The following is a 57,671-nucleotide window of genomic DNA, read 5'->3' as shown; positions in this document are numbered from 1 at the left end:
TTACTCGGACGGTGAGATTGACTATTCAGTTCTAAATTTGGGCGATGGTAATAATACGATTAATTCAACTGATGATTTTGATTTTGTTGATGTTACAACAGGTAATGGTGATGATTACTTATCTATAATTCATCCAACTGACTATCCTGGTACTGACATATCTGCAGTACACATTAATTTAGGCAATGGTAATAATACGATTTATATTCAGAGCGGTGGCATAAATACTTACGGTCAAACTGGTAATGAATATACTGAAGTTATCATGGGCAGTGGTAATGATACTGTTTTTATGTCAGAAGATTTTGACGATAATGGTGGTACTAACCTTATTAACCGTATGGAAACTGGTGCTGGTGAAGATAACGTACATGTTGGTGGATTCATTGGTGGTAAAAACACCATTATGGACTTAGGAGCTGATAATGACATTCTTTTTGTTGGAACTGATATTAAAACTGGAGCCAAAGTTTACATGGGCGAAGGTGTTGGCGAAGCTACCATTGGCGGTAATATAGAGGGCAATAATACTACCATAAGTTTTGGCGCTTCTAATGATACGTTGGACGTTACCGGCAATGTTTCAGGCGGTGCCAAAGTTGACATGGGTGATGGCGTTGGCGAAGCTACCATTGGCGGGAATATTCAAGACACCAATACAAGTATAAACTTTGGCGCTTCTGATGATACGTTAAGTGTTACTGGTAATGTATCAGGCGGTGCCAAAGTTAACATGGGTGATGGTGTTGGCGAAGCTACCATTGGCGGGAATATTCAAGACACCAATACAAGTATAAACTTTGGCGCTTCTGATGATACGTTAAGTGTTACTGGTAATGTGTCAGGCGGTGCCAAAGTCATCATGGGCGAAGGTGTTGGCGAAGCTACCATTGGCGGTAGTATAGAGGGCAATAATACTGCCATAAGTTTCGGCGCTTCTTATGATACGTTGGACGTTGCCGGTGATGTTTCAGGCGGTGCCAAAGTTAAAATGGGAGACGGGGACGATAAAGTTATTATTGAAGTAGATATTAATGGTAGTACTACAAACGTAAATTTAGAAGCTGGCAATGATAGCTTAACAGTTAGAAATGTCGAGGGTGGCGCAACTGTAACCACTGGTGAAGGAAACGATATAGTAACGGTATCAGGATTTATAGCTGAAGACTCTACTATTAATCTAGGTAGTGGTGACGATATCATCTATCTTGATCACTTCAATGATGGTGCTGGATCTCTTATTAATGGTGGAGAAGGCATAGATATACTTAATCTGACTGGTAGTGATACAGGGGGCGCTAATGATATCGCTATTAACAAAATAGAGATTGTTGATCTTCTTGGTGATGGAGCCAGTTATGATTTGGATGATGCAGATATTACAAATAGTGATAATACACCATCAACAATCTATATAAACCAAACTGGTATGGGCAATGAGATTGATTTAGATACTAATAAATTAGTTAAAGTTGAGTCCGAGTCTGGACAAACCTATTCAGATCCATTGAATACTGCTCACGTGTATGATGTGTATTCAAATGGTGTTGAAACACTTTATATCGAACAAGGTATCACAGTCATCTAATAAATAATCCTATACTCTAACGAAAAAAACGTCCTCTCGAGGGCGTTTTTTTATGTCCTGTAATTTCAACTATCTAACGCTTTAACATCGATCCATAAACTTTAAAACCGTCAAATCATTCAAAATACTTGATAACTCAAATAAATTTTTATACCCTTATGACTCTTTTAACCAAACATTTGTCCATTAATAAAACCGCTAGATGCATACTCTATTAGAGATAAGGAGTTGATTTATAGGTACTAATAGTTGCTAAACGTTCAATCATAAGTTGCTATTGTATTTAATAGACTATGGATCCGGCTAAACCTTTTGAGTGTTCAACAAAGCCTAAGGAGAACCTATCGATGATGAAACCAAAAAAGCCGTATGATCCTGAGGTAAAAGGCTATAGAGCTTCATCAAGTTTTATATTAGATATTGCCCCCCTAGTACTCACCGCCATGATATTGATGGTGCAGTTCTTTATCTTCAAAGACTTCACCCCTCACATTCCGTTAGCCTGTGGTATTTTGATTACTGCTATTTTTATGGCGGCACGTGGTCGTAGCTGGGAGGGTATGGAGTCTCGATTTTTAAGAGTGATTAAGGTTGGCCTGCCCGCTATTATTATCTTGATGGGCGTCGGTATGTTAGTCGGCTCGTGGATTATAGCGGGTACCGTGCCGACAATTTTGTATTACGGATTTGATATATTTAGTCCTTCATCCTTTTTGGTGTCGGTTTGTATTATTTGTGCCGTTATTTCCATAGCGACAGGCTCTTCATGGGGTACGGTCGGTACAGTCGGTCTGGCAATGATGGGTATCGGAGTAGGGCTGGGTTTACCGCCTGAGTTAACGGGTGGCGCGATTGTATCAGGAGCTTTTTTTGGTGATAAGATGTCGCCACTTTCAGACACCACCAATTTAACGCCAGCGGCAGCAGGAATAGATATCTGGGAGCATATCAAGGGATTATTACCGACTACCTTGCCAGCGCTGGTGATTGCACTGGGTTTATATGCTTGGATAGGTAGTGGCTATAGCTCTGACTCAGTAGATATGTCATCAGTGAGGCAGATGCAGGCCACGCTTTCGGCCAACTACAATATTAGTGTCATAACGCTCTTGCCAGCACTGGTGGTGATTGGCGCCGCAGTCATGAAATTTCCAGCCATTCCCACTGTATTGATAGGGGTGTTTGTGTCGTCACTCATCGCTTTCTTTTTACAAGGGGTCGGTGTACATGACATCTTTACAGTATTGCAAGATGGTTATGTTAGTAAAACGGGCATAGAGACCGTTGATCAATTACTGACCAAAGGCGGCGTCATGTCGATGACGTGGGTGGTGACGTTGACTATTTTTGCACTCGCCTTTGTCGGTTCTCTTGAGCACTATGGCACTCTAAAAGCCATCATGGCAAAGCTCAACAAAATAGTGAAGACCAGATTTGGTTTGGTAGGGTCCACCTATGCCATCGTATTAGGCGTGGGCACTATCATTGGCGATGTGTATACGACGCTTGTGTTACCGGGGCGTTTAATGAAAGACAAATACAAGCAAATGGGTTTTAATCGAACCACTTTGACCCGTACAATCGAGGACGCAGGTACTTTATTATCGCCCCTCATTCCTTGGAATATGGGAGGTAGTTATGTTGCGGCAACGTTGGGCGCAGCCACGCTTACATATGCGCCGTATGCCTTTGTGTGTTGGATTTCACCGCTGATTGGTTTGCTATGGCTAGTTCTTAATAAGTTCATTCCACGTGAAGAGCCGCAACGCGTCGAGGCGATGGAGAACTTAGTGCATCCAGATGCCCGTTAATACGCTTTAAAAAACAAAGCAAAAACTAAAGCAAAAAAACAGGGGGATGAGACGCATAACGAGTCATACATCCTGCTAAACTTAATGGCACAGTATGATTTTGTAGATCACAAGCCAGTTAAAAGACGTATTTTAACTGGCTTCATTTATAGCGAATAGTTTTAAGATTTACCCCAGAGTAAGATTATCGGTAAAATTAAAATGACTTAAATAAAACAACTTAAAGTAAGATAACTTAAATAAGATAACTTAAATAAGATAACTTAAATAAGATAACATTTGAAAATAGTACTATTAAGCGATCTATCTATTATTCATCATTGAGCCGTGGGTTTCGCTTCGCTACACCACACGCTACACCTCATATCACAAGTTACACCTAACTCATTATGGGTTAGTCCTAACTTTTTTAACTATCAAAACTATAAAACCCAGTTGGCTTATAAAGCTGCAACTGGGTTTTTATTTCAAGGGTTCGGTTTAATTTAGGCTCAACCGAGGCTCAATTGAATTAATAGAACCAATAACCGAACCCGCTAAACCAAACTAAGCAGATAAGGACTCACGACCATGCGGGGTCATAAAGTCTATCTCTGGTCCACGCGGCACAATTAACGTTGGATTGATAGTATCGTGACTGCCATAGTAGTGGGTTTTGATATGATACATATCTACTGTTTCCGCAACGCCGGGTACTTGATATAAGTCACGCAAATAGCCCCATAGGTTAGGGTAGTCTACGATGCGTCTAATATTACATTTAAAGTGACCGACATAGACAGGGTCAAAGCGTACAAGCGTAGTGAATAAGCGCCAATCTGCTTCCGTTATAGTATCCCCTGTTAAGTAGCGTTTACTGGCTAACGTTTCCTCTAGTTTATCCAACGCCTTAAATAAGCTGACCACTGCTTCATCATAAGCTTCTTGAGTGGTGGCAAAGCCTGACTTATAGACCCCGTTATTGATGTTTGGATAGATAAAGTCATTAAAGTCGTCAATTTCAGCACGGAGATCATGAGGTAAGAAGTTAACGTCTTCATTAGCACCCACTTCATCAAACGCTGAGTTAAACATACGGATAATTTCAGAAGACTCATTGCTAACGATAGTGTTCTGCTTTTTATCCCATAACACAGGTACTGTCACACGACCAGAATAGTCTGATTTGGCTGCGGTGTAGATTTCATGCATGTAGTTGGCATTGTGAATAGGATCAGGAATAACGCCTTTGTCCTCTTTAAACGTCCAGCCATGTTCGTGCATATAAGGATTGACCACCGAAATGGGTATTAAATCCTCTAGTCCTTTAAGCTTACGATAGATCAGCGTACGGTGTGCCCAAGGGCAGGCTAGAGACACGTATAAATGGTAGCGATCCGCTTCTGCTTTAAAGCCTTCACTACCTGTCGGGCCCGCACTGCCATCTGCGGTTACCCAGTTTCTAAATCTAGCGATATCTCGCTGAAAGCGGCCGCCGGTTGCTTCTGTGTCGTACCACTGATCATGCCATTTACCGTCGATTAATAAGCCCATAAATTACTCCGTTTAATACAGTTGCTTTAAGTGAATATTTTGATCGCTGAGTGATCTCTAAAATGATCTCTAAATCTGTTTAGACTCAATGGTAACGATTGACTGTGTAACAATAAACAGAAGTTATGGCAATTAATTGTTCTAGTTATAAGAACATTTGTCACTATTATTTAGGTGCCGATGAAATAGGAAGTTTTTACAGATTTCATCTGTCACCAATAGGCCTTGAGTTGAATTTAACTTTACAACAACTGAGGATAATTTATTTGACTGTCTATTTGAACGGCCTCAAAGGAGGGGTTAAGCGATTAATAAATAATACCCAATTGCCTTTAAAAGCCTAATACAATTATTTTCATCAGTCCTAAGCAATTAATTACAGGGTTAACTATTGGATTTTTAAAATAGGTCATGTACGATAGCGCTTTACGTCATCCTTTCCATGATACGAGACTGACCCTATGACGCTTCCTGAATCCTCCTCAATGTCTCCCGCTTCATCTGTCGCAACGAAACCTGTTGCTAATGATGAAAAGAAATCTTTGCTACGCATTCGCGGTATTAACAAAACGTATGACAGTACTCAAATCTTAAAGAGTATTGATCTTGATATTTATGATGGTGAGTTTCTAACCTTGTTGGGTCCATCTGGCTGTGGTAAAACCACCTTATTGCGTTTAATTGGCGGTTTTGAGATGCCAGATAGCGGCACGATGGCGTTAGATGGTGTCGATATCACTAGATTACCTGCTGAAAAACGCCCTATAAATACTGTATTCCAGCAGTATGCGTTGTTCCCGCATATGAATGTATTTGACAACATTGCCTATGGTTTAAAGTTAAAAAAAGTACCAAAAGCTGAGATTAAAACTCGAGTACAAGAAGCGTTGGCAATGGTGCAACTTGAGCATACTATCAATCGACGGGCGCAAGACTTATCAGGGGGGCAGCAGCAGCGTATCGCTATTGCCCGTGCTGTGGTAAATCGTCCTAAAATGTTATTACTCGATGAGCCACTATCAGCGCTAGATGCTAAGATGAGGGTACAAATGCAGTCTGAGTTAAAAAGAATGCAACGAGAGCTTGGTATTACCTTTGTGTTTGTGACCCATGATCAAGAAGAAGCGCTTTCTATGTCAGATAGGATTGCGGTTATGAAGGCTGGCGAATTTCAACAAATTGATAGCCCGATACGCATTTATGAAACACCCGCTAACTTATTTACGGCAAGCTTCATTGGTGAGACCAACCTCTTTACCGCGCGGGTGCTGGAGATTAACGATCAGCGTATTAAGGTGGAGGTGACGGAGCAAAAAGAGGGCTACCATCCAATACGTGATCTGCCACGTCCCAAGTTTGAGGTACAAGTAGGACAGAGTATTAACCTATTATTGCGTCCTGAAGATATACGGGTCTATTACTTAAACGAAGGATATGACGGCTTGGTAGGGCACGTGGTAGACAGTGCTTATAAAGGCAGTACGCTAGATTCGGTAATCAAACTTCAAAACGGAAAATTGATCAAAGCGTCAGAATACTTTAATGAGGACGATCCCAATTTTAATTATAAATTAGGTCAAGAGGTTCGTGTCGATTGGGTCGATGGATGGGAATGGATATTACCAAATGAATAAATCAACCGCTTCTGCAACGCCTTCAGCTAGCCCTTCAGTAGGTCCTTCAGTATCAGGTCATCAAAGTGGGCGACTGTTCCAAAGAGTCACCTTGCTGGTGATATGGGGCTGGTTAATTGTCTTTGCATTATTACCCAATATCTTAGTGGTATTGGCAAGCTTTTTGACCCGTGACGAAGGTAGCTTTTTAGCGTTACCTTTGACGTTGGATAACTATTTACGCTTTGTCGATCCGTTGTACGTCAAAGTATTTTTTCATTCACTAAGCATGGCCTCTATTACTACCATTATTTGTTTGGTACTTGGTTATCCTTTTGCATGGCTTATTAGCCGCACATCAAAACGATGGCAATCCTTCTTAATGCTGTTATTGATTATCCCATTTTGGACCAATTCTTTGGTGCGTCTGTATGCGGTGAAGCTGATAGTGGCAGCTAATGGCTTATTGAGCACGGCTTTAATCGGTATGGGATTCATAGATGAGCCGTTACAAATTCTGTATACCCAAAAGGCGGTAATCGGCGGGCTAGTATATTTATTATTTCCCTTTATGGTATTGCCCTTATATGCGGTGTTTACAGACTTACGGGACGACATTGTATTAGCATCAAAGGACTTAGGCGCCAACAAATTTCAGACCTTTTGGCATATTATCTTACCGTTAACCACTCCGGGTATCATCTCTGGTGTATTATTAGTGCTATTACCCGCTATGGGCATGTTCTATGTGGCCGATATTTTAGGAGGGTCACGAAACTTGCTAGTGGGTAACATCATTAAGTCGCAATTCTTAGATGCACGCGACTGGCCATTTGGGGCAGCGGCAAGTGTGTTATTGACAGTGACCATGGCTATATTGATAGCCGCCTATTATGCCAGCAGTAAGCGTATTGGCAAAACTGACTATCATGAAGTGGCATAAGGGGGACGGTTATGGCCAATACATCAACGACCAAGACGACACGAAACAGTAACACATTAAGCAATACCTTGAAGTGGCTAGCCCGCCTTTATTTGACCCTTATGTATCTCATCATGTTTGCACCAATAGTGGTGATGGTAGTGTTTTCATTTAATGCCTCTAAGGTTGGCTATCACTGGGGCGGATTTAGTCTTAATTGGTATCACGAGTTATTTAACAATGAAGCAATGATACAATCGGCCATCAACTCAGTATTGCTAGCGGTAGTTGCCGCGACAGTGACCACAGTGATAGGAGGTCTGACCGCCTTATCTTTTCAGCGTTATGACTTCAAAGGCAAAGGCGTTCTTAAAAGTTTGCTATTTGTATTAATGATGTCCCCTGAGATTGTGTTAGCGATTTCACTGCTTGCGTTATTCCTAATCATAGGCATCGAGCTTGGCTTTGTAACCTTGTTATTGGCACACATTACCTTTTGTCTGCCCTTTGTGGTGATTACCGTTTCTGCTAGATTAAGCAGCTTAGATAATAGTGTGCTTGAAGCCGCCCGTGATCTTGGAGCCAGTGAATTTACTATGATCCGTACTGTACTGGTACCGATTATCCTGCCTGCAGTGATGGCGGGCTGGGTATTGGCGTTTACCTTATCGCTAGATGATGTGGTGGTATCTACCTTTAATACAGGGGCAAGCTTCGAGATTTTGCCATTACAGATATACTCTATGGTTCGGGTAGGGGTCAAGCCTGAAGTCAATGCGGTGGGCACTATCTTATTGGCAGTCTCGTTAATAGGTCTCGTTATTTCACAATTATTGTTACTCAAAAAACGTTAAGGAGCGAATATGTCATCAAATAATGGGTATTCACGCAGACGTTTTTTGGGCATGTCAGGGGCAGGACTTTTAGCCTTATCCGGTCTGAGTTTGACGGCTTGCCAACCTTCTAACACAGGTTCAAATGGTAATGAATCAGATTCTGACCCATCAAATGCTAATCAGTCCTCAACAAATAACGCATCGGGTAACAATGTGGTCAACGTCTATAACTGGACTGAGTACATCTCTGACAGTGTACTTAAAGCGTTTACGGCTGAGACCGGTATTGATGTCATTTATAGTACCTTTGACTCGAATGAGGCCATGTATGCCAAGCTTAAACTGACTAATGGAAGTGGCAATTATGATGTTATTTTCCCTGGTACTGACTTTGTTGATAAAATGCGAAAAGAGAATTTACTAGAGACGATTGATCATAGTAAATTATCAAATTTTAAGCATTTAAACCCAACTTTTTTAGATGCAGAGTTTGATCCAAGTAATAAATTTAGTGTTCCTTATTTATGGGGATCATCAGGTATTGCGGTCAATACACAGCGTATTGATAAATCCGCTATAACCTCATGGGATGATCTATGGCGACCTGAATATGAAGGCCGCGTCATGCTTATGAATGACTTACGTGATGTCTTTACCATGGGGCTATTAACCTTAGGATTCCCACCTAGCACCCGAGACCCAAATCATATTAAAGCGGCTTATGAGAAGCTTTCAAAATTGATGCCGAATGTTCGTACCTTTAATTCTGATGCACCACGTATGCCGTTTATGGAAGGGGAGACTTATTTGGGGCTGGCGTGGAATGGAGAGGTCATCATGGCTCAAGATCAGGGAATGCCTGAGCTGGATTTTGTCTATCCAAAAGAAGGGGCTATTATGTGGATGGATAATATGGCCATTCCAAAAAATGCCAAGAACCTTGAAAATGCATATGCCTTTATCGATTTTATATTGCGTCCAGAAAATGCTGCAGTTATTAGTGAAGAGATTGGCTACGGTACACCCAATAAGTCTGCTATAGCACTCATGCCCGAGGAGACTGCAAACAATCCCATTATTTATCCCCCAGAAGAGCAACTCGGTCATGCTTTATTTCGTCAAGATGTTGGTGACGCTACGATGGCATTGTATCAAACGTATTGGGACAAACTTAAAGTGGATATGTAATTAAGGTTACTCAATAAGCCAACCTTTTATTTGGTTTGATCTTAATATTTTTAAATAGTTTTAATAACAAAAGATAGTATTAGTATCTGCTAATACTATCTTTTTTTATTAAATTCTTATCCAGTAACCATCAAATAGGGAAGATAGTCATATGCCAAACTTTAATATTGGTTATTTAAGTAAATTTAATTAAAATATTTTGTAAATTAATCAAAAACTTAAACATTATTAATTTGTTTTATTTATAATATTCGGAATAGTTAAATAAATTAATGACTAAATTAAATAATTTATTTAAGTGAAGGATCTAAATGAGATTCTTTTTAAACTAAATATAGTCGGCATACTTATAAAGAGTCACGGTGTTAACCTCGTTAAGCCGACTACAGTAGTACTTGCACTCGGTTGCCTTGTGACTACTTTAAAGTTCTTTGACTATAATATTAATAATGGATTAATCACTTTGAAAACAACTCTTCGCACACTTGATACCGGTACTATATTAAATAAAAACTATAAAATCTTAAAAACACTAGGTTCGGATAGTTATAGTATTTCATATTTAGCTGAAAATATTAAGTTTAATAGCCAGTGTACCATTAAAGAGTTTTTTCCCACCTCTACCTTGAGAGATGATCAAAACCGAGTGATTAATAAACCTGATTCTTCAGATATTAACTTTGATAAAGGTTTAAATACTTTTTACGAAGAAGGTTTGCTATTAGCAGACATTAGTCATCCCAACATTGTTAAAGTTGAAGCTACTTTTAAAGATAATGGCACTGCATATGTCGTTATGCCCTATGTAAGTAATTATACCTTAAAGGACTGGATGCAAGACAACCCATATCCTAGCGCTCAGAAGATTGAAGATGTCTTTTACCCAATTTTGGAGGGGTTAAACGGTGTTCATCAAAAGGGTCTATTGCATACTGATATCCAACCAGAGAACATTGTATTTTCTGAAGATGACACTCCGATTCTGACAAACTTTGCCAATGCTAGGTTCGGTTTTACAACCAAAACCAAATCTTTAGACACGGCTTTAACTGCGCCTTATGCGCCTATCGAGCTATACACCAATACTACCAACCTTAGTGCTAGCACTGATCTATACAGTATTGCTGCTTGTATGTATCAAGCCATCACTGGTCAAAAGATACCAGAAGCTATTGATAGATCTAAAGGTTTGCCCTTGCTACCTTTAACGGATATTGAGGCCATTAAATCTAAATATCCTAAAAACCTACTTACCACGATAGATAGAAATTTAGCTTTTAAATCCAGTGATAGAAATCAATCCGTTGAAGAGTTTCAACATGGATTGTTAGGAGTTAACCCTTCTCGATCAGCTCCCTCTAAAGTAGTCAACAGCAGCAATCAATCGCCACTTCTCAAAAAAAGTCTGATCGGTATTTTGGCTCTGATTGGTATCGCGGGTTTAATTTACGCTGGCATGTCTATGTTTAACAGCAATAGTTCGAGTGGCGGCTTAAGTAGCCAGTCGTCAAGTTCAGATAGTATCTCCACACCTAAGTTGGACCCAAATGACTATCGTAATATCAAGGCGGTAATGAATATTCAAGGATCGAATACTATTGGGTCTGTATTGATGCCTAAGTTATTAGAGACTTATTATCAAAACAATAATTCATCACCTCTTGGCTTTGCCTCGATTGGCTTAGAGGATAAAAAGTTCATCTATATTGGTGAAGATGGCGATAAACATGCCATTGACTTAGGAAGTCATGGCTCAAGTACAGGTATTACTGCATTACTCAATCAGCAGGCTCAACTCGCAATGAGTTCTAGACAAATTAAGGCAGAAGAAGTTAAGCAGCTAGCTGATGCTGGGCTCGGTAACATGACCAGTGATGCTCAAGAGATTGTCATTGGACTTGATGGTATTGCCGTTATTGTCAGTCAGTCTAACCCAATACAATCCCTTACCATTGGTCAACTAACGGATATTTTCACCGGTAGAATAACGAATTGGTCACAAGTCGGTGGTGATGACCAGCCAATAAACCTTTACATTCGTGATGAGAAATCAGGTACGCGTGATACCTTTGATAGTCTTGTTATGAAAACTGAAAAAGGCGCTAAGGCCACCGCCTTTGAAGATAGTGCGAAGCTGTCGGATACTGTCAGCAATGACGCAGGCGCGATTGGTTACATAGGTCTGCCTTATATTAATAGCGCAAAAGCATTAGCCATAGCAGCCAGCGCAGACTCTATAGCACTGTTGCCAACTTCATTCACCATTTCAACGGAAGACTATCCTCTATCAAGACGCTTGTATCTATACCTCCCCAAAAAGGCTGATTCAGCAGCACGCCATTTGGCGAATTTCACCTTATCCAAAGAGGGGCAAACAATAGTTCGTAACGTTGGATTTATTGATGTTATGCCTGACTTGGTTAAAGTGAGCCAAGAACGATGTGACGACAGTAATAACGCGGGTTATAAAATACTGTGTCAGTCAGGCAAACGCATGGACACCAATTTTAGATTCTCTTCTGGCAGCAGTGAGCTTGATAGCAAGGCAAAACAGTCATTAAGAAGGGTTGTTGAGCGTTTAAATCAAACGAGGGTGGAAGGTACTAATGTGAAATTTGCATTGGTCGGGTTTACTGATAATAAAGGTAGAGAGTGTATTAATAATCAAATTGCAGTGGATCGTGCCGCTATAGTAGCAAGAGAACTCGAAAAATACGGTGTTAAAGCAGAAATTGTACAGGGTATGGGAGCACAAGCACCAGTCGGTGATAACTCTACCGACTTAGGACGCGATAAAAACCGCCGTGTAGAATTATGGACGCTACCTTCCAATCAAACGCTTAAATTTCCTGATATGCCTAAGTGTTGATACTTTCATAATTGGATAAAATGTTGTTTGTACCCCATTCTCAACTCTTAAGGTAGGTTGTGGCTTTAGCCCAGCATTTATCATTAAAGAATTTATTCGCTGGTCTAAAAGCACCAGCCAACAATAGAGTAATAATTAGTTTAACCAGAAATATTTCACATGTGTGACAATTTTCACTATAATAGGGTAGAAAATTTTTTAATACTTAATTTAATTTATTTAAATAGTTTGCTTCAAGTATTATAAAATTTAAATCAATTTAGCCTACATATGTCAAGCCTATATTCATTAAGGGGTCTTGTCTTCAGCAAGTGGAAAAAATAAATGTCGATAGAAAATATACAAGGGTTGCCAACAGGCTATTTAATTCAAGATAAATACAAAATACTTGATAAGTTAGGTAATGATTCAATAAGTATTACTTATCTCGTAAGCTATAATGGTTCGAATAAACTTCATACTATTAGAGAATATTACCCTAAGACTGCTTTAAGAGACACTGATTCAATAGCTGTCATCGGAGATGGCTCTGACATTGAGTCATTCGGATGGGGCTTGAAAAGATTCAAGGAAGAGGCACAATTATTAAATGAGATTGACCATCCAAATATTATAAAGGTGACAGAGCTTATTGAGGCAAATGGTACCCTTTATTATGTGATGCCGTATCTTGGGAGTAAAACGTTAAAAGACTGGATGGAGAGTCATCACTATCCAAGTTCTCAAGCGGTGGAAAATATCTTTTATCCACTATTAAAAGCGTTAAAGTATAGCCATAGTAAAGGACTTCTACATCTAAATATAACCCCTTCAAATATTATAATCACTGAAGATAATGCCCCCGTTCTGATTAATTTTGGGGCTGCGAAGCAACTCATAGGTTTAAAATATAAATATTTAGAGGAGGTATCAACCGAGCCTTATGCCCCTATAGAGACTTGCCAAGGCTTACCTCAGTATAATGAAAGCTCTGATCTCTATAGCTTATCTGCCTGTATGTACCAAGCTATCACAGGTAAAACAATTGCAGATGCTATAGAAAGATCCAATGGTATGCCAATACTGCCTCTATCAGATATTAAAGCAATCAAAGAAACATACCCTGATAATCTATTGGACGTTATCGATAAAAATTTAGCGTTTAAAGCGTCTGAGAGGTATCAATCTGTTGAAGAAACTCAACATGCTTTATTTGGCGTCAATATATCGTCACCTGCTTCGCCAGATCCTACTCCACAAATAAATGAGCAATCTTCCAATAATAAGGTGTGGTTAGGGGGAATAGGTTTAGTTTTAATTGGAGGCTTAATTTTATCAACTGTCGCTTATTTTAACCAATCTCCCTCTAAGGACTCTTTAAGTTCAGGGCAATCTTCAGAGACTTCAAATAATTCGAAAACCATCGATAAGGGTACACGAATTGAATCTGATCAATCCGCTTTATCAGATTCAAAGTTAACGACTGACAATGATATTAATATGAGTCAGGAAGACGTCTTGCCAGAGGCTGCTATAGTTGATCAAGAAGAATCCCAGAGCAAGGAATCGGACAGCGCTGAAGATAATGAAGCACTTGACTCAGAAAATGAAACCAAACCTGAAGGTGATACCATTGCTGATAAGAGAAAGTTAGCTGAAGCCAAAAAGTTAGCGGACGAAAAAAAACGGGCTGAAATAGAGAAAGCGAAGGCTCAAGCTAAAGAAGCTGAAGCGAAAGCTGTTGCGAGAATGGAAACCCAAAACAATAGAGTGTCTAAAAAAGATAATAACAATACAGAATCAAATAAAACTGCAGCAAATGAAGGGGTGGCGAAAAAGACAAATGTTCCTAATAATAAAAGCAGTAATGTTTCTTCATCTACTCGCCAGAATAATGCGTCAAATGTTAAGCAGTCTACTAACGTTTCAAGCAATAAAGGTCCTTGGGTACCAGAACTGAGAGAAGGTAAATGGGGCTTTGTTAATCTAGACGGAGAACCTTTGACGCCGTTCATGTTCAATCAGGTCATGGCATTTTCTGAAGGGATGGCAGGAGTTCGCCAAGGCAACAGTTGGGGATTTGTTAATACTACAGGTAAGATTGCTATTCCGCTTAAATTTAGCGAGTCATCAGTAGATCGAACAAGTCGTGGCAGTTATCGCGGGGTTCAACCTTTTGTTTTCAAGCGGGGTAAGGCGTGGGTCAGTAATACATCCACCGGGACGCCAATCTGTATTAATAAGTCAGGCTCCTTTACATCTTGCGAAGATTGATAACCAGTAAATGAAAGACACTGCCTTTGAATAATACTGATTGGTAACACTATTACCAGTGAAAACGTAGTTTTATAGAAAAGTATATTAATTTGTGAACAAAGCGTATGTAGGGGTAGGCGGATAGTATCCTTTATGAAGATGTCATTCTCCCATATGCTTTTATAAATTATGTTTGCTGAGCAATAATTTATACATCTCATCAAGCTTACTAACGTAGTACTACCATTGGATTGCCTAGACGCTCTATGAGTTAGCTAGAATCCTAAAAAGAGAACAACCTAAATAAAAAAAAGGCTTACCGAATATAACGGTAAGCCTTTAATGTCTAGCAGTGTCTATCAATATTACAAATATGGTGGGCCCAGTAGGACTTGAACCTACGACCAAAGGATTATGAGTCCTCTGCTCTAACCAACTGAGCTATGGGCCCTAATAATAAGCGATCAAAGTGCTTAATTAGACGCATTATAATACCTGAATTTTTTAAATTTGCAAGCATAAGGTGCTAAAAAATCTTGAATAAATTACATGATTTTCTCAATAGAGCGGATTCTTTCTACAGCCAAAGCATCCCCAATTGCTTTTCCCGTTAATTCACTATTAATGTCATTGATAGTAACACTGTTATAAGCTTGAATATATCGTTCAAATTGAAGTTGCTGGCAAGCCAGTTCAATAACCTTGTGAACTTGCATTAATTCTAAGAGATCATTAGATGCTTTATCCGCTTTCGTATGTGCGATTAAGGTAGCGATTGACTCAGCTGAACTATGAGGGTAAAGATACAAAGAGGGATAACTCTCCGCATAGGCATTGGCAAATTGAGTCATTTTCTTAGGTACTTTTAAACTTATACCCAGTTGCCTTAAGTCTTTAGACCAAGTTTCATCTACCTTTAAGATGTCAGAAGATACTGCCTTATTATCAAAGTCATTAAATAGATAACTTGCAAAACTAACCATCAAAATAGCCCAACGCTGATGCAAGGCTAAGCTCATCTGTCCTGATAGTTGTAATGCTTTAAACACACCCTGTTTTACCGGCGCTTCAGTTAAAGCAGAAGCCAGGTTTGGCATGATATAGGGTAGGGAGCCTATCTGTATTAAACAGTCAAGGAAGGCTTGAGGCGAGGGTTGCATTAATGCTCGACTTGTCTCTTGCCATACTCGCTCTGCCGTTAAATGCTGAAGCTCGTCGTTTTTATTAATGGTTTGAATGAGCTTTAAGGTATCAGGTGCAATACTAAAGTTATGATTAGATGAGGGTTCATAAAATCGCCCATAAAATCGAGCAATACGTAGTACTCTTAAAGGATCTTCGCTAAAGGCTTCTGAAACGTGGCGAAGCATCTTATCTTTGATGTCTCGTTGTCCGCCATAAGGATCTATGACTTCTCCAGTAAAGGGGGTGTCATCCTCCAGTCCTTTAACTTCAATCGCCATGGCATTAATGGTTAAGTCACGTCGTAATAAATCCTGTTCTAAAGTTACTTCAGGTGATGCATATACTTCAAAGCCTTTATAACCTTTGCCAGACTTACGTTCAGTTCGAGCTAAGGCATACTCTGCTTTGGTTTTTGGATGTAAAAAGACAGGAAAATCACTTCCAACCTGAAGAAAGCCAGCGGCTATCATATCTTCTGGAGTAGCTCCTACGACTACAAAGTCTTTGTCCGTAATAGGTCGTTGCAAAAGCTTGTCACGAACAGCGCCACCTACTATATAAACGTGCATTATGCTCCTTAAAATATAGATGTCTAATCGACAGATGATCACGGTATAAAATATATCATTAATTATTATTAAATATTTGAATCATTACAGTTTTCATTAGTAAAATTCAACGTGTACTAAATTTATTTAATGTATTGCTGATGATGATATTTGTTATAATACATTACTAAAGGTCATTATTTTTTAAATAAAGATGACTTTGAATAATTAATAAGCGATTTATTAGACTCATAATCGTTATGACTTAAATTCCTACTTACCACCCTATAAACTACTCGATAAACTACCCTATTAACCATCCTATTAACTACCCTGATTATAAATTAGCAGCAAGGAGTTAATACTTGTGATCATTTCAGATTTTAAAGACTTAGAAAGCTCCGTAGCTAATCTTAAAGATAACGATTTAATTAGACTGGTGTATTCAAGTAAAATTAGCAAAAAAGGCAGATCAGATCCAAATTTATTTCAACAAATACAAAAAAGTGCGGAAGATTATAATAAAAGAAATAATATTAAAGGGTTGTTATGCAATGACCATAACTATTTTTTTCAGTGTCTAGAAGGTGAAAAAAAAGTCGTACTAATTTTAATGTCCAAAATCTTTAAAGATAAACGTCATAAACAGCTTAAAGTTATCTTACTGCAAGCTATTGATAACTATCAATTTAGTAGTTGGTGTATGCGCTGTTTGAATCTTGATCATCCAAGCTTTCAGCATTCCCCTCAGCATTCTCATTGTAATGAAATACAGCAATTTTTACCACTTAAACCGCTCAGTTGGTCAGACTGGTATATTGAATACTTTATAGACTCTATGCAAAGGTTCGAAGAGTCAAATAAATATGATGACTCTGAGGAAGATCTTTACAATGTAATAAGAGATCCTCAGCCCGCAATCACTTCTCTTTTTGACTCTATGATATTACATGGTTTTATGCTGGTAATAGTACTCGTATTAATAATAATAGGTTTAAGGCACTCCTTTAGCGACGTCGGTGTTTTGAGTCTGCCAGGATTGACAAAATAATACCTTATACATAAAACAACCTATCTAAATCAGTTTTACAGATTCTAATGGTTACCCTGTTCTCAACTTATTTAAACTCATTGTAGGCTGGTGCTTTTAGCCCATCAAATCAACACCTTTAATCAAAAATGCTGGGCTAAAGCCACAGCCTACGTTAAAAGTTAAGAATGGAGTAATGGTTGCTTTTTATGAATTACGCTCGGACTTATCGACCTAATTTGGTTTAGAGCTAGCGTTGGTCTAAGATCTTAATTTTATGACGTAGTTATGCAGTAATTAGTTATGCAAAAAGTAGTTATGCAGAAAGTAGTTATGCAGAAAGTAGTTATGCAGAAAAAAGCCAGCAAATGCTGGCTTTTTATGTTAACCGTTTTTATTCAAATCTTAGTACGGTTTACCCAAGCGGCTAATTAGAGTTTATTGCTCTATTAGCTGTTATTCGCATCAATATCTTGAGCTTCAGTGACTGCTAGTGCGGTCATATTCACCACACGGCGAGCAGTTGCCGAAGGCGTCAAAATATGTACAGGCTTATTCGCTCCAAGCAGGATAGGTCCGATAGACGCACTGCCTGTGGCCGTTTTAACTAAGTTAAAGGCAATATTCGCAGCGTCTAGAGTTGGCATGATTAATAAATTGGCGGGACCTTGTAACACGCTATGCGGGAAGTCATGCGCACGAATGCGATTATCAAGCGCTGCATCACCATGCATTTCACCATCAAATTCAAAGTCGACATTCATATCAGTGAGTAATTCATAAACCTTACGCATTTTTACTGCGCTATCGCGGTCAGAGCTACCAAAATTAGAATGCGATAGTAGGGCAACACGCGGAGTGATGCCAAAGCGGCGCATTTGATGAACCGCTAACACAGTCATTTCGGCAAGCTGCTCAGCTGTTGGGTCTTCATGAATGTAGGTATCTGCAATGAATAAATTGCGGTTTTGCATTAATATGGCGTTCATTGAGTAAAAGTCTGAAACATTCTCAAGTTTTCCAATCACTCTACGAACATAGTCTAGATGCAAATGATAATGACTGAACGTACCACAAATCATACCATCAGCATCGCCTTTTTCGACCAATAACGAGCCAATAAGGGTGGTTTTACGGCGCACATCACGACGTGCTAACTCAATGCTGACGCCTTTACGCATATTCTTTTTGTAATAGAACTGCCAATAATCTTTGTAACGCGGATCGTCATCTTGATTAACGATCTCGATGTTTTCACCGTCTTTTAGACGCAAGCTAAGGGCATTAATTTGTGACTCAATTATCGCGGGGCGACCCACTAATATTGGATAAGCCAATCCTTCGTCTACCACTACCTGAACAGCGCGTAGTATATCTGGATCCTCACCTTCACAGTACACGATACGTTTTGGATCTTCTTTAGCACGTGCAAACAAAGGTTTCATAACAAAGGCAGAGTTATAGACAAAGGCAGATAACTTCTGGCGATAAGCGTCAAAGTCCTCGATAGGTAGTGTGGCAACACCACTGTCCATCGCCGCTTTAGCAACGGCTGAGGCAATTTCAATAATGAGGTTAGGTTCAAGTGGACCAGGTATTAGATAATTTCTGCCAAATGTCTTGCTAGTATCAATATATTTTTGACCTTGCAGTGGTGTCGCTTCAACGTGTGCCATAGCAGCAATAGCATACACACAAGCAATTTTCATTTCTTCATTAATAGTGGTCGCGCCGACATCCAGTGCACCACGGAAGATATAAGGGAAGCATAAGGCATTGTTGACCTGATTAGGATAATCTGAGCGACCTGTTGCCATGATCACATCACTGCGAACAGAATGAGCAATTTCAGGCATAATCTCAGGGGTGGGATTTGCTAAGGCAAAAATGATCGGATCTCGCGCCATGCGCTTGACCATATCTGCAGTTAATATGCCTGGCATAGATAGACCCAAGAACATATCGGCGCCATCAATGACATCGTTTAAACTAGTTGCTTCAGTATCACGTGCATAGCGCTGTTTACTTTCATCTAAGTTTTCACGCTTCGTGGTGACGATACCGCGAGAGTCGGACATATAGATATTTGATTTCTGAACCCCTAAGGCGCAGATGAGGTCTAAGCAAGAGATGGCTGCTGCACCAGCGCCTGAACAGACGACTTTGATATCTTCAATAGACTTATCGACTAATTGCAATGCATTAATAAGAGCCGCACCAACGATAATCGAAGTACCGTGTTGGTCATCATGAAAGACTGGAATATTCATGCGTTCGCGCAATTCACGCTCAATTTTAAAACATTCCGGTGCTTTGATATCTTCTAGGTTAATACCGCCAAAGGTAGGCTCAAGCGCGGCAACGGCTTCGATAAACTTATCTGGATCATTCTGAGCCACTTCAATATCAAATACATCAATCCCTGCAAATTTCTTGAATAAAACCCCTTTACCCTCCATAACAGGCTTAGAGGCTAGTGGCCCTATATTACCTAAACCCAATACCGCTGTACCATTAGTAATGACACCAACAAGATTACTACGTGCCGTATATTTAGCAGCCAGTTTCGGATCTTTTTGAATTTCTAAACAGGGAACGGCAACACCTGGCGAATAAGCCAGGGCTAAGTCATGCTGGTTTGCAATTTGCTTAGTAGGCGTGACAGAGATCTTACCAGGTATAGGGTGCTCGTGGTAATGCAATGCGGACTGCTCAAATTGCTCTTGATTCATCGCATTGATACTATTTGAATCTGTAGATGTGGTGTTTGAAGTGTTATCGCTCATGTTTAAAAACCAATTATCATTTGAAAAAGGAATTCCGCAAACGGGAGACTCGAAATGTGTAGACGTGTTATTAACGTAGATGCATATAAAAAATGCTATAACAAATAAGACGCTTTTTAAAGATATCTAGTATTCAAAATATCTAAGCGTCATCAATGAAGTCATAATTATACATAATTCAACACAAGATAGCTTGTGAATCAAAGATGACAGTGAATTTTTTGTATAAATAAGACAATATAGCGGTTACTGTATGAAATAGTAGGGCATCAAGATGAACAACTAATGACGATTGGTTTAGCATCGGCATCAGGTGGCGTTATATCTGCTTTGATAGCGATATCTTGAACCTCATAAGGCGTTTTAAGCAAATCAAACAATCTATCGACTTCTGAAAAATCACCTGTCTCAGCTTTGTCAATAGCACGCTGTGCCATTGCATTTCTTAAAATATAGACGGGGTTAGAGGATTGAAGAGTTTTAATAATATCTTCAACAGAGGCAGTAGCGGTTGATTTGTTTTTATTGGCTAAAAGGGTATCGATATGGGTTGAATAGGTTTGTTGCCACTGCTGCCAAACTTGCAATTGTTCATTATCAAGTTCACTTTCCAATCGTTGTAAAAGCTGTAACTCGTAAGGATGATCATCTGGTTGCAATATAGCAATTAGTGCTCTAAAACTATTAGTATAGTCTAATTTATTTTGTTCGATAATCTCTAAGAGCTCAAAAGCAAGCTTTAAGGTGGTATTAATGTTTGATGAGAGGTCTACAGACACGTCATCAGGAATATCTTCAGATAACAGCCCTACACCCTCTTCAGAGGCCATAAATTCCCATGGTAAGCCAAGCTTACGACAAATCCCCTGTTGATAGTGGCGCATAAATTCAGCTTCATAACTGGCCAAACAAGTGGCGAGCGTTTCACGCGATATAGTCTCTTTTTTACCCTCAAATATTGCTTTGCCTGAGAGCTGCATAAAATGCATCATCCAAATATTTAAGTTCCAATGACCAATAGCAGGTTGGTTTTGATAGGTATAGCGACCCGTATAATCTGAATGGTTATTGATCCATGCAGGATCAAATCTTTCTAAAAACCCAAAGGGTCCATAATCTAAAGTTGCACCAGTTATAGATAGATTATCCGTATTCATCACCCCATGTGCAAAGCCAATAAGTTGCCAATCAGCAATCATCTTTGCCGTATTACTGATAACTTTAGTTATAAAATCTGTGACTGGTGTATCAGAGGTGGTTAATTCAGGATAGTAGGTTTCAATCATATATTTTGTAAAGCTGGCGAGCAGGTCAGGTGCAAAGCTTGCAATCCACTCAATATGACCGAGTCTCACATGACTGTCAGCAACCCTCATTAGAGCAGCACCTTTCTCCATCGTTTCACGACGCACATTGGTATCTGACGTAATGAATCCTAAAGAGTTTGATGAGCGGTAGCCTAGTGATGACATGGCATGACCGCACAAATACTCTCGTATGGTACTACGTAAGACAGCGCGACCGTCACCCATGCGAGAGTAGGGAGTAAGCCCAGCGCCTTTAAGGTGCAAATCTGTCATTTTGCCGTCCTTATTGATCACTTGAGCCATCAATAAACCACGACCATCACCCAGTTGCCCTGCCCATTGTCCAAACTGATGACCAGCATAGGCCATAGCTAATGGCTCAAAGCCCTCAGGAACATATTTTCCAGCCAAAATTTCAACCCAATGTTCCATGAGATCGGGATTACTATCCCAACCCAATTCAGATGCCACAATTGGATTGAAATGCCCGGCCTTAGGATTGTTTAAAGGCGTAGCCGGTTGTTTGTTAAACAGGCGAGGATCTAATGTGGCATAACTGTTATTAAAATGCATAGTGTCTTTTTTATTGAAGAGAGTTATTGATGAATGTTAATAATTAGCTTTAATAATTAGCGTTAATAATTAGTATAAATAATTAATGTCGAGAAGGATGGTCAGTCTATTGGATAAATTAAAATCTGTTTGATCATTCGAGTTTATTTGGAATTTAACATTTAGAGCTTTAGACCTTATTTTAAGACTTATTGTAACAAACTATGGTCTTTAAAATTGTGGTGTGAGTGTTGCGGATATAATGACAATCCGATTTTAAAACGACACAACATTACTAGGGCGTCACGAGTACTCATTAAATTGTGACGCTTTGAGTCAACACTTTGATAGTCATAAAAAAACCCTTCACTGTTGTGAAGGGTTGGAGACAGTTGGTAAAATTTGTAAGATTAGCAAAAATAGATATTGTCGCCAAGGTATTAAAGTCTGCAGGATCACATTCTTACAAGGTTTTAAGACCTATAGTGCGAAATGCCTGCTTTAAATTAGTATTATGGCTATTAATTCGCTTTGAAATAATCTTGTACTGATCTTTAAGTTGTTCATCGACATCATGCAAACGCTCAGAAAATTCAGCTTTTTTCATCTGCACGGCTTTGGTTTTAAGAGCTTGCCATTGTTTGACAGTCTCGTCAAATAACTGATACTCAAAATGGATACGGTCCGTAAAGTTTTGAAACTGACGAGATAAATTAAAGTCACTCACCAGTCCGCTTTCATCTGTTATTGAGTTGATTTTATTTTGGGCGTTTTTAAATTGCATCTCAACCTCAGCATGCTTGATTTTCATGTCATCAACCACCCGTAGATCTGATGCCAGTCCAACTTTTGCCAACAGCGCAATTAACCATTTAGTGGGATCATACTGCCACCATTTCACCCCATTACGATAATCATATTGGAAGAAATGATGATAGTTATGATAGCCTTCCCCCCAAGTTGGTATCGCTAAGATGAAGTTGTCACGTGCAGTATTACTATCCGTATAAGGACGAGTACCATACATATGACATAAGGAGTTGATAAAGAAGGTTAAATGATGGTTTATCACTAAACGAACCAGACCCGCGAAAAGCAAGGTTGCCCATACATCACCTATTAGCCAACCAATGGCACCAATAAGTCCAACGTTCGCCACGACAACCCAAATGCCATAATATTTATGCTGAATCTGTAGGAGTTTATCTTTGGTTAAATCTGGAATATTTTTATAGTCAAAATCGCCACTAGGATAATTGCGTAACATCCAACCAATGTGACTAAACCAAAACCCTCGCTTAGCAGAATAAGGATCATCAATAGGATTATCAACATATCGATGATGAGTGCGATGACCTGAACACCAATCAAAAGCAGAACCTTGAACTGCTAGCGTGGCACCTACTAAGAAAAAGTTTCGAACTGCAGGATGGGCTTTGTAAGCACGATGTGACATCAGTCGATGGTAGCCTGCCGTGATACTCAAGCCCGTCCATATTGCCACAGCACCGGTTACCATCCAAACAGGCTTACTGACTGTGTGAGTGGCTAAATACCAGGGCGCGAGAATTGCTGCAGCTATAGGAGTGGCAACCAATACTGTCGCAGGTATCCAGTTTATAGGGGCATTTCTAAAGGCAAGCTCTTTTAATAAAGCATCACCAGCGGCGTCTTCACTGTGAACAGATTCACCATCTGATACAGCCGTCTTTCCACCAAGATTAAGGTTTGGCTGATAGTTTAATTTTTTAGTATGTGTTGTACTTGAAGTCGAAAGGATGTTTGGGTCTCTGTTGAACAGCTCATCGAGAGGCAAAGCGTTTACAATAGAGTTTATAAGTCGTTTGCTACCTAATAAAATAGAATCGATACTAGACGCCGACAAATGATTTTTAAGAGGGGTCTTATTGAAAAGGTTGATTTTGCTGAAGTGCATATTATAAGCGTTCCTTGCGAATAAAAATTAAGGCGGAGTATAGATGACAATAAACGTCAAAAGCAATCACATTAGATACTATAGAAAAATTAAAACTATAACGGCTAAAACTGAGTTAATGCATAATGATTAATAAATAGTTTAATCAAGTATTATAATCATATAATCAACCTATATAAGCCGGTATTAGTTAGTATTAAAAAATTAAGACACCTAACATAAGACACCTAACAAATGGACTAAATTAATAAAATAGAGTAATTAGACTTAATAATAAGTAGCATACCTTAAAAGAATACGAAAGTGAACAGCTATTCACTAAGAATTAGGCTTAACTACACTATCGACACTGTTTATTACACCAGTTAAACATCTAAAAAAATAATAGTAACAAAAGTACTGAATGACGAATCCTAAGCACTACATTCACTGATGACATAAATTGAAAATTAATTGCTTAATTTTGTTAACATTTTATTCTGATATGGTATATTCATTTACCAAATTATTTAGCTGGGGCAAGCGAAAATATGAAAAATGAACAAGAAGATTTAAAGATAATTAATGCGTTAGAATCAGAGATTGAAGTAAAAAGTAAAATGGGCACTAGCGACAACTTACAACACAAACCAATTAATAGTGATTCACAACCGCAAGCTAATAAAACGAATAATGACGAAGAGGTTTTATTTGAAGAAATCGATATTAAACATGATTTGAAAATAGGTTTGGTGGTACTAAATCGTGAGAAATCTTTGAATGCATTGACTACTAATATGTGCCGGCGAATGAGTGCCAGATTGACTCAATGGCAAGATGAAGCAAGCCTAGTCGCCGTTGTGATTCGGGGAGCAGGTGATCGGGCATTGTGCGCGGGTGGCGATATTAGACAGTTGTATGCCGCAAGACAGCAGTGGGATGGGGAAGGTATTGCGCCTCAAGAAGCGATAGAATTCTTTGACAATGAATACAACTTAGATACTCAAATGCACGAATACAATAAGCCTATCATTACTTGGGGTACGGGCATCGTGATGGGTGGTGGCATGGGTGTGCTAAGCAGCAGCAGTCACCGAATTGTGACTGAGACCACACGGGCGGCAATGCCTGAGGTGAATATTGGACTGTTTCCAGATGCAACTGGCAGTTGGTTTTTACAGCGATTTCCTGCCAAAACTGGTTTGTTTATGGGTTTAACGGGTGCAGATGCCAATGCCAATGATGCCCTGCTATGTAATTTAGCGGATTATAAAGCCAATAGCCAAGACTTTGATAAAATGCTTCAGCATCTATGCGAAGCAGAATGGCACAGTGCACTGCAACTAAATACTTCAAAACAAGATTGTGAAAATCTACAGTCTAAAAATAGCCTAAGCAGAGATTTGCATAAAATTGCGTCATCAGCACTAAATCAATTTAGTTTAATCTCGGCTAATGACACTCATTTTGCCCCAAGTAATGTAGCCAAATTCATGAAGCCCATTCAAAAGCTTATGAACTGTGGCGGACTTGATAAAATCGATGAGGTGATGCAGTCTGATACTGCGCTTAAAGAATTTTATCCAGAGTTTGCAGATAGTGAGTGGTTCCAAGCAGCGTTAGGTAATTATCGTTATGGCTGCCCAGTCACTAAGGCAATAACTTACGAGATGTACCAGCGCGCACATAATTTATCTCTAAGTGAAGTGATGGCGTTAGAGACCAATGTGGCGCTGCACTGTGTTAATTATCCCGACTTTAGTGAAGGTGTACGGGCATTGCTCATTGACAAGGATAGAAATCCAAACTGGAGCCGAAGTATGGCGGAGTGTTTAGATGAGGAAGGTCAGGCTTACATTCAACGTCATTTTGAAGATTTATAATATCTTTTAATGAGATAACCTATTCTTGATATGCTTAGTCAGGCTCCTTGAACCTACTATTTTTCGTGTTTGATTTGTCGGTTTTGACTTGCTTTCCTCGATAGGTTAATTTCTAGTTGTGGTATAACATGGTAATGGGCTTGTTATAATGCTGTAAGTTTATATCAAATGGTCTTAGGGCAGTAGCTGAACCTTAGAATGGAGATTTTGCTTCGCTACATCATACGCTACTTATTTTGTATATAATTTTGTACTTTTACAATTGTTGATTGCTTTTTTGGTTAAAACTTTTCTTACTGTTCATTATTTAAGATTAAGAGGTTACCCTTAAACTCATAATCTTATAACGACTGACAAATTTTATTTCTATTATCCATTCTCAACTCTTAACGTAGGCTGTGGCTTTAGCCCAGCATTTTTATTAAAGGTCTTGATTTGCTGGGCTAAAACCACCAGCCTACAATAAGTTTAAAAAAGTTGAGAACGGGGTATTTCTATTACTATCCATAAAAGGAAAGCAAAATGGATTTTGCCAATATTTACCCAGACCCAGTTGTGAGTGCTTGGCTAGATATGGATGCACTCGATCATAATATTCGATTGGTCAATCAAAAAACGCAGGCGGTGAACCTGCGTATCGCCACCAAATCAATACGCTCAATTGATGTCCTTAATTATATCAAAGCTAAAACACCAAATTTTATCGGGTTAATGTCCTATAGTGCAGCAGAGTCAGTATATTTGTTAGAAAATGGCTTTGACAATATCCTCTGTGCTTATCCTACCCTAGATATGTCAAATGTCGCCAAAACCATACCCTATACCAAGCAAAATGCCACCATGATTTGGATGGCAGATCGAATTGAGCATTTAAACGTATTAAGTGAGCTTGGTAAAAAACACGGCAGTACTATCAAAGTCTGTCTAGATATTAATATGTCTATGCCACTACCAAAGCTATATTTTGGGACTAAACGCTCGCAGCTACTCAAAAAAAATGACGTCAAAAAGCTCCTTAAGCAAGCCAAATCTTTGGCGGGTGTTAAAATTGTGGCAGTGATGGGTTATGAGGCACAAATTGCTGGATTGCCAGAGCAACTGCCCAATAAAACGTTGTTAGCCCCTGCAATACGACTATTAAAAAACCGCTCAAAAAAACAGGTCAGTCAACGGCGTGGGTCATTGGTCAATTGGATAACCAAACAAGGGTATCCATTGGAGATTGTCAATGGTGGGGGTAGCGGTAGTATGGACTTTACTAGCGCCCAGCCAGAAGTGACCGAGATCACAGTAGGTTCAGCGTATTATAAACCCGCTTACTTCGACTATATGGACAGTATGAGCGAATTTAAGCCGGCCGCAGGATTTATATTACCTGTGACTCGCCAACCTGAAAAAGGAGTGGTAACTTGTCACGGGGGAGGATTTATCGCATCAGGAGCTTCTGGTATTGATAAAGCGCCTGTGGTGCACTATCCAGCAGGTTTATCCATTTTGACTGATGAAGGTTTTGGGGAGGTACAAACGCCCTTGATGGTAGATGCTAAGCACTTTAATTCTGATAAAACGACAAGTAATAGACCAAGTATAGGCGATGTGGTGTGGTGTCGCCATGCAAAAGCAGGTGAGCTATGTGAGCATTTTAATGAGCTGATATGCTATCGAGACTCAAAGCCACAACATGAGGCAGAAGGCTTTGCCAGTGTTATGTCTACATATCGAGGAGAGGGAAAGTGTTTTCATTAAAACAATGGCAAGGTAATGCTAAATGGGAGAATTGGGTTGGGTATGTGACCGCTGAGCCTGAACAAAAATTAACCCCATCATCGGTAGAAGAGATACAGCAGATTATTAAGCAAGCTCGTGCAGATCATAAACGAGTACGTGTCACTGGCGCGGCGCACTCCTTTAGCGGCTGTGCAAAACCAGAAGAGATTGCAATAAGCTTGGACAGCATGCGCGGCTTAATATCAGTCGATAAAGACGCCAAAGAAGCGACGTTACATGCCGGTACTTATCTTTATGAAATCGGTGATGCCTTACGCGAACATGGTCTGGCATTAGAGAATATGGGAGATGTTCAGGCACAGACAATTGCTGGTGCGGTGAGTACTGCGACCCATGGTACAGGTATTACCCTAGGTTCTGTGGCAAATCAAGTGGTGGCATGGGAGTGGGTAGATGGTAAAGGAGAGCGACACACTCATCGCCGAGGAGACCCTAAAACCGATGAATTAGGCAATGCCTTACATGCCAGCTTAGGTATGCTTGGTATCTTTACAAAATTAACCCTTCGGGTAGTCAATCTGTACGGACTTAAAGAGTCAAATGAGCGCTTAGAGTTCGGTGAGGGGCTGGCAGGATTTCATGAGATGGCACGTAACCATCGGCATATGGAATGGTTTTTGTTTCCCGGTACTAATAAGCTTCAGCAAAAGACATTATCCGTGGTCGAGCCTAAACCAATGACACGCGGACAAAAAATTAAAGACCACTTTGACAGTATTGTCATGTTAAATGGTGCCTTTTATATGTTGTCTGAAATGGCAAGAATGAATCCTAAATTGACTAAAAAGGTCAGTCAAATTTCGGCTAGCTCGGTGCCTAACGCACATCGTGAAGGCTACAGTTATGAAGTGTTTCCCACACCGCGTGGGGTAAAGTTTAATGAGACAGAATACTTCATTAAACTGTCTGATTTTGACGCCTGTATCACCGAGGTCAATGAGCTTCTGCTCGCCGACAATAAAAACTCGCATTTCCCGATTGAGGTACGCACCCATAAAGGCGAGACGGGTATGTTAAGTCCGACGCAAGGTGAGGATTGTGCCGTCTTGTCGTTTCACGTTTATAAAGGTATGGACTGCGAGCCCTTATTTAACTGGGTATATGAATATATGAAAAAATGGCAGGGTAGGCCACACTGGGGTAAAGTCAATAAACATACCTGCGATGAGCTTCACACGTTATACCCTCAGCTTAAACGCTTTCTTGAGATTCGTGCAGACTACGACCCTGATAATGTGTTTATGAATACATGGCTCGATCAAAAGTTTTTAGCTCATTAAGCATTTTTTGTTTAAAATTAATGGCATATAGTAAAGTTTTCTGTTATTTTCAAAGTTAACTTCACTTTTATAACAATATCCCCTAAAAACATGATTTTTAAACTTTTAAATGTAAAACAGATTAATACTTTTAAAGTAGTGACTTTTTCTGTCAAACACTGGATTTTTAAGGGGCTTGCTATAGGCGCCACACTTAGCGTATTGAGTGCGCCTGCATATGCCTGTCAAATACCAAAAAGCTACTACTCAAATGTATTTTGTACTCCCAATAGTGGTTATTTTATAGCGTTAAAAGATTCTGGTCAGCCTGTTGCTCTCATTAATAAACAAGGTAGACGGGTGGCAGACTTGATGCGATATCAAGCCGTTGATGTTAATAAATTAAAAGACGGTTTGTTTCCGGTCCAAAGACTTGGAAAAGTGGGATACGTTAATACCTCTGGTACTGAAGTCATACCGCCAATTTATGACATTATTAAGAATGATAGTCAAACTAAGGGCTGGGCACGCGCTGTCAATAACAACCGAATTGTGGTTAAAAAGGGGGGTAAATTTGGGGTAATTGACACCAAAAACCGTGTGATCATTCCTTTTTCTACCAGTTATAAAACTATTAGCGATTACAATAGCAATCTGGCGAAGATTACCACCCAAAGCACGACTAAATGGGTGGATGTCAATGGGAATCCGGCAATCGACCCTGCGACACTTTCAGCATCTAAGCTGCCTGCAAACGCTGTTAATACTACTAAGCCTAAGGTTGAATCGAGCAGTCAAAACGCAGCTATTTCGAGCAATCAGACAACCTCCATACAAGCGGTAACAACACCTACTACAATGACCTCGATACCAGAGATACCACAATCAGTTTCAGGAGAGGTATGGCAACCAGAACAGCGTGACGGTAAATGGGGCTTTGTGAATAGACAAAGTGTGCCAATGATTACTTTCTCCTTTAATCAGGTAACCCCATTTTCAGAAGGATTAGCCGGAGTACGTTTACAGGACAAATGGGGGTTTGTTAATTTAGCAGGTGAGGTAGTGATACCGTTTGAATTTAATGAATCTGACGTTCAGCGCGATAAGATGGTGACCTACAAAGGCGTTCAGCCTTTTGTTTTTACTGGTGGAAAAGCGTGGGTGGCTAATACATCTAGCGGTCTGCCAATCTGTATCAATACAAAGGGTAAATATGTCGCTTGTGAGGATAATGCGTTAGTTTTGATTAGTCCTCATTAAGTAAGTACGAGATATCGATCTAAAAACTGAGTTTAACATTCATTTACGATTGAAAAACCTCTTTTAAAAAAATGATCAACAAAAGAACAGCTCACTTGAGCTGTTCTTTTGTATATAGAAGAATATTGGACTATTTTGAACTGTCGTACTTTGCTTCAAGTTCCATAGCACGCTGGAAGCTTGGTAGTGCTGATAAGCTTTCAACATACACTGCAATATTAGGGTAATCCTTCAACTGACCATGCTTATTTAACACGATAAGGTCAAATGACAACATAAAATCAGCTCCGCTTAGCTTATCGCCGACAATAAAAGACTTTCCTTGAAGGGTTTTATCAAGGTAGCTAAGCGTTTTCTTCATTTCTCTGCCGATATATTCTGATAAAAACTCATTATCATTGACGCCAGCTCTTTGCGTAAAGACCTGAAGAAGTAATGGCACCATCAGTGAACTTTCGGCAAATTCAATCCACTGTAGGTAATCTTCATAGTCAGGGGTGTCTAAGGCAGGACGTAAACTATAAGAGGCAAAGCGATTTATTAAAATCTGAGTGATAGCCGCAGACTCGGCAATGATACGTCCATCAAGTTCAATGACGGGTGACTTACCTAATGGATGAATCTGTTTCAAATTTTCAGGAGCTTGACTTGTCTTAGGATCCCGCTTGTAGCTTATGACTTCATAAGGCTGTCCGAGTTCTTCTAATAGCCATAATATGCGTAATGAGCGCGACTGATTAAGATGGTGTAATTTAATCATTTAAGGCTCCTTAAGACTGAAGTTTATGAATAAGTCTTTTGGCAACCTCTTCAGATGAAGCAGGGTTTTGACCAGTTACTAATAAGCCATCTTCTACGACGTATGACTGCCAGTCAGGTCCTCTTTCGTAAAGACCACCATTTTCTTTTAAAGCATCTTCTAGCAAGAAAGGAACAACATCAGTCAGACCAACCGCGTCTTCTTCAGTATTGCTAAAGCCCGTTACTTTCTTATCTTTTACTAAATACTCACCACCGACTTTTACATTTTTAAGTGCCGCAGGCGCATGGCAAACGAAGGCTACTGGCTTATCGGTATTTACAAAGTCTTCAATTAAGGAAATCGATTTTTTGTCAATAGCTAAGTCCCACATTGGTCCGTGGCCACCTGGGTAAAATACTGCATCATAATCAGCAGCGTTGATATCTGCTAGTTTATGAGTCGTCGCTAAAAGTTCCTGAGCGGCTTTATCTTCTTTAAACCGATCTGTAGATTCGGTTTGAGCATCTGCCGAATCACTGCTGGGATCAAGTGGGGGTTGACCACCAGCAGGTGACGCTAGCGTGATATCTACACCAGCATCTTTAAAGGCATAATAGGGAGCTGCAAACTCTTCTAGCCAAAAGCCAGTCTTCTTACCTGTATCTCCAAGACTATCATGAGACGTTAATACCATTAAAATTTTCATTATTTATCCTTTTATCCTTTGTGTGTATTGGTTTTGATTAGGTTGAAAGTGATAAGCATCTTTTTAGTGATGTCACTATGATTGTATAGTCGGCGAACTTATAAAGAGTTACGGCGTTAACCTCGTTAAGCCTACTGCAGTAGTAATTGCACTCGGTTGCCTTGTGACTACTTAAAAGTTCTTTGACTATATTTATTCAGGGTCAGCAACCTTAACCACTGTTTTACCAAAGTTATTACCCTCTAACATATCGGAAAAACCTTGAGGTGCATTATCTAACCCATCAATGATGTGTTCCTTGGTCTTAATTTTACCTTCTGAGACCAGTTGACCCATGGTTTGTAGAAATTGAGGGAAGTGGTCACCGTACTCTTCAAATATAATAAAGCCTTTAACGGTTAAGCGTTGTCTTAAAATCGTACTCATCAATAAGCTTAAGCGGTCCTTACCCTCTGGTAACTCAGTCTGATTATAATGAGCAGCAAGACCACAAACCGGAATACGCGCATGGGCGTTGAGTAGCGGCAATACAGCATCGAAGACACGGCCACCGACGTTTTCATAATAAATATCAATACCATCTGGGCAAGCTGCTGCTAGCTGCTCTTCAAAGTCATCGGCATAGTGATCGATACACTGATCAAAGCCTAACTCTTCAACCGCATATTTGCACTTATCTGCACCACCAGCGACACCGATGACCTTTAAATCATGCAATTTGCCCACTTGACCGACGGTGGCGCCCACTGGACCTGTCGCCGCTGCAACTACCAAGGTTTCACCTGCTTGAGGCTTACCGATATCCGTTAAACCCATATAGCCTGTAAATCCTGGCATACCCAGCACGCCCAAACCATATGAGGGATGGCACATGTCACTGGTCAGTTTATAGACGCCTTCGCCATCACTCACGCTATAATCCTGCCACCCTGAATAAGCAATGACAATATCGCCTTGTTTGAAATTGTCGAGATTTGACTCAACCACTTGTGACACGGTGGCCCCTAACATCACATCACCAATTTGCAATGGATCGGCATAGCTTTTAGCATCACTCATGCGACCTCTCATATAAGGGTCTAGTGACAAATAAAGGGTGCGTAGCAGCATTTCATTAGCCGCTGGGGTAGGAATATCAGCGCTTGATAGTTCAAAATTATCATCAGTGGGCTTACCATGAGGACGGCTGGCCAGTTTTATTTGACGGTTGCTGTCTTTTGACTGTGTGTTTGCAAATGTCATTTTTATAGTCCTAGTTCTCGTTAAAATGTTTACTATTACGAGTTGTAATAAGATTTATTATAAGAGGTGCTTTCTGATTTTAGGTCGGTTTTGATGTTAAGCATTGTCCGGTGTTGTGATACCCGCTGCTCGTTGTAAAATGCGACGTGAGACATCTAAGTCATTGGCTTTATGTTCTCCTAACTTGACCATACCATGCTCTTGAAGTTGCTTAACAATAGGCTCAATTGCTGTCTTATCTAAATCAGCGTCCACTAAATTGACAGGTAAACCTAGACTTCTAAAAAATTCTTCGGTATAGATAATGGCGGTTTCGATGATCTCATCTTCAGTTAATGACTCGTCCTCGATATTGATATTCCAGACATTATGTGCATATTGTAGTAACTTCTCTTTTTTGCTTTCTTTAAGCTCACGCATAACCGAAGGCAATACAATCGTTAACGTTCGGGCATGGTCGATGCCATGTAGCGAGGTAAGCTCATGACCAATCATATGTGTTGTCCAGTCTTGAGGGACCCCAGCGCCAATGAGACCGTTCAATGCCATCGTCGCGGTCCACATAATATTTTTACGAATCTCAAGGTCATCAGGATTCTCTTTAACCGCCAAGCCCTCGCTAATGAGTATTTTAAGTAAACTTTCTGCAAATGCATCTTGTACCTTGGCATTAACAGGGTAGGTTAAATATTGCTCCATGACGTGAACATACGCATCAGCAATACCATTCATCACTTGACGCTCAGGTAAAGTGAGGGTCTTAGTAGGGTCAAGGATTGAAAATTTTGGATAGACAAGAGGGTTACCAAAGGGTAGTTTTGCATGACGTTCACTATAGTTAATGACACCACCAGAGTTCATCTCAGAGCCTGTGGCAGGTATGGTCAATACTGTTCCTAAGTCCACAGCAGAGTTAATATCTTTGCAATAGCTGGTTAGTGCCTCCCACGCTTTATCACGAGATACACTACCGTCTTTATCTTTTAATGATGACACTAACGCCACAAATTTACTACCATCTATGACCGAGCCGCCACCGACTGCTAATATGAAGTCAATATCGTGCTGATTCACCATATCCGCTGCTTTCATTAGAGTAGTAAATTCAGGATTTGGTTCAATACCGCCAAATTCAAAAATCTCACGACTACCATTAGACTCAAGTGCTGTTTTAACTTCGTCAAGGGTACCGGTACGTTTGGCTGAACCGCCACCATAGGTGATTAATACATGAGCGTTTTCAGGTACCAGTTTAGACAATTGTTCAATCTGGCCTTCACCGAATACGATACGAACGGGATTATGGTATTGGAAGTTATTCATATTATTTTCCTTTTTTAAATATTTGAACCTTTGTTATGAAGAGCTATGGGGAGTCTTCGTATGCCATCATAGGCGGTAGTATTAAGTTAATGTTAAATTATAGTACTTAATGTATAAATGGATTCTACGCTAAGATTAGACCGGTCGTCTAGTAAATTTTACAAAATCATCCTAAATCTATCCAATAATCTTATAGTAATTCTATAAATCTGGCTGTTGAGCATACTGTGCAAAGAGGGGAGCGTACACGCAACAAATAGTTGAATTAAAAATTTCACTGCAAATTGACTAAACAATAGTCTCCGCCAGTGCCATGGTCGAATGTTCCACACGCCCTAGTGTTTTATTCATAAATTTTTACTCATAGAGTATTATTTTGAATCAAACCCTAATTCTTTGGTCGTTGATAGCCACATTTCTTGTAAAGGGATATCAGACTGGCTAGTTTTAGCGATAAGACTGGCGCCTAACCAACCGTAATACCAACGCTTCGCTGCACTTTGCGCAGCTAAAGCTTCTGCTTCATACAAGTCTTCTGTTTCAGAAGTCGGGTGGTCTATATTTTGTGACAATGTCTCAAAATCAGGTTTGGGTAGCGAGCCATCCTTCCAACCTGCCTTAACTTGTTCACTAATCCAGTTAATCGTTTGTTGGTAACCACCAGAGAGTGCTTCTCGCATGGGTTCAGAGATATCGGCGACTTCGCCACTCAACTTAACGACCAAACACTTTTCATGATCGCAGCCATTTTGCTGAGTGTCATACCAATATTGAAAATAGGTGTATAACTTCTGTTGGGCACTTATATTTTGATCTGAAATCAAATCCAACCGCGTTTTATAATGATCAAAATACCCTCTGATAACGGCTTCGCCAAACGCTTCTTTAGACGCAAAATAATGATAAAAAGAACCTTTAGGAATGCCCGCTGTATCTAAAATCAGTTTAATACCGACTGCTGTAAACCCCTTTTGCGCCAAAAGTTTATATCCAGTGGCCAATAGGTGAGATTTGGTATCACCCTCAGCTGTGTTAAATGAGGGGTTAACGAGGGATGTATCATTCGGTTGCAACTCTGGCATGAAGGCGTAAGTATCTGATGTTTGTTCAGAGTTAGAGGTATTGTCTAACGCCTCTTTTTCGAAGGGTTTATGCTTATTAGGACTATTCGAAGGTTTGACAGAAGACATAAAGACATCCCGTTTTGCAAAGAGGCATTCAAGTTTAAAAAATGAAAAGATTTTAGTGCAACGATTATTAAGATTTAAAAAGTGATACGATTTAAAAGTGATAAGAGTTAAAAATTAAAAGTCGCCTGCTATTTTAACACATTTAAATTTGACACATTTATAACAGGGTTTCCGCTTACCGCACAGTTTGAACGTTAACGATTTAGCTGATTTTTCATTTTATTATTTAGGCCCTAATTGCATACTTATAATTATGGGTAGTATACCTACCTATGAAACATTATTAAACGCTTTAGTCTGTAGTCATCAGAATGTAGAATCTAGGGTTTATAATACGAATTACATCAAATCGTGACCGAATGAACTCATGCCGACAATAAAACTGTACTCGTCCTTAATTTATTCTCAATTTAATCGAACATTAACTATTCTGATGAACTTTCAGCCAAAAAAACCGATTTAATAACCAACCGAATAATTAATCAATAAAAAACCTAAATAAAAATGTATTCACAAAGTTAACAATAAGGATAACAAATGCAACCATATGCTTCTTTAACCACTGAGCGTCTTGAAAACATCGTTAATATCGCCCAAGACTATGTCAGTGAAGACAAACAATTATTTAAAGACTTCATCACCGTCTATTACCGTAATTTGGCCACTAGGATCGCCGATAGTGAGTCTGATGAAGACTTAGCTGGTATTGCGTTACACCATTTTGTATTGCTAAAGTCGTATCAAGACAACCAGCCCAAGTTAAGTCTGTTCAATCCCAATGTTGAAGAGCATCATTTCCATAGCAGTCATACGGTCTTGCAATTGGTAGCATACAACCGCCCATTTTTAGTAGATACCTTATCCATGTGTATCGAGGAACATGGGCTCGATGTACACAGTATCCATAACACCATTATCGATATTGAAAGAGATGAGTCAGGTGCTATTTGCACTGTCCAGGATGTACAAAATAGTGATACCAAGTATTTGTCAGTAATACACTGTGACATTGAGCGCACTGATAAAGCCACCATGGAGGCATTAGAAGCGTTTATTAAAGAGAAAATCTCAACATTAGATATTGTAGTGGGTGATTGGCAAGCGATGCGTCATAAGCTCATCGACATTAAAGAGGATTTGGGTAAAAACCCAATCCCAGAGGCTTACCACAAAGCTGAAGAGATAAAACAGTTCTTACAATGGATATTAGACGATCACTTCATCTTTTTAGGGTTTAGAGAGTATCGCATCGAAGGTATTGATGCGTTACACAATAAAGACTTAACAGATTCTGGTGCTGTGTCTAATGAAGTAGCGGACAAAATAGACTTGATAGCTGTGGGTAATAGTGGTTTAGGACTCTTGCAAGGTGAATCTGAGGACACGCAGTCGAAGAGCTTTTCTCAATTACCCAGTCGTTTAAAAGTATTGATGACCGCACCACGGGTGGTGTTGCTGTCAAAATCAAGTCAACGATCTCCCATTCATCGCCCGGTATATATGGATTTCTTAGGTATTCATAAATACGACGAAGCCGGCAAACTAATCGGTGAGTATCGCTTTATCGGGTTATTAACCTCACAAGCGTATCAGCTCACCGTACAAGAAATTCCATTATTACGTGAGAAGTGTCAGAAGATTATGAAAATGGCCGACTTCCCAGAAGACGGTTATAACTATCATAAATACATTCACATTATCAATACCTTGCCTCGTGATGATTTATTCCAAGCCAGCACCGATGAGCTCTATGCTATCGTCTCTGGGATTGCGCAAATCAAAGATAAAAAACGATTAAGCTTGTTTGCTCGAGTGGATCATTATCAGCGCTTTGTGTCGTGCTTGGTCTACATTCCTAATGAGAAATTTAACACCGATATACGTCTAAAAGTACAACAAGCCTTGGTCAACGCATTTAATGGGTATTCTTCGGGCTTTACCACTGAGTTTGATGAATCCTTTCATGCTCGAGTCCATGTCCATGTGCGAACCGAACCCGGAAAAATCAATGATGTCGATTTAAGACAGTTAGAGGAAGAGCTTAATACCTTAATGGATGACTGGGCGGATCAATATCAACAAGTGATGGTAGAGACCCTTGGCGAACAAAAAGCCAATAGCTTATTAAAGACCTTCTTACAGAGTATTCCTGAAGCTTATAAAGAGCATTTTGATGCGCGCACTGGCTTAGCCGATACTAAGCGGCTGGCTAGCCTTAGCACTGATAACCCCATGATTTGGAAGATTTATCAATCGACTGGGGATGCCCAAAATCAATTACACCTCAAGTTATACGGCTTAAATAAGCCTGCGATCTTGTCTCATATATTACCCATACTTGAGAATTTTGGGGTGTCGGTGATTTCAGCCCAGACTTATGAGTTTGATGTGGCTGAAACCCCTCTGTGGCTCCAAGAATATGAGCTCACACTGCGTCACGCTAAGACTATCGATATGAAGGTCGTTCGTGAGCAGTTTGAAGACAGCTTGGCACAAATATGGGCAGGGCGGGTTGAGAGTGATCCGCTAAATGAGTTGGTATTGTCTACGCGTTTAGGAACGTTTGAAGTCGTCGTTTTACGTGCCTTGATGCGCTATATACTGCAAGCTAAAGCCCCGTTCTCAAGCAACTACATTCAACAAACTTTAGTGAAGCATGGTGATATTGCCGTGTTATTGGTTGAGTTGTTTGATACCCGTATGAATCCATCGATTGGCAATGATGACCGTCAGACTAAAGTCAGTAAACTTAAAGATCAGCTGAAAGACGCATTATCAAAAGTTGAGAGTTTAGATGAAGATAGAATCCTGCAATGGTATCTAGATTTAATCAATGCCATGCTTCGTACCAACTTTTATCAGCGTGATGAGCAAGGCAATCGTAAAGATAGGCTTTCGTTCAAGTTTGCAGCCGATAAGATACCAAACCTTCCTAAGCCAAAACCCATGTTTGAAATCTTTGTGTATTCACCAAGGGTAGAAGCAATTCATTTACGTGGCGGAAAGGTGGCAAGGGGCGGTCTGCGCTGGTCCGATCGCATGGAAGATTTCCGCACTGAAGTATTGGGCTTAGTCAAAGCACAAATGGTGAAAAACGCCGTTATCGTCCCTGTCGGCTCAAAAGGCGGGTTTATCGTCAAGCAAAAAACACCCGCTGATGGCCGAGAAGCCTTTCAAAAAGAAGGGGTGGCCTGTTATCAGACTTTCCTAAGAGGCATGCTAGATATCACAGATAACATAGTCGATGGCAACGTCGTGGCGCCTAAAGACACGGTGCGCCATGATGAAGATGACCCTTATCTGGTGGTCGCAGCCGATAAAGGCACGGCAAGCTTCTCAGATATTGCCAACGGTGTCGCCGCGGAATATGGCTTTTGGTTAGATGATGCGTTTGCCTCAGGCGGATCAGTTGGTTATGACCACAAAGCGATGGGTATCACTGCCCGCGGTGCTTGGGAATCGGTAAAACGTCACTTTAGAATGCTAGGTCGTGATATCCAGAATAAAGATGACTTTACCGTGGTCGGTATCGGTGATATGAGTGGTGACGTGTTCGGTAATGGCATGCTATTGTCCAAATATACCAAATTACAAGCTGCCTTCAACCATCTGCATATCTTTATCGACCCGAATCCCGACTTAGAAAGCTCGTTTGCAGAGCGTGAAAGACTGTTCAAATTAGAACGCTCTACTTGGGATGATTATAATAAGTCATTAATAAGCGAAGGGGGCGGTGTCTTTTCACGTCAAGATAAGTCCATTGATATGACCCCTGTGATGAAGTCGGCCTTTGATATTGAAGAGGATTCATTAACCCCTAACGAGCTGATTAATAGGCTGTTAAAAGCGCCCGTTGATCTGATTTGGAATGGCGGTATCGGTACCTATGTCAAATCCAGCGATGAGAGCCATGCTGATGTTGGCGATAGGGCCAATGATGCCGTTCGAGTCAATGGTAAAGACATTCGAGCCAAAGTATTTGGCGAAGGGGGCAATTTAGGCTGTACCCAGCAAGGCCGTATTGAATTTGCGTTATGCGGAGGTCCAGAGCACGACGGCGGACATCTCTATACCGATGCCATTGATAACTCAGGTGGTGTCAACTGCTCAGACCACGAAGTTAATATTAAGATATTACTAGGCAAAGTGGTCGAGCAAGGTGATATGACCATTAAACAGCGCAATGATCTGCTAAAGAGTATGACCGACGAGGTGGCCGAGTTAGTACTGCGTCAAAACTATCTACAGCCTCAAGCCATTGAGCTCAGTCATCTGAATCCAGCGGACAATCTGACCGATCACAAACGTATTATTGACTTTTTAGAGTCAGAAGGACGTCTTGATCGGGCGATAGAGTTCTTACCCTCAAACGAGGTTATTGAGCAGCGCATGCGTACTGGTGCTGGCATGACCCGTCCTGAACTGTCGGTGATATTAGCTTATGGCAAAATGTGGGTATACGATCAGTTACTAGAGTCAGATCTACCTGATGATCCTTATTTTGTTAATGAGCTACGTAAGTATTTCCCTGATAAGCTAGCAAATCAGTTCTTTGATGAGATGACGCGGCATCGTTTGCATCGTGAGATTATCAGTACCTACTTGACCAATAGTGTGGTCAACCGTCTGGGTATCGAAGCGATTTTCCGCTTATTTGAAGAGACCAATCAATCCATTGCGACCATTATCCGAGCGTATGCGATTGCCAGAGATATTTTCCAAGTTACTCAAAGCTGGAAAACGCTTGAAGCACTCGATAATCAAGTCGATGCCATTACCTTACTAGAGCTCGAAAACAGAATAAGAGACGTCCTAGAGCAAGGTATCGTCTGGTTAATCAATGCTTATGGCAGTGATTTAGAAGTTGCAAATACGGTTGATCGCTTTAAAAAAGGGGTAGAGGAGTTGACCCAGCCTCAAGGCATCATTGCTACCCAGTTTGATGCAAATCTGGAAGATGATATTGCAGATCTAAATTCGGTAGGCTTAGATCAAAGTGATTCTCAGACCTTTGCTATCTTACCGTATGCCATCGATGCGTTAGATACCGTATTATTGGCAGAGCAATATGACTGCACGATTGATGCGGTAGCGAAGCTGTATTTCGAAGTGTATCAAAACCTGCATATCGACTGGCTAATGGATAAGGTCGAGCATCTACCACAGCAAGATCATTGGGACAGACGTGCCCGTTATGCGCTACTTAACGAGCTATCACGCAGTATCAGACAGATGATGACCAAGTTGCTATCACAGGAAGAGCCTGAGCAAGCGTTACAACAGTGGCAAAATGCTCATAAACCGTCTATTGAGAGTATGGCCAGCGAAATGGAGAATCTTGAAGGCTCCACGGTTAGCTTGTCTGCCTTATCCGTCATGATTAGCGAGATAAATAAATTGATTAGCGAGTAGCTGGCTGTTTTTTAGATTATGTAGCTAATCCTGCCATCCGCTACTATCTTGGTTTGCAAAGGGCTAACCGCTACGCTTTAACCCGTTCCTGCTTTGCGATAACGGTTTAAAGCAAGCGTATCAGCCCTTTGCTTCACCAAGTATATCCGCTACTGTCAGGGCTAAACCGCTCTATCTTCTCACGTGTAAGTCATTATTAGAATGCGGAATATTAAACTCAAGGTAAAAATAGGCTTGGGGATGAGTTTTCGGTTAAATCCCCCTTTGAAAAAAGGGGGAATTGCAACCCTTTTCAGTATTTTCCAATTGAGCAGCTAAAAGTACTGTTAATAATTCAGTTATTAATATTGCCGGCTATTAAGTTGAGGTTGAGGTATAAAGTTATGTTTCCACAGCATAACACCCTGCTCCGCTAATCTGACTGTGCCCACCCGATATCTTTTCAACCTTAATTTGAGTTAGTATTCGCTCTTTTAAGCTCTGAACATGTGAGATGACCCCAATTAATTTACCCTCAGCTTGCAGGTTAGTCAAAGTATCAAGGGCAATATCGAGCGAGTCCTCATCAAGTGTGCCAAATCCTTCATCCAAAAATAACGAATCTACACTGATATTTTGACTCGCCATTTTGGACAATCCAAGCGCCAATGCCAGACTAATAATAAACCCTTCACCGCCCGACAAATTCTTGGTACTACGAATCTCACCACCTTGATAGTCATCAATAACGTTTAGCTCTAGCGGATTTTCCTCATCACGGGTAAGCAGGTAACGATCACTCATCTTTTTAAGCTGGGTATTGGCGTTGCTGACCATGATTTGGAAGGTCAAACCTTGTGCAAAGGTACGATATTTTTTACCATCTGCTGAGCCAATGAGCTCGCGTAAATTACGCCAAACTGCAAATGATTGTTGTTGCTCTTTAATCGCCTCAAGTTGCGCCTGTTGATTGGCTTTATTGGCTTCATTGTCTTTAAGTTTTTGTTCAAGTGCACCGATTTGTTTATTAAGCTCTGATATCTCACCGTCTATTGCTAACAGTTTGGTCGTAAGTGTAGCTTTAACGGTTTCATTATCTTCATAGTCTTCACCATGCTCAACTAATGGATTAGCCAGTTTTTCTTCAAGTTGCTTTTTGGTATCCTCAAGTCTATGTTGCGCAATTTTTAAATCACTGTCTATCTGCTGTTGTTGTCTGGCTAATGCCTCACGAGTCTCACGCTCCAACATGGCCTCTTTAAACTCACTTTCATCATTAAAGTTATTATCTTTTAACAATCCATTAAACACAGTTTGTTGCTGGTCTAACTTTTCACTGGTTTCTGTTATCAACTTATCCAGTTTTAACCCTTGTTGCTTAAGTTGTTCAATACGCTGTTGGTTATTATTAAATGATTCTCTCACCTTAGATAACGTTAATCTGGCCCTATCCATTGCCAAACGCAGGCGTTTATCAATGGCGTCTATGTCGGCAACTTCATAAGCAGGAGCTACTCCATTGCTGGCTTTATCATCAACATCAACATCAATATCAATATCAATATCAACATTCTCAACAATGGGCACCTGAATATTAAGCTCACTAACCATCTTCTGATAGTGCGTTTGTCTATTGCCTTGAAGTGATTTCAGATTGGCTTGCAAATCCTTGATAGACCCAGTTAAAGAATCCCGTTCACTTTGCAACTGTTCAATCTGAGTCACTAAGCCTTTGATACTTGTAGTTAAATTGCTGATTTCACTACTTAGCGATTGGCTAATTTCTCGCTGTTGGTCATAGTCCTTTTGAAGTTGTTGCATCCCTCTACAATAATTGCGCAGAGTTTCTATATACGTTTCAGACTCAGGTATGGTTAGAACCTGTTTATTGATTATAGAGTCACTTAATTCATCCAATTTAGTAGTAAGGATTGTCCACTTATCATTATCATCACCCTTATAGGGACTGGCTAGATGACGGATAGACTGAACCAAGCGCTCAATCTCTGTAAAATTACTCTCAATATAAGCGTCATCACTGGCAACTTGTTGTTGACTCAGTTTAATCTCTGTTTCGATATCATATATTGCTTGCAAAGCAGAGTGGGCATTATCTTGCAGAGCTTTAAGTGCCGTTTCGCTTTGGTTAATGTCGTGCATTAACCTATCGTGATCATCAAGCACCGTGTTAAGCGCGTCCTTTTGCGAAGCTAAATCCTGTATAACGTTTTGCAATAGTGATATTAAATCATCGGCTGTCGCTTTTACATTTATTAGCGCTTCGTTAGAGATATCTCTAGCAGGTTTATCAAAATCATGATTATTTAACTTAGCTTCCAAAGTCTGTTGCGAGTCATTGAGTTTCGTCACTAATGAATAGTTATCAAAAATCTCTACAAGCTTAGGGCTAACGTTATTTAATAGTTGTTTAAAGGTCGCTATCTGTGATGAATTATTAACGACTAAATTTGATGCTTGGGCTAACTGATCACTTAACTGTTTTTGATAACCGTTCAGCTCATTTTTCGAAGTTGCCAAATTAATTTTATCTTCAGCAATAAGCCTCTCGATATTCTTAATTTCATTCGATAATTCACCTAAACGGTTTTTAAGTTCAGCAATGGGTGAGGGCTTATCCAAACCATCTTGTGACGTGTTCTCTAACAACGGATGATTGCTCGCATAAGGATGCTCAAGCGACCCACACAGCGGGCAAGGCTCATCGTGTTGCAACAGATGTATAAAATCCTCAAGTTTAGCGACCTGTTGCAATAGCTCTAGATTGGTCTTTTTATCCTCATACTCAGTATTTAGTCTATCAAGCGTCTGTTCATTTTCCTCAATACGGTGTTGACACTTATCAATCTTAGCTTGACTACTGGGTAGTAAAGAAAGAGACGCCTGTACTTGTGAGCTAAGCTCACCTATCTGACAAAATTGCGCACGCATATCTCTAAGCTGTTTGTCACTTTGGTCGATATGGTTTAGTTGATGACGTAGCGATTGTAAGGTTTGCCCTTGCAATAAATTACGATGTTGTGCCTTTAAAGAGTCAACCTCTTGTTTTTTACGTTCAATTTGACCATCCGCCTGTTGCTGGCTACTCTTGAGCGTTTCAAGTTTCTGCGTTAACTGCGCCAAGTTACTCAACGCCTGACTTCTATGTAACGCCTTATCCGCATTATTGCTTAACAAGCTTTTAATCTGCTTCCCAAGCTGATGAAATGACTCAATATGGCTGACAAGTTGCTCATGATGCGAGTGAGTAGCAAGATAATCGGTTGCTTTATCCAGCTGAGTCTTCAATTGCGCTTGATCAACTTTAGACGTCTTTAAAGAAGCGTTTAACGCATCAATATTGGTGGTCAGCGAGTCATAACGAGTTTGTTGGTCGTCCAAACGCTGTTGAGTCTGCGAAATTTGACCATTGAGTCCCCTTATGTCACCTATCAAAGGTTGTGCTTTCTCATACTGATCCGATGCTGTTTGCTCAGCTGATATGGCATGGTCTAAATCAACCTTATTTTGGCTAAACTGACCTTGAGCTTCAGTCAGATCCTGCTTACATTGATTCTGATCTGTTTTTAAGCTGTCCAATTGCTGACGATAGATCACCAGTTGATTAAAATCATTGCTAATTTCAAGCGCCTTGTTTGCCTTATCCAAACGCTCGGCATCCGCTGTAAACCCCAACTTCGCCTGCTCAGCATCCTGTACATCATGCTGATACTGCTTTTGCTTACCTTGTAAATCCGCAACCGCATCCAGCCACTTAATTTGCGTCTCAAACCCTGCCTGCGTGGCTTTCTTAATATCCAGATCACCACTCAAAGTGTCAATCGTCTCTCGGTACTCTGCTTCGGTATCAGCATCCAACAGCGACAAACTATTTGCTACTGCTTGCATCCGATCCAACTCTTCTTTCTCGAAACGAAACTTCTCATGCACGTTTTTAGAGATATCGGCATAAATCTGTGTACCGGTAATCTTCTCCAAAATATCGGCGCGTTCATCAGCGTTCGCCTTCAAAAATGCTGAAAAACTGCCCTGTGCCAGCAAAATAGAACGGGTAAACTGAGAAAAATCCATCGACGTCAGTTCAATAATTTTCTTTTTAGTCAGCGAGGATTTTTCTTCTAATACTTTATCGCCCGCACTTGGATTATCGGTATTTACCTCGGCGATCTCATGCGTCGCACTTTGCAAATTCCCATCAGACTTACCATACGCTCGGCGTTGACCCCAACGGCATCGGTACTGCGCCCCGTTCAACTCAATCACCACTTCGGCATAACATTCCCCCGTTTGCCGAGTCATCACATCATTGGTTGAGGTAATCTCACCAAGGCGAGGGGTCGCCCCATACAGCGCTAAACAAATGGCGTCCAAAATTGTGGTCTTACCCGCACCCGTCTGACCAGTAATGGCAAAAATCCCTTCATTCACAAACGCCGAATCGCTAAAGTCGATACGCCATTCGCCCTTCAAGGAATTCAAATTTTTAAGTCGTAGTTCGATTAGGCGCATGATGTCATCTTAGAATAAATATAAGAAATAAGAAGTTAAAAGGATGCTTTGAAGTTAATCAGGATTGGTAGCTAATCTCGCTTTAGCTTGTATCTTCTTAACTCAGGGTATATCTTTCCATAAAATCCCCTTTAGGGGATTTTTTCTTGCGAACCTAAAATGACAGTGCAATTTTTTAAAGGTTCTCAAATCGAGGCTAAACCGCTCCTCCGATGAAAGGTTAGTGTATCAAATAAAAAAATTGTATAGATTTCAATTTAAAAAAGTAGGTAAACTGGTAGGTTGACGTAGAGTAGTAAAACTAATTTTAAATAATTATTTAGTATCATAATTTAACGCAACGTTCGAACTAATTGTATCAATTTAACTTTTACATTATAGCTTTTAGTAGAATCTTTCAAAATTTGGGGTTTTGATGGCAATATGAGCATTGAGTCATTGAATGAAAAACAAGCTTTAAAAGCCTGTATCGACGATACTATAGCTTTTAAAAATATGTACATGCAAATTCATAGCTTACCTGAAGTAGGTCTACTGCTTAATGGTTTTATGACTGAAATAGCAATGTTTACAATTGAAAGCTATGATGTAATTACAAGAATAAATCCCGAAATGAAACAATTGTTCGATAATGATGCAATAGATAAACTAAGACTCAGTCGTCATCGAGCTAAGTTATTTGACTCAAAAAAAGACTTCTATGAAGTCTTGTCTATCCTAAAAACTATTGATGAAAACGAAATCAAAAGGTATAAAGAGCTTAATTCTAATAATATAGGTTCTATACTTCCTTTCCTAATTGATGATATGGGTATTACCCAATTTAAGGGTAGATTTATTACAACTACTCATTCAACCATTTATGACTTTGGACCAAATTTTAAATTTGATGAAAAGTATGCATTTGAATTAGGGCAAAGTATTGGTGTTTATCTTCAGACTGTTATAAATGAATTTGATGTTGATGTTGATGTTAATGAAGATATCGAGTTAACAAAATATAAATCAAATATTCGTCAATATGAGACAAAGGATATAAAAAGTAAAAAACTATATTCACGTATTAATTTTCAGAATAGTAATAAAAATTTCGCACCTGCTTTATCATTATTATTGGTACGGCTTAATTATACAAGATACATTACTTCGCAGTTTTTCCAAGAAGGAAGTCTATGTCTATTAAGATTAAGGTTTGTAAATGTATATCATACTTTAAGCTCTTTAAGAAAAATACAATCTTTGATTATGCAAAATGATCCAACTACTACAGAAAAATTCTTTTTTAAATCTATATTTGCTAGCAATGATGTTAAGTGGCTCTTAGGTCAAGGACAACTTCGAAATTTTTTGACGCATTATTTTCTAGATAGTAAACAATTAAGAAAGATGCCTCTAAATTTTACTCGGGTAGAAGCTATTGAGATTCTAAGTGGAGGTATTAAATATAGTGATATAGATGCAAGACTAATTAGTGCTATTGATATTGTTACTAATAAAATCGAAGGAATATTAAATCTAAAGGCGGATATGTCTTGGTTAGGTAGAAATAAAATATAGAAAACTTAGACAGAGCTCTTATCCTAAAGAATTACTATCGCCTACTGAAAATTAATCAATACTCAATCCACATCTACTAAATCACCCTCTGACTTCCTTTGAGTGAAATCTAAACTAATATCGACACCCAAATTTGCATTAATATTGACGAGAGCATCTAAGCTGAATTTGCTAATTTTTCCGTGCAACAAATCATTTAGCCGAGGTTGAGTAATTCCACAACGTTTAGCAATTTCACTTTGAGTGCCTGACATATGCTTAACTAAATCAGTAATATGGTGCATTAACTCAGCACGCATTTTTAAGTTAGCACTTTGAACAGGCGTATCACTTATGGCATCAAATACAGACGTATATCTAGTCATCTTGTAACTCCTTTATAAGCTTTTTTAGCCTTGATTTAGCAAGCGTAATATCTGAATGAGGTGTTTTTTGAGTCCTTTTAGTAAAGGCGTGTAAAACATATATAACATCAGCGAATTTAGCAGTGTAAATGACTCGGTAAATACCATTAGCGTCTTTAAGTCGAATTTCGATAACACTACTGCCTATACTATGCATGGGTTTAAAATCATCTGGCATATCGCCTAATTGAACTTTATGAAGTTGATATCCTGTATCATGCTTTATGTTCTCAGGAAATGAACGAACTTCATCTAATGAAGTCCCCAAAAACTCAATATCTTTCATAAAATCCTTTTAATTACTTATTGTATTATATCAGTACTGATATAAAAGTGATAGGGTGTACTAAATTTATTTAGACTTCATACTACTGATAATTATGTATGAGTATTCGATTTTTTTAATGCTTAGATTTATATAGAGTGAACAACACTACACAAACTTCTAATCTTACTTGATTCAAACCTCACCCGAATTAACATCTTCATGAGTCGCCTCATGCAATATCTGCTGATAAGCATCCTGTAGCTCGTCCTTCTGTGATTCAGCGATATCATGCAACGCTCAAACACTTCTTTATGCTATGTACAAGTGACATTAAATTTGATCGGGCAAACGATATTTTCTAGCTTTGCGCTCGCCACTGGCGACTAATAAATCTTGCTGAACTAAAGCGTTTAGGTAGCGTCTGACGGTAGAGGCGGATTTGCGTATCAAGATTTGAGCGTCACTATTGCTAATACTCGAATTTGTCTGTAAGAATTCGCTAATCAACAAATAGGCTTGTTTTTCGTTGTCAGTCAGTTTACTTAATTTATCGCTCACTATATCAACTTTATCGCCCATTTCGCTATCTTTATCGCTCAAATCATCATTCTTATCGCTCATTTCTACCGATTTATCGCTCACATCAGTGGTTTTGGCGTTATCAGGATTATAGCTAACGTCTTTATCAGTACCCCCATTAGTATAGGCATTGACCATATTCAAAATAGCATCAAGCATAAACTCAATAAACACAGTGGAGTTATTGGCTTTATCTGCGAGCCCTAGTGCTCTATAATATTGTGCTTGGTTTTCATAGACAATCGTCTCTACAGGTAACCATGCAAACACAGGGTTTTGCAGACTTAATAATACGGTTTGCCACAACCTACCCATGCGCCCATTTCCATCACTAAAGGGGTGTATGACTTCAATTTCATAGTGCATCACCTCACTTTTTATTAAGATAGGCGTGTCGTCGGTTTTTGCCCAGTTAAATAAATCCGTCATGAGCTTAGGTACAAACTGTGGGCGTGCTCCCATATGGATAAGATTGCCTGAACTGTCATAGATGCCAATATCGCCTTTTCGCCATTCCCCTGAATAATCTGCCAAGCCCTTTGTCATCATCCCATGTGCTGTTAAAAAATCATTGATGCTATAAGGGTCAAATTTTAAGATTTGCTCATATGCATCATAGGCGTTTTTAACCTCTTGAATTTCTTTAGGGTTGCCAAGCACCCGTTTACCGTTGATAATATCAGTCACTTGCGTTAGGGTTAATGAGTTATTTTCTATGGCTAATGAAGACTGAATAGAACGCAGACGATTGTCTTTTCTTAGGTGCAGTTGCCTTTCATAGGCTACTTCTAATCGTCCTATCTGTTGTGAGATTAGCACGATTTGATTTAGCATGGTATTGGTGAGGGTAAAGGGCGGTTTCATAGCATATCCAAATTTTACAACCTGTATGTATGTTTATATTGGTTGGGGCTTTATAGGATAAACCATCAGGGTGTTATTTACGAGTCAAGAGTATTTAAGACGACTAGATGCGGTGTTGATAAGCGTTAATTAGTTTTCTTGAAGATTTGACTGTTTAAATACGTCTTACTTAAATTAAACCTCACCCGAATTAACATCCTCATGAGTCGCTTCATGCAGTATCTGCTGATAAGCATCCCGAAGCTCATCCTTTTGTGACTCAGCGATATCATGCACTGTCATACAGCGCTCAAATACTTCCATCACATTCAGATCTTGTAGCGTCTCGGTACTATTCTCAGACGTTAAGACTTTATTATAATTATTCGTGTTCTTTATTTTTAACGCTTTAAATGAGGTGCCTTCTAATAACGCCTGTATTAACTCATTAAAATTACTAACGATTTCATTACCTTCATAGATAACTTCCAACCAAATAACCTCATCTTTAGGAAGCGTATTTATGGACTGCTCAATATGTGTCATATCTCCTCTAATCTGCATTAACTTTTGAAAAGTAGGGATGGGTATAGAGGTAATCTGCATCTGCTTATCGTGATCGTGATAAACAGGAGTAGGCGAGTCGATGTCATTTGTATCAAAGCTGTCTGTCTCGAAGCGATCTACATTAGCTGGATCAGTTGTAATAGTTTCAGTCGGGATTTCTTCAGACAATTTATGGGTATTATCTTCGTCGTTATTGCTTTCATCAAGTTCATCATCAAGACCTGCAAACAAATCATCAATAAATAGACTGTCTTGATTTTTAAGTTTAGGCTTAACCGATGTTTTTGAGCGTGTTTCAGAAGTAGATATTTCTGACGTAGATGTTTGTAAGTTTGGGGTGATAAAGGTTTCATTTGGCTCAGATTGCAAAGGTTGGCTATCATCTAAATGCTCATTTATAAAGTCGCCAAACTGAATCAACAAAACTTGCTTTTGCTGGCGAGCCTCCCCAAAACCCATTGGAATTGGCGAACCACTATATCGAATGTGCTCACGTCCACCGACCCGTTGCGGTACATGCAAATGACCCAGCGCCACATAATCAAAACAGTCTGCAAACATATCAGCCGATATTTTACCCAATGAGCCAACATATAGATTGCGAACGCCGTCATCATCTGTGGTACGTCCACCAGAGGCAAACAAGTGACCGGTAGCGATAATAGGAATATGACGTTGGTATTGTTCTTTAAGCTTAACTTGTTGGGCTTTGGCAATTTCTGCCACGCCATCGTAATGTGCTTTGATACCTTCTATGACTTTGCTGTCTTTATCGCTATCAGACTCGCCCGCTCGACTACTGCGAACATCACGATCACGCAAATAAGGAACAGCAGTTATGATACAACAAGGAGTGCCTTCGCTATCATTGAGGGTCAACACCTCGGCTTTTAGATCCTCACACGCTGTTCCGATTACATGCACATTTAAAAATTTTAATATATTGCTGGGCGCATCAAGAAAGGTAGGGGAGTCGTGATTGCCAGCAACGATGACGATATGCTGACAGATTGAATGAGCAACCCGGCCCAAAAATTCATAATACAGCGATTGTGCTCGATTGCTCGGTGTCATGGTATCAAAAATATCACCTGCGACTATTAGGACATCAACTGTATAGTGGCTGATTGAGTCTTCTAACCACGCCAAAAACGCTTCAAACTCTTCATAGCGTAATTGACCGTACAGACGTCGACCCAGATGCCAGTCTGAGGTATGGAGAATGGTTAAAGATTTAGAAGAGGTAGACGGTTCGGTGGACTTTGTCATATATAATATTACAACGCTTAACTAGTTTAGAGGATGACTTAATCAACAAAAGATTTAGGATGAAATAATCATACCATAAATAGTTTTAAGCAGGCTTATAAGCAGCTTTAAGAAGTTGATATGCTATTTCTTCAACATCTTTATAAGAAGGTTGCTAACAATTTTGAAAACAACCTATCTTCTCTAGCTATCAACACGCTAGTTGGAGATGACAAGTAATAGTTTTAAATCTAAGACAGTCTATAGTGTATGATATGCCCATTAAATTTATAAGTGAAAGGCAGAACTTGTGTTAGAACCAACAAAGCAGTATGTAAAGTGGCAAGAGAACGGATCAGAGCATCAAGCACGCTGGTTATCGCAAAGCGGCTATGATGCACCAAAACGTATGGTAATTATTGATGATACGACAACAGCAGGTGAGGCTTATCGCTTAGCGAATGCTGGCACGTCTATGCTATGGAAAGGTGATTTTCAAAACGCTAAACAGCTTATTCAAGCGCTACAAAGACGTATTGAGCGTAATGAGCTGCGCAAAAGTGAGAAAGCAGCCAAAAAAGCGGCTCAAAATGAAAGTGGTTCAAATCAAACTTCAGATTCAAAGGCTTTATCGAATCTATTTCATAAAAATCGTTTGGCTCAAAGTCAACGCTCTCGAATATTAAGCCGTCTGCTTTTGCAGTTGGATGCTGGATATATTAGTCAATTACGCCGCGCGCCTGATGTGAGTGCGGCATGTACTGCTGCTTTTGGTGAACTGAATGAATCGTGCGTATTGTCTCTACGTGAGTTACAAGGGGCAATAGGGGCGGCTCAGTGGCGAGAAAAAGGGGTGCCGATTAAGGCTTTAGGGTTATCCATTTACCCGCATTACGGTGTTTTTGCGCCGACTCGTCAAGAATATGTACAGCTGTTACTTGATGCACCGTTACCGTCACCCTGCGAAGTTGCCTATGACATCGGTACGGGAACCGGTCTATTGGCTATTCTATTGGCGCGACGAGGTATTAAACAGGTAATAGCAACCGACCTAAACCCTTGTGCTTTAGACTGTGCAAAAGATAACCTTGATCGTTTAAAGCTATCAGACGTTCAATTGCAACAAGCTAACTTGTTTCCAAAACAAGCGCCTAAGGCAAGTCTAATAGTCTGTAACCCACCTTGGTTGCCAGCCAAGCCCAGCTCCCCTTTAGAGTATGCAGTCTATGATCCCAAAAGTGCTATGCTTCGAGGATTCTTAAAAGGAGTAAGACAACATTTGACTGAGAATGGCGAGGCTTGGCTCATTTTGTCAGACTTAGCGGAGCATCTAAATTTGCGGTCTCGTGAAGAACTATTAGGTTGGTTTGAAGAGGCTGGATTGACAGTAAAATATCGACTGGATACTGAACCAACGCATAGCAAAAGCCAAGACACGGCAGATCCGCTATATGTCGCACGAAGCAAAGAAGTAACTTCACTGTGGTGTTTGATTTAATGTTAGTAGTTTTCAATATAGTAAAAATTAAAAGTCGCAAATAAGTAAGTTATTAACCGAAAAATTATTAGTTATAAAGTTTTAACCGAAAGTTGAAGCTAACCATCGGCTTTTCTTATTTTATACATGGTTTATCCATTTTAGGCAGGTATTGTTTAAGCATTACCAAAATCATTAACACTATTGTATTATTGATTACCTTAAAGGATACCGCTATGTCAGCATCACGCCATCAGGATTTAAGCTCTAATAAACAACATCATAAAAATAGCCCTAATTCATCTAAACCCTCAACTCACTCGCAGATAGGCTATTTCGAGATTCTTGAATATCCCACTACTAACATTATGACCTGCTTCCTTACATTCGGTGGCGTTTTAGGTGGTTTCATCATATGGGTGCCTTTAGCGTTATCAAATAAGTCTTATTTTTTAGAGTTATTAATGACTGCGTTGCTAGGTGGCGCTGTCATAGGCATTATTCCATCTTTTATAGTGGCATTAGTGATAGTGAAACAAGAAAAAAAATTGCAACAATCTTCAGATTGGTGGGATTTATTTTGCTTAGGAGCTGTCGTAAGTTTCCTATATATGCTTTTTATAGTTTTAGTCATCGTCGTTGTGTCAAAAGGCGCAATATTTGAGGGAATGAACGGACTTAATGAATTTTTATTGATTATAACTTTATCAGTTACCGCAGTAGGTGGACTGAGTAGTTTGATCTCAGGCAGTTTTGTATTACCTAAGCATTAAATTGCTTCAGTCTTGTTTTATCCAATGATAGAAGTATTCATTTTTATACTGGGAAATAATGATGTCATCCACTACAACTAAGAATTCAAAGCTTAAGGATAAATCTGTCGAAAATAAAAATTGTATTGATGGGTCAGCAAGGACTTATAACCAAGTTAAAATCAGTGAGGATAAAACACCCTCTAACATAAGATCAGCTGAAATATTTGATTATAATCCAATAAGTGAAAGCTCGCGCATTATCAGTTGTTATGCGCTATTAGGTGGTGGAGTAGGTGGACTAGTGCTATGGTTAGTTATTTCAATAATAGTCATGTACCCTTGGTTTGCAGCGCTACCGTTTGCATTAATTGGTGGATCAGCGATTGGCTTTATTCCTTCACTTATCACTGCAATGATACTGCTTAAGCGCAAGACCATACTTAATCATCCTTCTAAATGGATTGAACTCTTTATCGTTGGTGCTGTAGTTTGCGCTCTGTATTCAGTGATTATAATAATTGTATCAAGCTATTTGAATGCGACTCCTTTATTGGAAGGTTTTCCAGATATAATTATTATTGTATTGACGATGGCTGGCATAGGTGGTATTAGTAGTTTTATAATTGGTGGATTTGTGTTCCCAAGACAGTCGAATTGAGTTATAACCATGATACATTAAGAATATGCCTTCATTATTTAAATTAGAAGGCGTTACTTGTTCTAGCAGATAGCTAAGACTTTAAAGCATGTTTAAAGCATGTTTAAAGCATGTGCCTGCTGATCCGTATCCGCAATGTGCTCACCATACCACGCCAGCTCGTCATGCAGTTTAGCTACTTCACCGACGATTAGCAGAGCAGGGGTAGGTAGGGGGTTGGCATCATGTTTAGCAACGATGTCTTGAAGGGTGCCGGTCATGACTTGCTGAGTCGGTAGGCTGGCTTGAGATATGATGGCTATTGGGGTATCTGGAGAACGACCCGCATCGATCAAGCCCGTGGTTAAACGTTCTAACGAATGCAGCCCCATATAAAAGACTATCGTCTCATTCGGATTGGTTAATGAGTCAAAGCCATTATTCGGCTCGCCAGATTTTAAGAAACCTGTGACAAATCGCACCGATTGAGAGTGATCACGGTGAGTCAAGGGGATACCAGTATAGCAAGAGGCGGCACCTGCTGCGGTAATACCAGGCACGACTTGATAGGGAATATTTGCCGCACGTAGAGACTGTATTTCTTCACCACCGCGTCCAAATACAAAGGGGTCACCTCCTTTTAGGCGAACCACACGCTTACCAGATTGCGCCGCATTGATCATGAGTTGATTAATGCTTTGTTGAGCCACCGCATGATTGCTGCGTTTTTTACCAACAAAGACTTTGTCCGCATCACGTCGGCATAAATCAAGCACTGCATCCGAGACTAACGCATCATAATAAACGATATCGGCTTGCTGCATCAGGCGTAACGCTTTGAAGGTCAAAAGCTCAGGGTCACCAGGGCCAGCTCCAACAATATAAACCTCACCGGTAAGTTGTTGCTTGGTAGCGTCTTTATTTGAATGTGCATCTGCATCTGAGCCATTGCTGGCACTCTGATTGGCAGCCGATTCTAAGTTGTCCTCTAATGCCTTTTTGGCTTCACTTTCACGTCCTGCGAACATAAGCTCACTAACCTTGCCTTCAAATGCCTTTTCCCAAAACTGGCGTCTGCCAGTTAAAGTTGGGATTTTCGATTTAACTTCATCACGCATTTCACCAGCGAGTTTAGCAAGCTTACCATAACCTTGCGGGATCAAGGTTTCAAGGCGGGCACGAGTCAGGCGAGCGAGTACTGGCGCTTTACCGTTTGATGAGATGCCGATAACAATAGGATTTCTATCGACAATCGCTGGGAATATAAAGTCGCATAGCAGCGGAGTGTCGACAACGTTGACCGGTATGTTTAGGGCTTTGCAGTCGGCATGTACTTGGTGATTTAAAGCCTCGTCATCAGTACCTGCAATGACAATGCGCTTGCCGGTTAGATACTGCTTATCGTATTCGGCAGTAATGAGCTGGTGCTTGTCCTCATTAAGTAGCTCACGAATCTCATGGCTAATCTCTGGCGCTAAGATAGTAATACATGCACCGGCACGTGACAGCAAGTCTGCTTTACGTTGAGCAACTTCACCGCCACCCACAATTAATACGGGTTGATCTGTTAGTTTGAAAAATAAGGGAAAGGTATTCATATCTCAAAAGCTTACTGTTAGAGTATGATGACATTATGACGCATTCAGTGACAACTATCACCATAGAAGTCGCTATTACTTAATTCATAATGTTCATAACGGTATTTCAATAAGTTGATAAAAATAGGACGGTTAAGTGACCATTAAACTATTAGAGTTAATAAAAATAACTAAAAAATAGGAGCGTTCATGAGTAATAAACAATCAAATCGTGAGCCGTCACAAGAATCTAAAATGGCTAGAATAATTAACATAGTCATTGCGATTATATTAATTATTTTCTATTTTTATTTTTTCTTTTTTATATCCGAATATTTTGCCCAATGGGGTTTTGGACATTATTTTGGGTATTGCTCTTATATCGATTTGGCTGTTTAGAGCATATAAAGGAGAAAAAATCTATTTTATTATGATGGTATTATCCGTGTTTATACTCTTGACGGGGATAGATGAAGCTTTTGATTTTCAGATAAAATTAAAACCTATTTATGCGCTTATAGTAGTTAGTATTTTTATAATAAAATTTTTTCATAACGCTATCTCAGGAAAATATGATCCTTAGATCTTTCGTAAATAAGATACTAGGGTATTAAAATAGGGTACATATACAGTTTCAGACTCATTGAGCACTATTCATCGTGTTTGATAGATTTGATTTATTGCGCTTGGACTTGCCTTCAATGATAGATTAACTTCTATATTTGGTATAACGTTTAGTTATGGCACTAACTTCTAATGATAAAAAAACACCGCTATTAAGCGGTGTTTTTATTAAGACTAACGCAGAAACAAAAAATAGTGCAATTGTAGTTTCTTCATTTTCACTGTTTGAATGGTAAAGCCAGAAGCTTGATAATGTCCACAATTGCCAATAAGCGTATAAGTTATAAATGAAGCTTAAAGCTGAGTATGTAGTCCACACTCACGGTTTTCTTCAACTTTAGTAGGGTCAAAGTAATCAAACTCATTAGGTAAGTTATTTTCTTCTAAATAAACATCTAAGTCAGCATCTGTTTTGTAGAATAAAGGCGCAACTTTTAAGACACCATCTTTCGATTGGCTTAGAACATCAAGACCTTGACGGAACTCAGTTTGATCTTTACGAATGGCGTTAAACCAAACGTCAGGTTTTAACTCGCTAAGGGCACGTTTGAATGGTTCAAGTTTTACTTGCTCCGTAAATTCATCATGCAGTGGGTTATTGACACTTGGTATACCGTTAAACGTTGCATCACGATGAGCACTGGTTTGCTTTGGAATATAAGTCACGACATTAAGATTTAAATCTTTAATCAGCTTATTCGCAAACTTATAAGTTGCATCAGTATTATAACCAGAGTCTACCCATAATACAGTGATATCAGGTTTTTGCTTAGCTACTAAATGCAGAATGGCAGACTCGTAAGGACGAAAATTGGTCGTAATAATAGGATTTTCAGCTTTTGCTAAAGCCCACTCAACGATTTGCTCTGGTGTCTTACCCTGTAGTTCTTGGTTAGCTTGGTCAATATTAATATCGATACTCATAAAATGTCCTTAAGCGAAAAAATGTAAATAATAAATCAGAGAAATGTTTAATTAATCAAATAGTTAATCAGTAAAATTTTAAAATAATTATTAAAAAAAGCTATCTAAAAAAGGTTTATCTAAAAAAAGCTATCTGAAAAAAGTTATCTAAACATAGGTAACTGACTGGCAACGCTACCATCGTATGAGGAGGGGAGAGCGCTAAATAGGAACTCAATATCCTCCGTCAGCTTTTCATCAGCGATGACAAAAGTATCAACGCCAGCACGCTTTAAATAGACGATTTGATCAAGGCCAAAGTCGCCAGTGATACGAATCTCACCTGTAAACCCTTGCTGACGTAAATGGCGGGCCTGACTAAAGCTTCGTCCATCAACAAAAGAGGGTTGATATAAGACAATTAAATCAAGATTATGAAGCAGTGTGCGGTCCGCATCTTTACAAGCTTGTAGAAGATCATCAAGCTGTTCAGTACTGACATCAGTATCCGCCCATAAGCCCATCCGGCTTGAGCGCGTCGCAATTAACGCCAATAACTCACTTAATAAGCCTGTCGGCATGCTTGAGCTAGCGGATTTAGCATTTTCTCGTGACCCAACCACTTCATTAAAAGGCAGTATCACATCTAAGCGCTCTTCTTTATGAAGCAGCTCGCTAAGATGAATGCTTTTGATCGCAATAGACTCAGGAAGCTCAGGCGTCTCTATAGCATACCAGCTGTCGTCAGAAGTTATGTTGTCAGCGTCATCATTTAAGACATGATAATTACCCATATACTGCCTCCTTGAAGGGTTTAATACCCACACGTTGTACGAAGTCAGCAAAAGGCTCGGTGCTATCGCCCTCGACATGACGCTGATCGGTATAGACGTTTAATATTTTCTCAAGTGTTGGTGCGACCTCTTCTGTCGCAACTGAGCGACCAAGAATGTTGCCAAGACGGGTGTCTTTCTTCGAGCTACCACCTAAGCTGATCTGATAC

At 39.7% G+C, this 57,671-nt stretch carries 38 protein-coding genes and 1 tRNA gene (2 of these 39 cut by a window edge); 19 read left to right on the top strand and 20 right to left on the bottom strand.

Features of this window, described 5'->3' with window-relative positions; translation table 11 throughout:
- Together AC2SLT_RS11625 and nhaC are read left to right on the top strand one after the other, a co-directional pair.
- Window positions 1-1,588, top strand: part of the annotated coding region (locus AC2SLT_RS11625; protein WP_486547813.1) for a beta strand repeat-containing protein (this coding region is incomplete at its 5' end). 2,382 nt of the annotated region lie to the left of the window's left edge; 1,588 of its 3,970 annotated nt are in view.
- Between the two features lie 347 nt (window positions 1,589-1,935).
- Entirely contained in the window at window positions 1,936-3,399 is a 1,464-nt protein-coding gene (gene nhaC / locus AC2SLT_RS11620) for a Na+/H+ antiporter NhaC (RefSeq protein ID WP_486547812.1), read from the top strand.
- 546 nt (window positions 3,400-3,945) lie between these two features.
- Here nhaC and AC2SLT_RS11615 read toward each other — a convergent pair.
- Window positions 3,946-4,932, bottom strand: coding sequence for a glutathione S-transferase family protein (locus AC2SLT_RS11615; RefSeq protein ID WP_486547811.1), 987 nt, complete (start codon window positions 4,930-4,932; stop codon window positions 3,946-3,948).
- A 461-nt stretch (window positions 4,933-5,393) separates the two neighbouring features.
- Between AC2SLT_RS11615 and potA the strand changes: the two genes are divergently transcribed.
- The 6 genes from potA to AC2SLT_RS11585 all read left to right on the top strand — a co-directional run bounded on the left by potA (window position 5,394) and on the right by AC2SLT_RS11585 (window position 14,613).
- Complete coding sequence (potA, locus tag AC2SLT_RS11610) at window positions 5,394-6,566, top strand: spermidine/putrescine ABC transporter ATP-binding protein PotA (RefSeq protein WP_486547810.1); 1,173 nt, start codon at window positions 5,394-5,396, stop codon at window positions 6,564-6,566.
- Window positions 6,559-7,488: a spermidine/putrescine ABC transporter permease PotB gene (gene potB, locus AC2SLT_RS11605; RefSeq protein WP_486547809.1), complete on the top strand. Its 930-nt coding sequence runs from the start codon at window positions 6,559-6,561 to the stop codon at window positions 7,486-7,488. Before potA ends, potB begins: the two co-directional genes overlap by 8 nt.
- A gap of 11 nt (window positions 7,489-7,499) precedes the next feature.
- Entirely contained in the window at window positions 7,500-8,321 is an 822-nt protein-coding gene (gene potC / locus AC2SLT_RS11600) for a spermidine/putrescine ABC transporter permease PotC (protein ID WP_486547808.1), read from the top strand.
- 9 nt (window positions 8,322-8,330) lie between these two features.
- Entirely contained in the window at window positions 8,331-9,491 is a 1,161-nt protein-coding gene (locus AC2SLT_RS11595) for an ABC transporter substrate-binding protein (RefSeq protein ID WP_486547807.1), read from the top strand.
- Window positions 9,492-9,954: 463 nt separating this feature from the next.
- On the top strand, window positions 9,955-12,360 hold the full coding sequence (locus tag AC2SLT_RS11590) for a substrate-binding domain-containing protein (protein ID WP_486547806.1): 2,406 nt from the start codon (window positions 9,955-9,957) through the stop codon (window positions 12,358-12,360).
- A gap of 324 nt (window positions 12,361-12,684) precedes the next feature.
- Complete coding sequence (locus tag AC2SLT_RS11585) at window positions 12,685-14,613, top strand: protein kinase domain-containing protein (protein ID WP_486547805.1); 1,929 nt, start codon at window positions 12,685-12,687, stop codon at window positions 14,611-14,613.
- 356 nt (window positions 14,614-14,969) lie between these two features.
- On the opposite strand, the gene AC2SLT_RS11580 is transcribed toward AC2SLT_RS11585, so the two are convergent.
- Window positions 14,970-15,046: transfer RNA gene (locus AC2SLT_RS11580), tRNA-Ile, on the bottom strand.
- 94 nt (window positions 15,047-15,140) lie between these two features.
- Complete coding sequence (locus tag AC2SLT_RS11575) at window positions 15,141-16,349, bottom strand: tRNA nucleotidyltransferase/poly(A) polymerase-related protein (RefSeq protein ID WP_486547804.1); 1,209 nt, start codon at window positions 16,347-16,349, stop codon at window positions 15,141-15,143.
- 346 nt (window positions 16,350-16,695) lie between these two features.
- Here AC2SLT_RS11575 and AC2SLT_RS11570 point away from each other — a divergent pair, with 346 nt between their 5' ends.
- Window positions 16,696-17,379 carry a BLUF domain-containing protein gene (locus AC2SLT_RS11570; protein WP_486547803.1) on the top strand — a complete coding sequence of 228 codons (684 nt, stop codon included), beginning with the start codon at window positions 16,696-16,698 and terminating at the stop codon, window positions 17,377-17,379.
- 428 nt (window positions 17,380-17,807) lie between these two features.
- Here the strand turns inward: AC2SLT_RS11570 and AC2SLT_RS11565 are convergent, their stop codons facing one another.
- The 3 genes from AC2SLT_RS11565 to AC2SLT_RS11555 form a co-directional block, all read right to left on the bottom strand.
- Window positions 17,808-20,090 (bottom strand): NADP-dependent malic enzyme, encoded by a 2,283-nt coding sequence (locus AC2SLT_RS11565; RefSeq protein ID WP_486547818.1) that lies wholly within the window; start codon window positions 20,088-20,090, stop codon window positions 17,808-17,810.
- A gap of 323 nt (window positions 20,091-20,413) precedes the next feature.
- The gene (locus tag AC2SLT_RS11560; protein WP_486547802.1) at window positions 20,414-22,024 is read right to left on the bottom strand and encodes a protein adenylyltransferase SelO; all 1,611 of its coding nucleotides are present in this window, start codon (window positions 22,022-22,024) and stop codon (window positions 20,414-20,416) included.
- A gap of 442 nt (window positions 22,025-22,466) precedes the next feature.
- Window positions 22,467-23,939, bottom strand: coding sequence for an acyl-CoA desaturase (locus AC2SLT_RS11555; RefSeq protein WP_486547801.1), 1,473 nt, complete (start codon window positions 23,937-23,939; stop codon window positions 22,467-22,469).
- Between the two features lie 530 nt (window positions 23,940-24,469).
- Between AC2SLT_RS11555 and AC2SLT_RS11550 the strand changes: the two genes are divergently transcribed.
- The 4 genes from AC2SLT_RS11550 to AC2SLT_RS11535 all read left to right on the top strand — a co-directional run bounded on the left by AC2SLT_RS11550 (window position 24,470) and on the right by AC2SLT_RS11535 (window position 30,108).
- The gene (locus AC2SLT_RS11550) at window positions 24,470-25,801 is read left to right on the top strand and encodes an enoyl-CoA hydratase/isomerase family protein (RefSeq protein ID WP_486547800.1); all 1,332 of its coding nucleotides are present in this window, start codon (window positions 24,470-24,472) and stop codon (window positions 25,799-25,801) included.
- Window positions 25,802-26,323: 522 nt separating this feature from the next.
- Window positions 26,324-27,547 carry an alanine racemase gene (locus AC2SLT_RS11545; protein WP_486547799.1) on the top strand — a complete coding sequence of 408 codons (1,224 nt, stop codon included), beginning with the start codon at window positions 26,324-26,326 and terminating at the stop codon, window positions 27,545-27,547.
- Window positions 27,535-28,869: a D-arabinono-1,4-lactone oxidase gene (locus tag AC2SLT_RS11540; RefSeq protein WP_486547798.1), complete on the top strand. Its 1,335-nt coding sequence runs from the start codon at window positions 27,535-27,537 to the stop codon at window positions 28,867-28,869. The genes AC2SLT_RS11545 and AC2SLT_RS11540 overlap by 13 nt, the downstream gene beginning before the upstream one ends.
- 138 nt (window positions 28,870-29,007) lie before the next feature.
- Entirely contained in the window at window positions 29,008-30,108 is a 1,101-nt protein-coding gene (locus tag AC2SLT_RS11535; RefSeq protein ID WP_486547797.1) for a WG repeat-containing protein, read from the top strand.
- A 130-nt stretch (window positions 30,109-30,238) separates the two neighbouring features.
- On the opposite strand, the gene AC2SLT_RS11530 is transcribed toward AC2SLT_RS11535, so the two are convergent.
- From AC2SLT_RS11530 to AC2SLT_RS11510, 5 genes are all read right to left on the bottom strand, one after another.
- Window positions 30,239-30,868, bottom strand: a complete 630-nt coding sequence (locus AC2SLT_RS11530) for a glutathione S-transferase family protein (protein WP_486547796.1) — start codon at window positions 30,866-30,868, stop codon at window positions 30,239-30,241.
- Window positions 30,869-30,878: 10 nt separating this feature from the next.
- Window positions 30,879-31,556 (bottom strand): type 1 glutamine amidotransferase domain-containing protein, encoded by a 678-nt coding sequence (locus AC2SLT_RS11525; protein ID WP_486547795.1) that lies wholly within the window; start codon window positions 31,554-31,556, stop codon window positions 30,879-30,881.
- Between the two features lie 192 nt (window positions 31,557-31,748).
- Complete coding sequence (locus tag AC2SLT_RS11520) at window positions 31,749-32,798, bottom strand: NADP-dependent oxidoreductase (RefSeq protein ID WP_486547794.1); 1,050 nt, start codon at window positions 32,796-32,798, stop codon at window positions 31,749-31,751.
- Between the two features lie 96 nt (window positions 32,799-32,894).
- Window positions 32,895-34,121 carry an iron-containing alcohol dehydrogenase gene (locus tag AC2SLT_RS11515; protein WP_486547793.1) on the bottom strand — a complete coding sequence of 409 codons (1,227 nt, stop codon included), beginning with the start codon at window positions 34,119-34,121 and terminating at the stop codon, window positions 32,895-32,897.
- Window positions 34,122-34,492: 371 nt separating this feature from the next.
- Window positions 34,493-35,203, bottom strand: a complete 711-nt coding sequence (locus tag AC2SLT_RS11510; RefSeq protein ID WP_486547817.1) for a TetR/AcrR family transcriptional regulator — start codon at window positions 35,201-35,203, stop codon at window positions 34,493-34,495.
- 645 nt (window positions 35,204-35,848) lie between these two features.
- Here AC2SLT_RS11510 and AC2SLT_RS11505 point away from each other — a divergent pair.
- Window positions 35,849-40,723, top strand: coding sequence for an NAD-glutamate dehydrogenase (locus AC2SLT_RS11505; RefSeq protein ID WP_486547792.1), 4,875 nt, complete (start codon window positions 35,849-35,851; stop codon window positions 40,721-40,723).
- A 381-nt stretch (window positions 40,724-41,104) separates the two neighbouring features.
- Here AC2SLT_RS11505 and AC2SLT_RS11500 read toward each other — a convergent pair whose 3' ends face one another.
- On the bottom strand, window positions 41,105-45,229 hold the full coding sequence (locus tag AC2SLT_RS11500) for an AAA family ATPase (RefSeq protein ID WP_486547791.1): 4,125 nt from the start codon (window positions 45,227-45,229) through the stop codon (window positions 41,105-41,107).
- A 423-nt stretch (window positions 45,230-45,652) separates the two neighbouring features.
- Between AC2SLT_RS11500 and AC2SLT_RS11495 the strand changes: the two genes are divergently transcribed.
- A complete protein-coding gene (locus AC2SLT_RS11495; protein ID WP_486547790.1) occupies window positions 45,653-46,786 on the top strand; it encodes a hypothetical protein in 1,134 nt (377 codons plus the stop codon).
- 62 nt (window positions 46,787-46,848) lie between these two features.
- Here the strand turns inward: AC2SLT_RS11495 and AC2SLT_RS11490 are convergent, their stop codons facing one another.
- From AC2SLT_RS11490 to AC2SLT_RS11475, 4 genes are all read right to left on the bottom strand, one after another.
- A complete protein-coding gene (locus AC2SLT_RS11490) occupies window positions 46,849-47,151 on the bottom strand; it encodes a helix-turn-helix domain-containing protein (protein ID WP_486547789.1) in 303 nt (100 codons plus the stop codon).
- Window positions 47,144-47,476: a type II toxin-antitoxin system RelE/ParE family toxin gene (locus AC2SLT_RS11485; protein ID WP_486547788.1), complete on the bottom strand. Its 333-nt coding sequence runs from the start codon at window positions 47,474-47,476 to the stop codon at window positions 47,144-47,146. Before AC2SLT_RS11485 ends, AC2SLT_RS11490 begins: the two co-directional genes overlap by 8 nt.
- Before the next feature lie 312 nt (window positions 47,477-47,788).
- On the bottom strand, window positions 47,789-48,901 hold the full coding sequence (locus AC2SLT_RS11480; RefSeq protein ID WP_486547787.1) for a Fic family protein: 1,113 nt from the start codon (window positions 48,899-48,901) through the stop codon (window positions 47,789-47,791).
- A 174-nt stretch (window positions 48,902-49,075) separates the two neighbouring features.
- Complete coding sequence (locus tag AC2SLT_RS11475; RefSeq protein WP_486547786.1) at window positions 49,076-50,716, bottom strand: exonuclease SbcCD subunit D C-terminal domain-containing protein; 1,641 nt, start codon at window positions 50,714-50,716, stop codon at window positions 49,076-49,078.
- Window positions 50,717-51,005: 289 nt separating this feature from the next.
- On the opposite strand from AC2SLT_RS11475, the gene AC2SLT_RS11470 reads away from it, so the two are divergent.
- The 3 genes from AC2SLT_RS11470 to AC2SLT_RS11460 all read left to right on the top strand — a co-directional run bounded on the left by AC2SLT_RS11470 (window position 51,006) and on the right by AC2SLT_RS11460 (window position 53,585).
- Window positions 51,006-52,193: a methyltransferase gene (locus tag AC2SLT_RS11470; protein ID WP_486547785.1), complete on the top strand. Its 1,188-nt coding sequence runs from the start codon at window positions 51,006-51,008 to the stop codon at window positions 52,191-52,193.
- Between the two features lie 215 nt (window positions 52,194-52,408).
- Window positions 52,409-52,945, top strand: a complete 537-nt coding sequence (locus AC2SLT_RS11465) for a hypothetical protein (protein WP_486547784.1) — start codon at window positions 52,409-52,411, stop codon at window positions 52,943-52,945.
- A gap of 58 nt (window positions 52,946-53,003) precedes the next feature.
- Window positions 53,004-53,585: a hypothetical protein gene (locus tag AC2SLT_RS11460; RefSeq protein ID WP_486547783.1), complete on the top strand. Its 582-nt coding sequence runs from the start codon at window positions 53,004-53,006 to the stop codon at window positions 53,583-53,585.
- 92 nt (window positions 53,586-53,677) lie between these two features.
- Here the strand turns inward: AC2SLT_RS11460 and cysG are convergent, their stop codons facing one another.
- Complete coding sequence (cysG, locus tag AC2SLT_RS11455) at window positions 53,678-55,162, bottom strand: siroheme synthase CysG (protein WP_486547782.1); 1,485 nt, start codon at window positions 55,160-55,162, stop codon at window positions 53,678-53,680.
- Between the two features lie 189 nt (window positions 55,163-55,351).
- On the opposite strand from cysG, the gene AC2SLT_RS11450 reads away from it, so the two are divergent.
- Complete coding sequence (locus tag AC2SLT_RS11450; RefSeq protein ID WP_486547781.1) at window positions 55,352-55,540, top strand: hypothetical protein; 189 nt, start codon at window positions 55,352-55,354, stop codon at window positions 55,538-55,540.
- Window positions 55,541-56,059: 519 nt separating this feature from the next.
- Here the strand turns inward: AC2SLT_RS11450 and AC2SLT_RS11445 are convergent.
- The 3 genes from AC2SLT_RS11445 to AC2SLT_RS11435 all read right to left on the bottom strand — a co-directional run.
- Window positions 56,060-56,689 carry a phosphoadenosine phosphosulfate reductase domain-containing protein gene (locus AC2SLT_RS11445; protein ID WP_486547780.1) on the bottom strand — a complete coding sequence of 210 codons (630 nt, stop codon included), beginning with the start codon at window positions 56,687-56,689 and terminating at the stop codon, window positions 56,060-56,062.
- A gap of 143 nt (window positions 56,690-56,832) precedes the next feature.
- Complete coding sequence (locus AC2SLT_RS11440; RefSeq protein ID WP_486547779.1) at window positions 56,833-57,462, bottom strand: DUF934 domain-containing protein; 630 nt, start codon at window positions 57,460-57,462, stop codon at window positions 56,833-56,835.
- Window positions 57,455-57,671 carry the end of a nitrite/sulfite reductase gene (locus AC2SLT_RS11435; RefSeq protein ID WP_486547778.1) on the bottom strand. Its footprint extends 1,466 nt past the window's final position, so only the last 217 of its 1,683 coding nucleotides appear in the window; the start codon falls outside the window, past its right edge; its stop codon occupies window positions 57,455-57,457. The genes AC2SLT_RS11440 and AC2SLT_RS11435 overlap by 8 nt, the downstream gene beginning before the upstream one ends.

The organism is Psychrobacter sp. CX18 (assembly GCF_057396215.1).
The sequence above is the reverse complement of the archived record's forward strand: the minus strand, read 5'-3'. Positions and strand labels throughout refer to the sequence as shown.

Coding starts and splice junctions, on each gene's coding strand:
- AC2SLT_RS11475 (WP_486547786.1), bottom strand. CDS start 50,716: ATGACAAAGTCCACCGAACCGTCTACCTCTTCTAAATCTTTAACCATT.
- AC2SLT_RS11575 (WP_486547804.1), bottom strand. CDS start 16,349: ATGCACGTTTATATAGTAGGTGGCGCTGTTCGTGACAAGCTTTTGCAA.
- AC2SLT_RS11520 (WP_486547794.1), bottom strand. CDS start 32,798: ATGACATTTGCAAACACACAGTCAAAAGACAGCAACCGTCAAATAAAA.
- AC2SLT_RS11490 (WP_486547789.1), bottom strand. CDS start 47,151: ATGACTAGATATACGTCTGTATTTGATGCCATAAGTGATACGCCTGTT.
- nhaC (WP_486547812.1), top strand. CDS start 1,936: ATGATGAAACCAAAAAAGCCGTATGATCCTGAGGTAAAAGGCTATAGA.
- AC2SLT_RS11500 (WP_486547791.1), bottom strand. CDS start 45,229: ATGCGCCTAATCGAACTACGACTTAAAAATTTGAATTCCTTGAAGGGC.
- AC2SLT_RS11615 (WP_486547811.1), bottom strand. CDS start 4,932: ATGGGCTTATTAATCGACGGTAAATGGCATGATCAGTGGTACGACACA.
- AC2SLT_RS11530 (WP_486547796.1), bottom strand. CDS start 30,868: ATGATTAAATTACACCATCTTAATCAGTCGCGCTCATTACGCATATTA.
- cysG (WP_486547782.1), bottom strand. CDS start 55,162: ATGAATACCTTTCCCTTATTTTTCAAACTAACAGATCAACCCGTATTA.
- potA (WP_486547810.1), top strand. CDS start 5,394: ATGACGCTTCCTGAATCCTCCTCAATGTCTCCCGCTTCATCTGTCGCA.
- AC2SLT_RS11495 (WP_486547790.1), top strand. CDS start 45,653: ATGAGCATTGAGTCATTGAATGAAAAACAAGCTTTAAAAGCCTGTATC.
- potB (WP_486547809.1), top strand. CDS start 6,559: ATGAATAAATCAACCGCTTCTGCAACGCCTTCAGCTAGCCCTTCAGTA.
- AC2SLT_RS11555 (WP_486547801.1), bottom strand. CDS start 23,939: ATGCACTTCAGCAAAATCAACCTTTTCAATAAGACCCCTCTTAAAAAT.
- AC2SLT_RS11565 (WP_486547818.1), bottom strand. CDS start 20,090: ATGAATCAAGAGCAATTTGAGCAGTCCGCATTGCATTACCACGAGCAC.
- AC2SLT_RS11595 (WP_486547807.1), top strand. CDS start 8,331: ATGTCATCAAATAATGGGTATTCACGCAGACGTTTTTTGGGCATGTCA.
- potC (WP_486547808.1), top strand. CDS start 7,500: ATGGCCAATACATCAACGACCAAGACGACACGAAACAGTAACACATTA.
- AC2SLT_RS11450 (WP_486547781.1), top strand. CDS start 55,352: ATGAGTAATAAACAATCAAATCGTGAGCCGTCACAAGAATCTAAAATG.
- AC2SLT_RS11505 (WP_486547792.1), top strand. CDS start 35,849: ATGCAACCATATGCTTCTTTAACCACTGAGCGTCTTGAAAACATCGTT.
- AC2SLT_RS11460 (WP_486547783.1), top strand. CDS start 53,004: ATGATGTCATCCACTACAACTAAGAATTCAAAGCTTAAGGATAAATCT.
- AC2SLT_RS11440 (WP_486547779.1), bottom strand. CDS start 57,462: ATGGGTAATTATCATGTCTTAAATGATGACGCTGACAACATAACTTCT.
- AC2SLT_RS11550 (WP_486547800.1), top strand. CDS start 24,470: ATGAAAAATGAACAAGAAGATTTAAAGATAATTAATGCGTTAGAATCA.
- AC2SLT_RS11560 (WP_486547802.1), bottom strand. CDS start 22,024: ATGCATTTTAATAACAGTTATGCCACATTAGATCCTCGCCTGTTTAAC.
- AC2SLT_RS11585 (WP_486547805.1), top strand. CDS start 12,685: ATGTCGATAGAAAATATACAAGGGTTGCCAACAGGCTATTTAATTCAA.
- AC2SLT_RS11545 (WP_486547799.1), top strand. CDS start 26,324: ATGGATTTTGCCAATATTTACCCAGACCCAGTTGTGAGTGCTTGGCTA.
- AC2SLT_RS11465 (WP_486547784.1), top strand. CDS start 52,409: ATGTCAGCATCACGCCATCAGGATTTAAGCTCTAATAAACAACATCAT.
- AC2SLT_RS11485 (WP_486547788.1), bottom strand. CDS start 47,476: ATGAAAGATATTGAGTTTTTGGGGACTTCATTAGATGAAGTTCGTTCA.
- AC2SLT_RS11510 (WP_486547817.1), bottom strand. CDS start 35,203: ATGCCAGAGTTGCAACCGAATGATACATCCCTCGTTAACCCCTCATTT.
- AC2SLT_RS11525 (WP_486547795.1), bottom strand. CDS start 31,556: ATGAAAATTTTAATGGTATTAACGTCTCATGATAGTCTTGGAGATACA.
- AC2SLT_RS11480 (WP_486547787.1), bottom strand. CDS start 48,901: ATGAAACCGCCCTTTACCCTCACCAATACCATGCTAAATCAAATCGTG.
- AC2SLT_RS11515 (WP_486547793.1), bottom strand. CDS start 34,121: ATGAATAACTTCCAATACCATAATCCCGTTCGTATCGTATTCGGTGAA.
- AC2SLT_RS11445 (WP_486547780.1), bottom strand. CDS start 56,689: ATGAGTATCGATATTAATATTGACCAAGCTAACCAAGAACTACAGGGT.